Source organism: Streptomyces violaceus (assembly GCF_036014075.1).
Classification (GTDB): Bacteria; Actinomycetota; Actinomycetes; order Streptomycetales; family Streptomycetaceae; genus Streptomyces; species Streptomyces violaceus.
On sequence record NZ_CP107911.1, the window covers coordinates 5526011 to 5582566 of the forward strand.

At 70.5% G+C, this 56556-nt stretch carries 56 protein-coding genes, 2 tRNA genes and 1 riboswitch (2 of these 59 only partly in view); of the genes, 36 read left to right on the top strand and 22 right to left on the bottom strand.

The annotated features are described in order from the left end of the window. A protein-coding gene (locus tag OG542_RS24950) for a carbohydrate ABC transporter permease (RefSeq protein WP_328413730.1) crosses the window boundary here: on the top strand, nt 1-753 show its 3' portion. 288 nt of this gene lie to the left of the window's left edge; the window shows 753 of its 1041 coding nt (coding positions 289-1041); its start codon lies off the left edge, out of view; its stop codon occupies nt 751-753. Nucleotides 754-787: 34 nt separating this feature from the next. On the opposite strand, the gene OG542_RS24955 is transcribed toward OG542_RS24950, so the two are convergent. Continuing rightward, nucleotides 788-2014, bottom strand: a complete 1227-nt coding sequence (locus OG542_RS24955; RefSeq protein ID WP_328413731.1) for an RNA-guided endonuclease InsQ/TnpB family protein — start codon at nt 2012-2014, stop codon at nt 788-790. 50 nt (nt 2015-2064) lie between these two features. Between OG542_RS24955 and OG542_RS24960 the strand changes: the two genes are divergently transcribed. The 7 genes from OG542_RS24960 to OG542_RS24990 all read left to right on the top strand — a co-directional run bounded on the left by OG542_RS24960 (nt 2065) and on the right by OG542_RS24990 (nt 11753). After that, nucleotides 2065-2223, top strand: a complete 159-nt coding sequence (locus OG542_RS24960) for an Arc family DNA-binding protein (RefSeq protein ID WP_311125971.1) — start codon at nt 2065-2067, stop codon at nt 2221-2223. Nucleotides 2224-2256: 33 nt separating this feature from the next. Further along, nucleotides 2257-3102 (top strand): carbohydrate ABC transporter permease, encoded by an 846-nt coding sequence (locus OG542_RS24965; RefSeq protein WP_193478365.1) that lies wholly within the window; start codon nt 2257-2259, stop codon nt 3100-3102. Between the two features lies 1 nt (nt 3103). Beyond that, entirely contained in the window at nt 3104-4747 is a 1644-nt protein-coding gene (locus tag OG542_RS24970; RefSeq protein ID WP_328413733.1) for a beta-N-acetylhexosaminidase, read from the top strand. Between the two features lie 260 nt (nt 4748-5007). Beyond that, complete coding sequence (locus OG542_RS24975; RefSeq protein WP_189723970.1) at nt 5008-5901, top strand: FAD binding domain-containing protein; 894 nt, start codon at nt 5008-5010, stop codon at nt 5899-5901. Then, nucleotides 5898-8033, top strand: a complete 2136-nt coding sequence (locus OG542_RS24980) for a 2Fe-2S iron-sulfur cluster-binding protein (protein WP_328413734.1) — start codon at nt 5898-5900, stop codon at nt 8031-8033. Before OG542_RS24975 ends, OG542_RS24980 begins: the two co-directional genes overlap by 4 nt. After that, on the top strand, nt 8030-10339 hold the full coding sequence (locus OG542_RS24985; RefSeq protein ID WP_311125967.1) for a xanthine dehydrogenase family protein molybdopterin-binding subunit: 2310 nt from the start codon (nt 8030-8032) through the stop codon (nt 10337-10339). The genes OG542_RS24980 and OG542_RS24985 overlap by 4 nt, the downstream gene beginning before the upstream one ends. A gap of 247 nt (nt 10340-10586) precedes the next feature. After that, nucleotides 10587-11753: an SUKH-4 family immunity protein gene (locus OG542_RS24990; protein ID WP_328413735.1), complete on the top strand. Its 1167-nt coding sequence runs from the start codon at nt 10587-10589 to the stop codon at nt 11751-11753. On the opposite strand, the gene OG542_RS24995 is transcribed toward OG542_RS24990, so the two are convergent. Together OG542_RS24995 and OG542_RS25000 are read right to left on the bottom strand one after the other, a co-directional pair. Beyond that, nucleotides 11683-12528 (bottom strand): MerR family transcriptional regulator, encoded by an 846-nt coding sequence (locus tag OG542_RS24995; RefSeq protein WP_328413736.1) that lies wholly within the window; start codon nt 12526-12528, stop codon nt 11683-11685. The two genes, OG542_RS24990 and OG542_RS24995, sit on opposite strands and share 71 nt — an antisense overlap. A gap of 14 nt (nt 12529-12542) precedes the next feature. Further along, nucleotides 12543-13355 (bottom strand): alpha/beta fold hydrolase, encoded by an 813-nt coding sequence (locus tag OG542_RS25000; RefSeq protein ID WP_328413737.1) that lies wholly within the window; start codon nt 13353-13355, stop codon nt 12543-12545. 149 nt (nt 13356-13504) lie between these two features. Between OG542_RS25000 and OG542_RS25005 the strand changes: the two genes are divergently transcribed. Further along, on the top strand, nt 13505-13993 hold the full coding sequence (locus OG542_RS25005; protein WP_328413738.1) for a DUF6083 domain-containing protein: 489 nt from the start codon (nt 13505-13507) through the stop codon (nt 13991-13993). Nucleotides 13994-13998: 5 nt separating this feature from the next. On the opposite strand, the gene OG542_RS25010 is transcribed toward OG542_RS25005, so the two are convergent. Further along, nucleotides 13999-14073, bottom strand: a tRNA-Cys gene (locus OG542_RS25010). 192 nt (nt 14074-14265) lie between these two features. Here OG542_RS25010 and OG542_RS25015 point away from each other — a divergent pair. The 4 genes from OG542_RS25015 (at nt 14266) to OG542_RS25030 (ending at nt 19513) form a co-directional block, all read left to right on the top strand. Then, complete coding sequence (locus tag OG542_RS25015; RefSeq protein ID WP_328413739.1) at nt 14266-15711, top strand: MFS transporter; 1446 nt, start codon at nt 14266-14268, stop codon at nt 15709-15711. 137 nt (nt 15712-15848) lie between these two features. Then, complete coding sequence (locus tag OG542_RS25020) at nt 15849-17654, top strand: DEAD/DEAH box helicase (RefSeq protein WP_311125959.1); 1806 nt, start codon at nt 15849-15851, stop codon at nt 17652-17654. 350 nt (nt 17655-18004) lie between these two features. After that, nucleotides 18005-18646 (top strand): IclR family transcriptional regulator, encoded by a 642-nt coding sequence (locus OG542_RS25025; protein ID WP_328413740.1) that lies wholly within the window; start codon nt 18005-18007, stop codon nt 18644-18646. A 75-nt stretch (nt 18647-18721) separates the two neighbouring features. Beyond that, nucleotides 18722-19513 (top strand): S16 family serine protease, encoded by a 792-nt coding sequence (locus OG542_RS25030; protein ID WP_328413741.1) that lies wholly within the window; start codon nt 18722-18724, stop codon nt 19511-19513. Here OG542_RS25030 and OG542_RS25035 read toward each other — a convergent pair. The 7 genes from OG542_RS25035 to OG542_RS25065 are packed head-to-tail and all read right to left on the bottom strand — an operon-like array spanning nt 19510 to nt 24509. Next, the gene (locus tag OG542_RS25035) at nt 19510-19695 is read right to left on the bottom strand and encodes a hypothetical protein (protein WP_328413742.1); all 186 of its coding nucleotides are present in this window, start codon (nt 19693-19695) and stop codon (nt 19510-19512) included. The two genes, OG542_RS25030 and OG542_RS25035, sit on opposite strands and share 4 nt — an antisense overlap. A gap of 1 nt (nt 19696) precedes the next feature. Further along, nucleotides 19697-20281, bottom strand: coding sequence for an ArsR/SmtB family transcription factor (locus OG542_RS25040; RefSeq protein ID WP_328413743.1), 585 nt, complete (start codon nt 20279-20281; stop codon nt 19697-19699). 58 nt (nt 20282-20339) lie between these two features. After that, nucleotides 20340-21305, bottom strand: coding sequence for a glycine betaine ABC transporter substrate-binding protein (locus tag OG542_RS25045; protein ID WP_408057789.1), 966 nt, complete (start codon nt 21303-21305; stop codon nt 20340-20342). Next, nucleotides 21302-22123: an ABC transporter permease gene (locus OG542_RS25050; protein ID WP_328413744.1), complete on the bottom strand. Its 822-nt coding sequence runs from the start codon at nt 22121-22123 to the stop codon at nt 21302-21304. The genes OG542_RS25045 and OG542_RS25050 overlap by 4 nt, the downstream gene beginning before the upstream one ends. Next, a complete protein-coding gene (locus OG542_RS25055; RefSeq protein ID WP_328413745.1) occupies nt 22120-23382 on the bottom strand; it encodes a betaine/proline/choline family ABC transporter ATP-binding protein in 1263 nt (420 codons plus the stop codon). Before OG542_RS25055 ends, OG542_RS25050 begins: the two co-directional genes overlap by 4 nt. Further along, entirely contained in the window at nt 23375-24022 is a 648-nt protein-coding gene (locus OG542_RS25060) for an ABC transporter permease (RefSeq protein ID WP_193478347.1), read from the bottom strand. The genes OG542_RS25055 and OG542_RS25060 overlap by 8 nt, the downstream gene beginning before the upstream one ends. A 16-nt stretch (nt 24023-24038) precedes the next feature. Further along, nucleotides 24039-24509, bottom strand: a complete 471-nt coding sequence (locus tag OG542_RS25065) for an Lrp/AsnC family transcriptional regulator (protein ID WP_193478346.1) — start codon at nt 24507-24509, stop codon at nt 24039-24041. 123 nt (nt 24510-24632) lie between these two features. Between OG542_RS25065 and hppD the strand changes: the two genes are divergently transcribed. After that, nucleotides 24633-25778, top strand: a complete 1146-nt coding sequence (gene hppD, locus OG542_RS25070; protein ID WP_328413746.1) for a 4-hydroxyphenylpyruvate dioxygenase — start codon at nt 24633-24635, stop codon at nt 25776-25778. Nucleotides 25779-25829: 51 nt separating this feature from the next. Here hppD and OG542_RS25075 read toward each other — a convergent pair whose 3' ends face one another. Next, the gene (locus tag OG542_RS25075) at nt 25830-27290 is read right to left on the bottom strand and encodes a tetratricopeptide repeat protein (protein ID WP_408057790.1); all 1461 of its coding nucleotides are present in this window, start codon (nt 27288-27290) and stop codon (nt 25830-25832) included. 93 nt (nt 27291-27383) lie between these two features. Here OG542_RS25075 and OG542_RS25080 point away from each other — a divergent pair, with 93 nt between their 5' ends. Further along, complete coding sequence (locus OG542_RS25080) at nt 27384-28799, top strand: FAD-binding oxidoreductase (protein ID WP_328413748.1); 1416 nt, start codon at nt 27384-27386, stop codon at nt 28797-28799. Between the two features lie 10 nt (nt 28800-28809). Here the strand turns inward: OG542_RS25080 and OG542_RS25085 are convergent, their stop codons facing one another. Further along, entirely contained in the window at nt 28810-29220 is a 411-nt protein-coding gene (locus OG542_RS25085; RefSeq protein ID WP_311125949.1) for an SsgA family sporulation/cell division regulator, read from the bottom strand. Nucleotides 29221-29441: 221 nt separating this feature from the next. Between OG542_RS25085 and OG542_RS25090 the strand changes: the two genes are divergently transcribed. Further along, nucleotides 29442-31025 carry an RDD family protein gene (locus OG542_RS25090; protein WP_328413749.1) on the top strand — a complete coding sequence of 528 codons (1584 nt, stop codon included), beginning with the start codon at nt 29442-29444 and terminating at the stop codon, nt 31023-31025. Between the two features lie 76 nt (nt 31026-31101). Continuing rightward, nucleotides 31102-31773, top strand: coding sequence for an RDD family protein (locus tag OG542_RS25095; protein ID WP_311125947.1), 672 nt, complete (start codon nt 31102-31104; stop codon nt 31771-31773). A gap of 23 nt (nt 31774-31796) precedes the next feature. Here OG542_RS25095 and OG542_RS25100 read toward each other — a convergent pair whose 3' ends face one another. Then, nucleotides 31797-32069 (bottom strand): hypothetical protein, encoded by a 273-nt coding sequence (locus tag OG542_RS25100; RefSeq protein WP_311125946.1) that lies wholly within the window; start codon nt 32067-32069, stop codon nt 31797-31799. A 412-nt stretch (nt 32070-32481) separates the two neighbouring features. Here OG542_RS25100 and OG542_RS25105 point away from each other — a divergent pair, with 412 nt between their 5' ends. Both OG542_RS25105 and OG542_RS25110 read left to right on the top strand, forming a co-directional pair. Continuing rightward, nucleotides 32482-34842 carry an immune inhibitor A domain-containing protein gene (locus OG542_RS25105; protein ID WP_328413750.1) on the top strand — a complete coding sequence of 787 codons (2361 nt, stop codon included), beginning with the start codon at nt 32482-32484 and terminating at the stop codon, nt 34840-34842. Nucleotides 34843-34976: 134 nt separating this feature from the next. Then, on the top strand, nt 34977-35318 hold the full coding sequence (locus OG542_RS25110; RefSeq protein WP_261681709.1) for a hypothetical protein: 342 nt from the start codon (nt 34977-34979) through the stop codon (nt 35316-35318). Nucleotides 35319-36225: 907 nt separating this feature from the next. Here OG542_RS25110 and OG542_RS25115 read toward each other — a convergent pair. Further along, a complete protein-coding gene (locus OG542_RS25115; RefSeq protein WP_311125944.1) occupies nt 36226-36819 on the bottom strand; it encodes an isochorismatase family protein in 594 nt (197 codons plus the stop codon). Between the two features lie 113 nt (nt 36820-36932). Beyond that, nucleotides 36933-38330, bottom strand: coding sequence for a nicotinate phosphoribosyltransferase (locus OG542_RS25120; RefSeq protein ID WP_408057791.1), 1398 nt, complete (start codon nt 38328-38330; stop codon nt 36933-36935). Between the two features lie 114 nt (nt 38331-38444). Between OG542_RS25120 and clpS the strand changes: the two genes are divergently transcribed. From clpS to OG542_RS25155, 7 genes are all read left to right on the top strand, one after another. Continuing rightward, entirely contained in the window at nt 38445-38753 is a 309-nt protein-coding gene (clpS, locus tag OG542_RS25125; protein WP_184593217.1) for an ATP-dependent Clp protease adapter ClpS, read from the top strand. 32 nt (nt 38754-38785) lie between these two features. Continuing rightward, on the top strand, nt 38786-39394 hold the full coding sequence (locus tag OG542_RS25130; protein WP_193478335.1) for a DUF2017 domain-containing protein: 609 nt from the start codon (nt 38786-38788) through the stop codon (nt 39392-39394). Nucleotides 39395-39760: 366 nt separating this feature from the next. Next, complete coding sequence (locus OG542_RS25135; RefSeq protein WP_311125942.1) at nt 39761-41185, top strand: amino acid permease; 1425 nt, start codon at nt 39761-39763, stop codon at nt 41183-41185. Nucleotides 41186-41334: 149 nt separating this feature from the next. Next, the gene (locus OG542_RS25140; RefSeq protein ID WP_184593211.1) at nt 41335-41757 is read left to right on the top strand and encodes a M67 family metallopeptidase; all 423 of its coding nucleotides are present in this window, start codon (nt 41335-41337) and stop codon (nt 41755-41757) included. A gap of 98 nt (nt 41758-41855) precedes the next feature. Then, the gene (locus tag OG542_RS25145) at nt 41856-41951 is read left to right on the top strand and encodes a putative leader peptide (RefSeq protein WP_311125941.1); all 96 of its coding nucleotides are present in this window, start codon (nt 41856-41858) and stop codon (nt 41949-41951) included. A gap of 116 nt (nt 41952-42067) precedes the next feature. Beyond that, entirely contained in the window at nt 42068-42346 is a 279-nt protein-coding gene (locus tag OG542_RS25150) for a MoaD/ThiS family protein (protein ID WP_184593209.1), read from the top strand. Between the two features lie 6 nt (nt 42347-42352). After that, entirely contained in the window at nt 42353-43303 is a 951-nt protein-coding gene (locus OG542_RS25155; RefSeq protein WP_328413751.1) for a PLP-dependent cysteine synthase family protein, read from the top strand. 103 nt (nt 43304-43406) lie between these two features. On the opposite strand, the gene OG542_RS25160 is transcribed toward OG542_RS25155, so the two are convergent. Next, the gene (locus OG542_RS25160; RefSeq protein ID WP_328413752.1) at nt 43407-43904 is read right to left on the bottom strand and encodes a type II toxin-antitoxin system PemK/MazF family toxin; all 498 of its coding nucleotides are present in this window, start codon (nt 43902-43904) and stop codon (nt 43407-43409) included. 214 nt (nt 43905-44118) lie between these two features. On the opposite strand from OG542_RS25160, the gene OG542_RS25165 reads away from it, so the two are divergent. Further along, a complete protein-coding gene (locus OG542_RS25165) occupies nt 44119-44871 on the top strand; it encodes an MBL fold metallo-hydrolase (RefSeq protein ID WP_193478331.1) in 753 nt (250 codons plus the stop codon). Nucleotides 44872-44951: 80 nt separating this feature from the next. Here the strand turns inward: OG542_RS25165 and OG542_RS25170 are convergent, their stop codons facing one another. Next, nucleotides 44952-46214, bottom strand: a complete 1263-nt coding sequence (locus OG542_RS25170) for a PTS transporter subunit EIIC (protein ID WP_193478330.1) — start codon at nt 46212-46214, stop codon at nt 44952-44954. A 340-nt stretch (nt 46215-46554) separates the two neighbouring features. Between OG542_RS25170 and OG542_RS25175 the strand changes: the two genes are divergently transcribed. From OG542_RS25175 to rdgB, 4 genes are all read left to right on the top strand, one after another. After that, nucleotides 46555-46788 carry a glucose PTS transporter subunit EIIB gene (locus tag OG542_RS25175; protein ID WP_193478329.1) on the top strand — a complete coding sequence of 78 codons (234 nt, stop codon included), beginning with the start codon at nt 46555-46557 and terminating at the stop codon, nt 46786-46788. A gap of 92 nt (nt 46789-46880) precedes the next feature. Next, entirely contained in the window at nt 46881-47618 is a 738-nt protein-coding gene (rph, locus tag OG542_RS25180) for a ribonuclease PH (protein WP_193478328.1), read from the top strand. Between the two features lie 142 nt (nt 47619-47760). Next, nucleotides 47761-48159: a hypothetical protein gene (locus OG542_RS25185; protein ID WP_328413753.1), complete on the top strand. Its 399-nt coding sequence runs from the start codon at nt 47761-47763 to the stop codon at nt 48157-48159. A 118-nt stretch (nt 48160-48277) separates the two neighbouring features. Beyond that, entirely contained in the window at nt 48278-48880 is a 603-nt protein-coding gene (gene rdgB / locus OG542_RS25190) for an RdgB/HAM1 family non-canonical purine NTP pyrophosphatase (protein ID WP_193478327.1), read from the top strand. A 63-nt stretch (nt 48881-48943) separates the two neighbouring features. Here the strand turns inward: rdgB and OG542_RS25195 are convergent. The 3 genes from OG542_RS25195 to bcp all read right to left on the bottom strand — a co-directional run bounded on the left by OG542_RS25195 (nt 48944) and on the right by bcp (nt 51116). Continuing rightward, a tRNA-Leu gene (locus OG542_RS25195) sits at nt 48944-49019 on the bottom strand. 7 nt (nt 49020-49026) lie between these two features. After that, a complete protein-coding gene (locus OG542_RS25200; RefSeq protein WP_328418094.1) occupies nt 49027-49827 on the bottom strand; it encodes an HNH endonuclease signature motif containing protein in 801 nt (266 codons plus the stop codon). 821 nt (nt 49828-50648) lie between these two features. After that, nucleotides 50649-51116 (bottom strand): thioredoxin-dependent thiol peroxidase, encoded by a 468-nt coding sequence (gene bcp, locus OG542_RS25205; protein ID WP_328413754.1) that lies wholly within the window; start codon nt 51114-51116, stop codon nt 50649-50651. 95 nt (nt 51117-51211) lie between these two features. Here bcp and OG542_RS25210 point away from each other — a divergent pair, with 95 nt between their 5' ends. The 3 genes from OG542_RS25210 to OG542_RS25220 all read left to right on the top strand — a co-directional run bounded on the left by OG542_RS25210 (nt 51212) and on the right by OG542_RS25220 (nt 52437). Then, nucleotides 51212-51541: a DUF3618 domain-containing protein gene (locus tag OG542_RS25210; RefSeq protein WP_311130305.1), complete on the top strand. Its 330-nt coding sequence runs from the start codon at nt 51212-51214 to the stop codon at nt 51539-51541. A 43-nt stretch (nt 51542-51584) separates the two neighbouring features. Next, entirely contained in the window at nt 51585-51941 is a 357-nt protein-coding gene (locus tag OG542_RS25215; protein WP_094052261.1) for a GroES family chaperonin, read from the top strand. Nucleotides 51942-52012: 71 nt separating this feature from the next. After that, a riboswitch (guanidine-III (ykkC-III) riboswitch) is annotated at nt 52013-52082 on the top strand. A gap of 34 nt (nt 52083-52116) precedes the next feature. After that, nucleotides 52117-52437 carry a DMT family transporter gene (locus tag OG542_RS25220; RefSeq protein WP_184593181.1) on the top strand — a complete coding sequence of 107 codons (321 nt, stop codon included), beginning with the start codon at nt 52117-52119 and terminating at the stop codon, nt 52435-52437. Nucleotide 52438: 1 nt separating this feature from the next. Here OG542_RS25220 and OG542_RS25225 read toward each other — a convergent pair whose 3' ends face one another. Next, on the bottom strand, nt 52439-55558 hold the full coding sequence (locus OG542_RS25225; RefSeq protein ID WP_408057792.1) for a transglycosylase domain-containing protein: 3120 nt from the start codon (nt 55556-55558) through the stop codon (nt 52439-52441). A 256-nt stretch (nt 55559-55814) separates the two neighbouring features. Between OG542_RS25225 and OG542_RS25230 the strand changes: the two genes are divergently transcribed. Both OG542_RS25230 and OG542_RS25235 read left to right on the top strand, forming a co-directional pair. Continuing rightward, entirely contained in the window at nt 55815-55958 is a 144-nt protein-coding gene (locus OG542_RS25230; RefSeq protein WP_311125933.1) for a hypothetical protein, read from the top strand. Between the two features lie 117 nt (nt 55959-56075). Next, nucleotides 56076-56556, top strand: partial view of an ABC transporter permease gene (locus OG542_RS25235; RefSeq protein ID WP_328418099.1) — the 5' portion only. It continues 320 nt past the right edge of the window; only the first 481 of its 801 coding nucleotides appear in the window; its start codon is at nt 56076-56078; its stop codon lies off the right edge, out of view.

Genomic DNA, 56556 nt, shown 5'->3' on the forward strand with positions numbered 1-56556 from the left:
GTCAGCGGCGGCGCACCGACCACGTTCCAGGGGTTCGCGAACTACGCGGTGCTGTTCGGGGACCCGCAGTTCTGGCAGGTACTGCTCGCGACCGTGCTGTTCGCGGCGGCCTGCGTGGTCTCCACGCTCGCGGTCGGTTGCGCCCTCGCCGTACTCCTCACGCGTGTGCGGGCCGTACCGCGGCTCGCGCTGATGCTGGCCGCGCTGGGCGCGTGGGCGACCCCGGCCGTCACCGGCTCCACGGTCTGGCTGTTCCTCTTCGACCCGGACTTCGGCCCGGTGAACCGGATGCTGGGCCTCGGCGACCACTCGTGGACGTACGGGCGTATCAGCGCCTTCTTCCTCGTCCTGCTCGAAGTGGTCTGGTGCTCCTTCCCGTTCGTGATGGTGACCGTGTACGCCGGGATCCGCGCCGTGCCCGCCGAGGTACTGGAGGCCGCCGCCCTGGACGGCGCCTCGCAGTGGCGCATCTGGCGCTCCGTACTCGCCCCGATGCTCCGGCCGATCCTGGTCGTCGTCACCATCCAGTCGGTCATCTGGGACTTCAAGGTCTTCACCCAGATCTACGTCATGACGAACGGCGGCGGCATCGCGGGCCAGAACATGGTCCTGAACGTCTACGCCTACCAGCAGGCGTTCGCGTCCTCGCAGTACAGCCTCGGCTCGGCGATCGGCGTCGTGATGCTGCTGATCCTGCTCGCCGTCACGCTGGTGTACCTGCGGCTGCTGCGCCGGCAGGGGGAGGAACTTTGACTGCTCCCCTCCCTGAAGGGAGGGGATTCCTGGCTCAGGCCGCCTCCGGGAGCGGCGCTCCCGGAGGACTTGCGCCCTCGGCACCAGCCGGGGCCAGACCAGCCCGGACGAGCATCACGTGGGCGGAGTTCTTGTCCCTGGGGGATGAGACTGCGCACGCGGTGCAGGTGTAGGTACGTTCCGAAAGAGGAAGTGCGTGCTTGGTTCTCGCTCCGCACGACGCGCAGTCCATGGTGGTGTGCGCGGGATGCACGAGGCGGATGTTCCGCCCGTGCTTGCGGCCCATCTCGATCAGGGCCGCTTTGGTGGCCCCGATCGCCGCGTCAGCGGCCTTGCGGGCCATGGTGGTCTTCGCGAGGAACTTCGGGCGGAAGTCCTCGACGGCGATGGCGTCATGGTCGCGCACGACACGCTTGGCCCATTTGCGGCTCGTGTCCCGGCGCTGCCGAGCGATCTTCGCGTAGGTCTTCGCGCGCCACTTCTTCGCCTCGCGGTGGCCCTTGGACGACGTCTGTCCCTTCTTCGGCTTGCGTCGGGCCATCATTCGGTCGTACCGAGTCAGCTTCGCCTGGGCCTTGCGGCCGTGCTGCGAGTGGGGGAGGTCGTGGGCGTCGGACGTGGTGGTGGCGGTTTCCCTGACGCCCCAGTCCACGCCGAGGGCAGCACCCGTCAGGGGGAAGGGCTGTACCTCGGTGGCGACGACGAACGACGCGTACCAGTGCCCCACCGCATCCCGGTACACCCGTACCGAGGAAGGTGTGGCAGGGAGTTCGCGGGACCACACCACCGTCAGCACGATCCCGCCCGCGAGGTGGAGGCGGCCGTCCTTCAGCCGAAAGCCCCGCACGGTGTAGTTCAGCGTCGGGTCGGCTTCGCGCTTCTTCTTGTGCCGGGGCATGCCCGCCCGCTGTCGCATGGGCAGGCGTTTGTCGATGTCCTTCAGGGCCTTGGAACGGGACTTCGCGAAATCCCGGATGATCTGCTGCTGCGGCACCGCCGCGCCGTCACGGAGCCATGGCGTGCGGGCGCGGGCCTCGGTCAGCATCTTGTCGAGCTGGGCCGGGCCGCACGTCCGCTTGTCGTCGGGGTGCGCGCCGTTGTGGGCGTGCACGACGCGGGACTTGCCGACGCATTCGTTCCACGCCCACCGGCAGCGGTCCCACTCGGCGAGCAGGAGCGTGCGGGCGGTCGACGACATGCGAAGGCGGTAGGTGTACCGGGCGAGCCCGGTGTCCCGCCCTGCCTTTTGCGGTGTCGCCATGGTGTCATTATGCCACTCAAATGCCTTCGCAAATCCACTACTCTAAGGTCATGGATGAAGAGAAGCGCATCACCCTCCGTCTGCCCGTCGACCTGCACGAGTGGCTGGCCGCTCAGGCCAGATCCGCTCGCAGGTCCCTCAACTCCGAGATCGTCTACCGCCTTGAGGTCGAGCGAGCCGCCGTCGAGGCGGACGCCGAATCGCCCTGACGGTGATTCGTCCGGCATCCTCGGAGGAACCCGGTGAATCTTCTACGCGCCCGTGTGCGCCGCCCGGGGCGGCTGGCCGCCGAGGCCTCGGCCCTGCTGATCGCGGTCGTCGTCGCCTTCCCCCTCTACTGGATGGTGCTCAGCGCCTTCAAACCGGCCGGGGAGATCGAGTCCAGCGAGCCCCGGCCGTGGACTCTCGCGCCCTCCCTGGATTCCTTCCGGCGCGTCTTCGGGCAGCAGGAATTCGGCCGTTACTTCCTCAACAGCCTCGTCGTCGCGAGCTGTGTCGTGATCGCCTCCGCGCTGATCGCGTTTCTCGCCGCGACCGCCGTGACACGATTCCGCTTCCGCCTCCGGACCACCCTGCTGATCATGTTTCTGGTGGCCCAGATGGTGCCCGTGGAAGCCCTCACGATCCCCCTCTTCTTCCTCATGCGGGACTTCGGCCAGCTGAACACGCTGGGCTCGCTGATCCTGCCCCACATCGCCTTCTCGCTGCCCTTCGCGATCTGGATGCTGCGGGGGTTCGTGAAAGGCGTTCCGGAGGCGCTGGAGGAGGCCGCCTACATCGACGGGGCGAGCCGGGCGCGATTCCTCTGGCAGATCCTTTTCCCCCTCGTCCTGCCCGGCCTCGTGGCCACCAGCGTGTTTTCCTTCATCTCCGCCTGGAACGACTTCCTCTTCGCCAAGTCGTTCATCATCAGTGACACTTCCCAGTCGACGCTGCCGATGGCGCTGCTGGTCTTCTACAAGCCCGACGACCCGGACTGGGGCGGCGTCATGGCCGCCTCCACGGTGATGACGATCCCGGTCCTGGTCTTCTTCGTACTCGTACAGCGGCGCCTGGTCTCCGGACTGGGCGGAGCGGTGAAGGACTGACGTGACCGATCTGATTCCGGCACCCCGCGACATCGCCACCGCCACCGTCACCGCCACCGGCTCCGGCGAGGTGCGGCTGACGGCGCGCTCCGGCCTCTCCGCCGGCACCGGGACGGAGGGCACCGGCCACTGGCTGCGCACCGCCCTCCGGCAGGCCACCGGCCTGCCGCTCCACGAGGGGCGGGAACTCGACGACGCCGGCGGCGACGGCATCGGGCTACGGCTCGACCCCGAACTCGGTCCCGAGGAGTACCGCCTCGTCAGCGACTTCAGCGGCATCCTCATCGAGGGCGGCGGCCCGGCCGGTGTCTTCTGGGGCGCGCAGACGCTGCGGCAGCTCCTCGGCCCCGACGCGTACCGCAGGGCCCCGCTCAGCCGCGACCGCGTCTGGGCCGTGCCGCACCTCACGATCGAGGACGCGCCCCGATTCCGCTGGCGCGGCCTGATGCTCGACGTCGCCCGGCACTTCATGCCCAAGGAAGGCGTCCTGCGTTACCTCGATCTGATGGCGGCGCACAAACTCAACGTCTTCCACTTCCATCTGACGGACGACCAGGGCTGGCGCATCGAGATCGAGCGGCATCCCCGGCTGACGGAGATCGGCTCCTGGCGGGCCCGTACGAAAACCGGCCACCGCGCCTCGCCGCTGTGGGAGGAGAAGCCGCACGGCGGCTACTACACCCGGGACGACATCCGGGAGATCGTCGCCTACGCCGCCGAGCGGCATATCACCGTCGTCCCCGAAATCGACGTACCCGGCCACTCGCAGGCCGCCATCGCCGCGTACCCGGAACTCGGCAACATCGACGTCATCGCCACCAACAGCCTCTCCGTCTGGGACACCTGGGGAATCAACCCGAACGTACTCGCCCCCACTGACAACACCCTGCGCTTCTACGAGGGCGTCTTCGAGGAAGTCCTCGAGCTGTTCCCGTCGGAGTTCGTCCACATCGGCGGCGACGAATGCCCCAAGGACCAGTGGCGGCGGTCGGCGACCGCCCAGGCACGCATCAGGGCACTTGGGCTCGCGGACGAGGACGAGCTCCAGTCCTGGTTCATCGGGCACTTCGACGCGTGGCTCTCCGCGCGCGGGCGCCGACTGATCGGCTGGGACGAGATCCTGGAGGGCGGGCTCGCCGAGGGCGCCGCCGTCTCCTCCTGGCGCGGCTACGCCGGAGGCATCGCCGCCGCCCGGGCCGGCCACGACGTCGTCATGTGCCCCGAGCAGCAGGTGTACCTGGACCACCGTCAGGCCCCGGACCCCGAGGAGCCGGTACCGATCGGGTGGGTGCGCACCCTGGAGGACGTCTACCGGTTCGAGCCCGTTCCACCGGAGTTGACTCCCGAGGAGGCCGGGCACGTGCTGGGCACCCAGGCCAACCTGTGGACCGAGGTGATGGAGGACCAGGCGCGCGTGGACTATCAGGCCTTCCCCCGCCTCGCGGCCTTCGCCGAGGTCGCCTGGAGCGCCCTGCCTGCCCCGGAGAAACGGGACTTCGCAGGCTTCGAGCACCGGATGACGGCCCACTACCGGCGACTCGACGCCCTGGGTGTCGCCTACCGGCCCCCCGCCGGACCACTGCCCTGGCAGCAGCGCCCCGGAGTGCTGGGGCGCCCGATCGACGGTCCGCCGCCCCACCGGTAGTACCTGCTCGCGGCTACCGAACAGCTCGAACAGGCCACGGAAAATGCGCACAAGGGTCACCGAAAGTGCCAATCGGCATGCACTGGTGAACCCGTGCGAAAACGGACCATCTCCCCGATGAGGTGGGCGAATGCCTCCTAGCGGACCCGTGTCTTCGGCTCTCGCCAAGATGTGCCAGAGTTGCCACGTCCGCCCTGTCAGCACGTACCGTACGGCAGCACAGGTGGGACCAGGTGGGGCAGCGGGAAGGGGCAGCCGGTTTGACCACGCACGCACCGCAGGCGGCGCAGGCCGTCACGCTGCCCACGACGCTGGACGAGGCCGTCGCGGCACTCACCGCCGTGCCCGCCGCCGTGCCCGTCGCGGGCGGCACCGACCTGATGGCCTCCGTCAACTCCGGGCAGCTCAGGCCCGCCGCGCTGGTGGGACTCGGCCGGATCAGCGAGATCCGCGGCTGGCAGTACCAGGACGGTCACGCGCTGCTCGGCGCGGGCCTCACCCACGCGCGCATGGGACGCCCCGACTTCGCGGCCCTGATCCCGGCGCTCGCCGCCGCCGCACGCGCCGCGGGCCCGCCGCACATCCGCAACGCGGGCACCCTGGGCGGCAACATCGCCTCGGCCGCCCCCACCGGTGACGCGCTGCCTGTCCTGGCCGCCCTGGAGGCGACACTGATCATCGCGGGCCCGGGCGGAGCCCGCCGGGAGATCCCCGTGTCGCACCTGCTGGCCGGGATGGACATGCTGCGCGCCGGCGAACTCATCGGCTACGTGCGCGTGCCGCTGCTGCACGCCCCGCAGGTCTTCCTGAAGGCGACCGGCCGTACCGGCCCCGGACGCGCGGTGGCGTCCGTGGCCCTGGTCCTGGACCCCGCGCGCCGGGGTGTGCGCTGCGCGGTGGGCGCCATAGCGCCGATGGCGCTACGGCCCCTGCAGGCCGAGGAGTGGGTCGGGCGGCTCATCGACTGGGACAACAACCGCGCGATCGTGCCGGAGGCGCTGAACGCCTTCGGGGAGTACGTCGCCGCGGCCTGCATCCCCGACGCGGCGCCGGCCGAGGACGGCTCCGTACCGCAGCTTCCGCCCGCCGTACTGCACCTGCGGCGCACCGTCGCCGCGCTGGCCCGACGAGCACTGGGGAGGGCGCTGTCGTGACCGACGACCAGCACGGACAGGGCACGCCCCGGGGCGGCAGCCGCTGGGACCCGCTGCCCCAGGGCGAGTACGACGACGGCGCGACCGCCTTCGTCGAACTCCCCGAGGGGGGCGTCGACGCCCTGCTGGCCGCCGACAGCCCCCTCGCCGCGCCCGGCCACGGCTACGTACCGCCGCAGATAACGGTCGACCCCGCCGCGACCGCCGGCACCGACCCCGCTGCCACGGGCGCGTGGCCGGCGCCCGGCGCGCCCGTCGACGGCGCCCAGTGGCACGACCCGCACGACCCGTACGCGGCGCACCAGCAGCAGGGCCACGAGGTCGGTGAGCAGCCGTACGGCTCCGACGCGCCCTACGGCTCCGGCACGCCGTACGGATCCGACTCCGGGGCGGGGCAGCGCGGCGGGGACGACCGGTTCACGTACAACCCGGGAGCCACCGGGCAGTGGAACTTCGAGGAGGCCGCGGCGGCTGAGCCCGCGCCCGGCCATGACGTGACCGGACAGTGGTCCATCCCCGTCGCCGGGGGCGACCTTCCGGACGAGTCGGGCGAGTTCACCACGTCCTCCTTGGTCGAGCAGTGGGGCGGCAACGCGCCGGCCACGCTCCCGGGCGGCGCGCCCGCGCCGTGGGCGACACAGGCGGCGGGCGAACCGTGGGGGCGGCAGGCCCCACAGGACGCGCCGGGGCAGGAACAGGCCGGGCCGGGCTACCCGCAGGAACACGAGCAGAGTCACGGGCACGGGCAGCAGAGGCTCGCCGGACCGCCCTCCGCATACGCACCGGACCAGAGCGCACACGCCCCGGAGCAGGCGCCTGCCGGACCCCTGCCGCAGGAGACGGACCCGACGCACCAGACGCCGGGCAGCGGCCACGCACCTCAGCCCGGAGGGCTCGGTCATGCGCCGGAGCCGTCCGGCTTCGACGACCACGGATCGGAGCCCTCCGGCTTCGCCGATCATCGAGGCGATCACGGAGTCGAGCACGACGCCGATCACGGAGTCGAGCACGGCGCCGATCACGCAGCGGAGCCGTCGGGCGCACCCGGCCACGCACCGGAACCGTCCGACCCCGCCGGGCACCCGGACGAGTACCCCGCGCCCTCCGCGCCCGCCCAGCCGTACGAGGCACACGCCGAACCCGCCGAGTCCCCTGAGTCCGTGCAGGAGGCCTTCCAGGAGGCATCACAGGCCACTCCTGGGGCCGGTGAGGCCGACGGGCCCGCCGAGGACGCCCCGGACGCCGCAGAGGGCGCTGACAGCCCCGCCGAGCCCGTCGCCGCGCCTCTCCCCGCCATGGCGGACGCGGACACGGACGCCGGACCGGAGGCCGCCGACAGCGAGTCCCCGGACGACCCGGCACCGCAGGACCCCTCCGGCACACCGGACGACGCGGCCTCCGTACCCCAGGACGCACCCACCCTCCCGCAGGAGGAACACCCCCTCGCTTCCTTCGTCCTGCGCGTCAACGGCGCCGACCGCCCCGTCACCGACGCGTGGATCGGCGAGTCCCTGCTGTACGTGCTGCGCGAGCGGCTCGGGCTGGCCGGAGCCAAGGACGGCTGCTCGCAGGGCGAGTGCGGGGCGTGCAACGTCCAGGTCGACGGGCGGCTCGTCGCGTCCTGCCTGGTCCCGGCCGTGACCGCCGCCGGCAGCGAGGTCCGCACCGTCGAGGGCCTGGCCGAGGACGGACAGCCCTCGGACGTACAGCGGGCGCTCGCGCGCTGCGGCGCCGTGCAGTGCGGCTTCTGCGTACCGGGCATGGCGATGACCTTGCACGACCTCCTGGAAGGCAACCCGGCGCCAACCGAGCTGGAGACCCGCCAGGCGCTCTGCGGCAACCTGTGCCGCTGCTCCGGTTACCGGGGCGTGGTCGACGCCGTGAAGGACGTCGTCGCCGAACGCGAGACACACGCCGCGCCCGCCGCGGGCGACACCGACGAGGCCCGTATCCCGCGCCAGGCGGGCCCGGGCGCCGGCGGCGTCCACCCGTCGGCCTTCGGATCGCCCCCGGACGCGCACGCCCAGGACGCGCATTCCCCGGGCCCCCATTCCCCGGGCCCGCATTCCCCGGACCCGCATTCCCCGGACCCGCACGACCAGCCCTACGGCCAGGACGGAGGCCCCGCGTGACCAACGAAGCAGCCACCGCGCAGGCCGCGGAGGCCGCCCCCGCCCCCGAACCGCTGCCGCACGGCCTGGGCGTCTCCCTCCCGGCCGCGGACGCCCGTGCCAAGACGGAAGGCACCTTCCCGTACGCCGCCGACCTGTGGGCCGAGGGACTGCTGTGGGCGGCCGTGCTGCGCTCACCGCACCCGCACGCGCGCATCGTGTCGATCGACACCTCCCACGCCCGCGAGATGCCCGGCGTACGCGCCGTCGTCACCCACGAGGACATCCCCGGCAGCCCGTTCCACGGCCGCGGCACGGCCGACCGCCCGGTCTTCGCCTCCGAGGTCGTACGCCACCACGGCGAGCCCATCGCCGCCGTCGCCGCCGACCACCCGGACACCGCGCGCATGGCCGCCGCCGCCGTCATCGTCGAGTACGAGGCGCTCGACCCGGTGACCGACCCGGAGCAGGCCTTCGAGGCCGAGCCCCTGCACCCCGACGGCAACCTGATCCGGCACATTCCGCTGCACCACGGCGACCCGGACGCGGCCGGGGAGATCGTCGTCGAGGGCCTGTACCGCATCGGCCGCCAGGACCCCGCGCCCATCGGCGCCGAGGCGGGCCTGGCAGTACCGCGCCCGGACGGCGGCGTGGAGCTGTACCTCGCCTCCACCGACCCGCACGCCGACCGCGACGCGGCCGCCGCCGCCTTCGGCCTGGAGCCGGAGCGCGTCAAGGTCGTCGTCACCGGCGTCCCCGGCGCCACGGCCGACCGCGAGGACCAGGGCTTCCAGCTCCCGCTCGGCCTGCTGGCGCTGCGGACCGGCTGCCCGGTGAAGCTCACGGCCACGCGCGAGGAGTCGTTCCTCGGCCACGCCCACCGGCATCCCACCCTCCTGCGCTACCGCCACCACGCGGACGCCGAGGGCGCACTCGTGAAGGTCGAGGCGCAGATCCTGCTCGACGCGGGCGCCTACGCCGACAGCTCCGCCGAGGCCCTCGCCGCCGCCGTGGGCTTCGCCTGCGGCCCGTACGTCGTCCCGAACGCGTTCATCGAGGGCTGGGCCGTACGCACCAACAACCCTCCGTCGGGCCACGTACGCGGCGAAGGGGCCATGCAGGTCTGCGCCGCCTACGAGGCGCAGATGGACAAGATCGCCAAGAAGCTCGGCATCGACCCGGCCGAGGTGCGGCTGCGCAACGCCATGGCCACCGGCGATGTACTCCCGACCGGCCAGACGGTGACGTGCCCGGCCCCGGTCGCCGAACTGCTCCAGGCCGTACGGGACTTCCCGCTGCCGCCGCTGCCCAAGGACACGCCCGAGGACGAGTGGCTGCTGCCCGGCGGCCCCGAGGGCGCGGGCGAACCTGGCGCGGTGCGCCGGGGCGTGGGCTACGGCGTGGGCATGGTGCACATGCTCGGCGCGGAGGGCGCGGACGAGGTCTCCACGGCGACCGTGAAGGTCCACGACGGTGTGGCGACGGTCCTGTGCGCGGCCGTCGAGACCGGCCAGGGCTTCACGACCCTGGCCCGGCAGATCGTCCAGGAGACACTCGGCGTCGACGAGGTGCACGTGGCGCCGGTCGACACCGACCAGCCCACGGCGGGCGCGGCCTGCCACGGCCGGCACACCTGGGTGTCGGGCGGCGCGGTAGAGCGCGCGGCCAAAATGGTCCGTACGCAGCTCCTCCAGCCGCTCGCCCACAAGTTCGGCATGTCCACGGAGCTGCTCCAGATCAACGACGGCAAGATCACGTCGTACGACGGAGTCCTCTCGACGACCGTCACCGAGGCGCTGGACGGCAAGGAACTGTGGGCCACCGCCCAGTGCCGCCCGCACCCGACCGAGCCGCTGAACGAGGCCGGCCAGGGCGACGCCTTCGTGGGCATGTCCTTCTGCGCGATCCGCGCGGTGGTGGACGTCGACATCGAGATCGGTTCCGTACGGGTCGTGGAACTGGCCGTCGCCCAGGACGTGGGGCGGGTCCTGAACCCGGCCCAGCTGGCCGCCCGCATCGAGGCGGGTGTGACCCAGGGCGTGGGCATCGCGCTGACCGAGAACCTGCGCACCCCGCGCGGCCTGATCCGCCACCCGGACCTGACCGGTTACGCCCTCCCGACGGCCCTCGACGCGCCGGACATCCGCATCGTCCGGCTGGTCGAGGAACGGGACGTGGTCGCGCCCTTCGGCGCGAAGGCGGTCAGCGCGGTGCCGGTGGTGACGTCCCCGGCGGCCGTCGCGTCCGCCGTACGGGCCGCCACGGGCCGCCCCGTGAACCGGCTGCCGATCCGTCCACAGGCCGCGGTGGTCACGGAACGGTCCTGACTCGCGCTTCCTGCAGTGGTCAGTGGAGGCGATTCCGGCGGGAAGGGAACGCGCGAGGGTCGTCTGAGCGTCTGGTGAGGTGGAGGCGTAGCCGCTGGACGTGAGTCGACGGGCGCGTCGCTGTTCCGGGGCGTTGTCAGTGGTGGGGCGTACTGTTCTGGGCAGTGGGGGACGGCTGCCGGGCCTGGCCGGGCGGTCTGCCGTGCTCCGCCATGGGGACGGTGAGCAAGCACATGCGGGGGAGCCCATGAGTATGACCGACGCCGGTTCCGCGGTGATCACCCTGACCGAGTCCGAGCTGGACCCGTGGGTGACGCACGCGTCGACGCGGCACTGGCTGACCGGCCCCGGACTGCCCTTCGAGAACGGCGTGCTGAGCTTCGCGGAGCTGCGCCGGGAGGGCTTGCGCACGGTGGCGGACTCGACGGGCGATCCGGCGGACCGGCTGTCGGCTGAGCTGCGCGAGCAGTTGGTGATAGGCGGACTGCTGGGCCCCGGAGGCCTTGAGACGGAGTCGGTCCTGCTGGACGGCGCGACGGGCGAGATCTCGACGACGTCCTTCCTGCACGACCGCCCCGACCTGATGGACCGCCGCCCCCTGGCCCCCTCGCTGCGGACCCTGGTGCGGTTCGCGGAGGCGACGGACGAACTGGCGGGCCTGCGCGGTCAGTTCGCCTCCTACGCTGGCCGCTACGGCCCGAAGGCGGTGGCACAGGCGTCCCAGCACCTCCTGGCGGTGTTCCGGGACGGCACGGACGGCGAGCCTGCCCCCTTCTGGAAGATGGCGGCCCTCATCCGCCCGCTCTCCCTCGTGGCGGGGCGCGGCGGCGCATCCGGCCTCTCCCTGGACCTCCCGCACCGCCTGCTGGACCAGGAGTTCGGCCCCGGCAAGGTGGCCCGCTTCGAGGACGTCGACTTCCCCGCGACACTCACCCACGAGCCGACCCGCCGTTTCCTCCGCGAGGTGGGCCTGCCCGAGGACGCCCATGTCTTCTCCCTGGACACGGACGTACCGCTGGCGACGCTGGCCGAGTACTACGCCGACGCGGACCGCCCGACGCGACTCCCCTCCCGTGCCGACCACTTGATACGGATCGGCTGCCTGGTCGACGACAACAGCCTGGTCGTCGACGGCGAGACGGGCGCGGTCCTGAACTGGAGCGAGCCCGAGGCGACGCTGTACCCGCTGAACACGGACGTCTCGACCCTCGCCTTCACCCTCTGGCTCCTGCACCGCGAGCGCGCCATCGACTCCCAGTCGGACCATGAGCTGACGACCGACACATACGACCAGCTGGCCATGACGATGCTCCAGGTGCTCTCGGCGGTCGACCCTACGGGGGTCATGGCGGGGAGGTCGGGGCGGCATTACTGGACGGATGTGTTTCGGGACGAGGCGGGTGGGGTGCTGTAGGGGGCGGGTTCACGCGCTGGAGTGTGGTCCAGCCGGCCCAGCCCCGCTGCTTCAGCAGCTCTATGAGCCGACGGGCGGACGGCACTGTGTCGAAGACGAACGCGTCCATCAACTCGGCGAGCGCCGGCTCGATGCCGCCCGGGTCGCCGATGTATCCCTCGCCCCGCTCCTCGGCCAGCCTCGTGACGTAGGCGGCCACCCGGTCGGCCAGTTCGACCAGCCGCGGATCGTTGTCGCTCCACCCGAGAGCCGCGCTCAAGTCCAAGTAGAAGTCGACGAACTCCTGATCGGCGATCTGCTCCCGCTTGCGTGCGATCCACTCCCGCACCCGCTCGGGTGAGCGCGCGACCAGCGGGATCCAGCCGTCGCGCTCGGCTTGGACGATCCGCTCGTCCACGCCGAGCGCCCGCAGCCGGTCGAGAAACCCGACCACCTCAGGAGGCAGCGCCAGACTGTCTCCTGAGGCGAGGCGGGCGATCCGCGCGCGGTGCCGCTGCCGCTCCCTGATCTCCGTTTCCAGCCGCCCGTCGATGTCCGCGACGGCCGAGGCGAACTCCTCCTCGCCGGCCTGGAGCAACTCCCGCACGCGCGCCAGCGGAACCCCGGCCTCGGCGAGAGTCCGGATCCTGATCAGCTCCACCACGGCCTCGGCGTCGTACCGCCGATAGCCGGAGTGATCCCGCTCGGGCTCCGGCAGCAGTCCCTTGGCGTGATAGTGCCGCACGGCGCGCACGGTCACTCCGGCGTAGGCCGCGAGCTCGCCGATGGTCAGCATGGGCCCAGTCTGGCTCAGGAGGCCGGCCGGCTGCCCGGCTGGTGCGCGCTCCGGATGATCTCGGCGATGTCCGGTGCGTGGGTGAAGACCAGCCGGTGGTCGGCGTCGAGCCAGGAGACGGAGACGTCCGCCCGCTGTCGGACGAGCCGTTCGACGCCGTCCCGCCAGAGCCGGTTGTGCCGTGGCGCACGCCCCGCGCCGCCGCGGCCGGCGATCGCGCTGGACATGATCATGTGCACAGCTCCATCAACCTTCCGGTACCGCTCGAGAATCCCGGCCCGAACCACATCCATCTCAAGACCAAGCTCGAAGACCTCCTCGGCGCTGAGCAACACCTGACGGGCACGGTCACTGCCCTCGCTCCGCTCGACTGTGTGCCGCGCCATCTCCCGGAACTCCACGAGGTCGATGTCGGTGACGAACGGCTCGGGCAGCGGATTCGCCCCGTCGATGAGCACAAGCCCGGCGACGCCGTCATGACACTCGGCCGCGTAGTGCACCGCCAGATCCGCGCCCAGGGAGTACCCCACGAGCAGGGGCGCCGACGGCAGGTCGAGTTCCGTCATCACGGCACGGAGATCGCCCAGAAACGCGTCGAATGAGTACCGCTCGGCAGCGGAAGAGAGGCCGTGCCCCCGGAGATCGAAGGCCACGACATCATGATCGCGCCGCAGCAGGTCGATCAGCTCGTGCAGGTCGGCCTGTGTGCAGTTCAGCCCCGGGCACAGAATCAGGGGTCTTCCCCGGCCGCCACGGGACACCTGGATGGTGACGCCGTCGTGCCGAACGGTGAGGTGCCGCGTGGTGCTGTCGCCTGTCGCAGTCATGCGGATCAGGGTCGGGGGTTGCCCGTGCGTCAGGGTCAACCGCAGGGCGGCGAAGCGGGCGATGACCTGAGCCTTGCCCCACCCGACTGCTCCCGTTGCGCCCTGATTGCGCCCTACCCCGGTCCTGAACACCCCCTGATGCTCGCTTCATGGGGGATACAGCCGAGCCGAGCACCATCCCGTTACCCGACCCCGACGGACACCGGCAGGCGCCACCGGGCGTGCCGCAGCCATGGGAGAAGACCGACCGGGCCCAAGCCGCGATGGAAGGCGCCACGGGGCCCGAGCCGCCCGCGCCACCCGTCTGCCCCAACTGCGGGCTCGTCGGTGATCGGCGCATCACCTACTACGGCCGGCATGTCCTCCTCGAACCGGACATGCCGGTCCCCGCACACATGGTGCCCGCCTGGCACCGCTGGTACATGGACTCCAACGGAACGGCCTGGAACAGCCGGGCAGACGAGCCCACGCCCGGAGCCGTGTGCCGTGTACCGCACCGGATCGCCTGTCCCGGTCTGGGACTCGAGGAGATCGGCCTCTGGCGGTGGCTGGACGCCGTACGCGCGGAGAACGCCCGCCGGGCATGGCGAAAGGCCGACGAGGAAGCCGCCCGGGAGCCGCTTCCGGACGCCGGTTGACGCTGTGGAGGCCGTGGCGGGATTCGAACCCACGTAACTCGCTTTGCAGGCGAGCCCCTGAACCACTCGGGCACACGGCCGTGTTCCCACTCGATGTCCTGACAGTAGGTCGGCGGGGAAGCGGTGCTCAAGGGCATCGGGTGTGCCGCAACGGGACTGCCATACGGCGTTCACAGAGCGGGTGTCGGGCCAGGGTCGTACGACCAAGGTCGGGGTGGTTGGCCGTCTCGCGACAGGGGTCAACGGGACCTGTGGACCTTACGCTGGCGGGCATGACCGTCCCCAAGCCGAGTGACCCAGAGGTCGTAGACGCCACCGCCGCCCCCTCGGTCGCCGAGGCCGAGGAGACCGTGCTGGGGCGGTCCTATCGGGCGTTGAGCGTCGGGATCGTTTCCGTCGTGCTGCTGATCGCCTTCGAGGCGACGGCCGTGGGGACGGCGATGCCCGTCGCGGCGCGGGAGCTGGACGGGGTGTCGCTCTACGCGTTCGCGTTCTCCGGGTACTTCACGACGAGTCTGTTCGGGATGGTGCTCGCCGGGCAGTGGTCCGACCGGCGTGGACCCCTCGGACCGTTGGCCGTCGGTATCTCCTCCTTCGGGGCCGGGCTGCTGCTGTCGGGGACGGCCGGGGTGATGTGGCTGTTCATCCTGGGGCGGGCCGTCCAGGGGCTCGGCGGTGGGCTGGTGATCGTCGCGCTGTACGTCGTCGTCGGACGGGCCTATCCGGAGCGGCTGCGGCCGGCGATCATGGCGGCCTTCGCGGCGAGCTGGGTCGTACCGTCGATCGTCGGCCCGCTCGCCGCCGGCACGGTGACGGAACAGCTGGGCTGGCGATGGGTGTTCGTCGGAATACCGGCGCTCGTCGTCCTCCCGCTGGCGCTCGCGCTGCCGCAGATACGGCGCCGGGCCGCCGGTCCGGTCGGTGAGTCGGCCTCGAAGTCCTTCGACCGTCGGCGTATTCGTCTTGCCCTGGCCATCTCCCTCGGCGCGGGGCTGCTCCAGTACGCCGCCCAGGACCTGCGTCCCCTCTCCCTCCTGCCCGGCGCCGTGGGCGTGGCCCTGCTGGTGCCTGCCGTGCTCGGGCTGTTGCCGAAGGGCACGTACCGGGCTGCCCGCGGGCTGCCGTCCGTCGTGTTGCTGCGCGGTGTCGCAGCCGGGTCCTTCATCGCCGCCGAGTCGTTCGTGCCGCTGATGCTGGTGACCCAGCGCGGGCTCAGTCCGACACTGGCCGGGTTCTCTCTGGCCGCGGGCGGCGGGACGTGGGCGCTGGGCTCGTGGGTGCAGTCGCGGTCGCGGTTCGAGGCGTACCGGGCGCGGTTGACGACCGTCGGGATGCTGCTGGTGGCCGCGGCCATCGCCACGGCGCCGAGTGTGCTGATCGACTCCGTGCCCGTCTGGACCCTGGCCGTCGCCTGGGCCTTCGGCTGCCTGGGCATGGGGCTCGTCATCTCCTCCACGAGCGTGCTCCTGCTCCAGCTCTCCGCCCCGGCGGAAGCCGGCTCCAACTCCGCTGCCCTGCAGATCTCCGACGGCCTCTCCAACGTCGTTCTGCTCTCCGCCGGCGGCGCCGCGTTCGCCGCCCTCGGGGGCGGCACGGTGAGCCACACGGCTGCGCACGCTTCCGGTTCGCATCCGGCCGCCTTCGCCGCGGTGTTCCTGCCGATGGCGGGAGTGGCGTTGGTGGGGGCCTGGGTGACGACCCGCTTGCGGGAGCTGTGACGTCGATCCCACCCATGGCTGACCCGGCTGGGTCCGCGCGTTGACGACCGTGGGGCGCCGGTAGGGTGGCCCGGTTGTCATACGTAGCCGAGCCGTCAGGCTCTCTCGACCGAGCCGCCCGACCCCCAGCGGAGACCGTGACTACCACCGCCAGCTCAAGTTCCGCCGCGCATTCCCACCACCTGTCCCCGGCGTTCCCCGGCCGCGCCCCCTGGGGTACCGCCAGCAAGCTGCGCGCCTGGCAGGAGGGCGCGATGGAGAAGTACATCCAGGAGCAGCCGCGGGACTTCCTGGCGGTCGCCACCCCCGGCGCAGGCAAGACGACCTTCGCGCTGACGCTGGCGTCCTGGATGCTGCACCATCACGTCGTCCAGCAGGTCACCGTCGTCGCGCCCACCGAGCACCTGAAGAAGCAGTGGGCGGAGGCGGCCGCGCGGATCGGCATCAAGCTGGATCCCGAGTACAGCGCGGGGCCGCTCGGCAGGGAATACCACGGGGTCGCCGTGACGTACGCCGGTGTCGGTGTGCGGCCCATGCTCCACCGGAACCGGGTCGAGCAGCGCAAAACGCTCGTCATCCTCGACGAGATCCACCACGCCGGTGACAGCAAGTCCTGGGGCGAGGCCTGTCTGGAGGCCTTCGAGCCTGCCACCCGCCGGCTCGCCCTGACGGGTACGCCCTTCCGGTCCGACACCAACCCCATCCCCTTCGTGACGTACGAGGAGGGCAACGACGGGATCAGGCGGTCCGCCGCCGACTACACCTACGGCTACGGCAACGCGCTCGCCGACAACGTCGTGCGGCCCGTCATCTTCCTCTCGTACAGCGGCAACATGCGCTGGCGTACCAAGGCCGGTGACGAGATCGCGGCGCGGCTGGGCGAGCCGATGACCAAGGACGCCATCAGCCAGGCCTGGCGTACCGCCCTCGATCCGCGCGGCGAGTGGATGCCCTCCGTGCTGCGCGCCGCCGACCAGCGGCTGACCGAGGTGCGGAAGGCCATCCCGGACGCGGGTGCGCTCGTCATCGCCGCGGACCAGGACTCTGCCCGCGCCTACGCCAAGCTGATCCGCGAGATCACCGGCAGCAAGGCCACAGTCGTGCTCTCCGACGACACCGGTGCCTCGAAGAACATCGACGACTTCAGTGCGAGCACCGATCGGTGGATGGTCGCCGTCCGCATGGTGTCCGAGGGCGTCGACGTCCCGCGGCTCGCGGTCGGGGTGTACGCCACCACCATCTCGACCCCCCTCTTCTTCGCTCAGGCCGTCGGGCGTTTCGTGCGGTCCCGGCGGCGCGGCGAGACGGCCTCCGTGTTCCTGCCGACCGTGCCCGACCTGCTCTCCTTCGCCAACGAGATGGAGCGCGAGCGCGACCACGTCCTCGACAAGCCCAAGAAGCAGGGTGAGGAGGACCCCTACGCCGAGTCCGAGAAGGAGATGGACGAGGCGAACAGGGAGCAGGACGAGGACACCGGCGAGCAGGAGCAGTTCTCCTTCGAGGCGCTGGAGTCCGAGGCCGTCTTCGACCGGGTCATGTACAACGGTGCCGAATTCGGCATGCAGGCCCACCCGGGCAGCGAGGAGGAGCAGGACTACCTCGGGATCCCGGGTCTCCTGGAGCCCGACCAGGTTCAGCTGCTGCTCCAGAAGCGGCAGGCCCGGCAGATCGCGCACAGCCGCAAGAAGCCGGACGAGGAGGCCGACCTGCTCGAAATGCCCGCCGAGCGGCGGCCGGTGGTCTCCCACAAGGAGATGATGGAGCTGCGGCGGCAGCTCAACGGGCTGGTCGGCGCGTACGTCCACCAGAGCGGCAAGCCGCACGGGGTGATCCACACCGAGCTGCGGCGTGTGTGCGGGGGGCCTCCGGCGGCGGAGGCGACGGCGGGGCAGCTGCGGCAGCGGATCGCCAAGGTGCAGGAGTGGGCGACCCGGATGAAGTGACGCCCCTCGTCGGTCTTGCCACGCCAGGTTCCGGATGGGTGGGTGTCGTGCGTGCTCCGTGGGGCGCCAGGAGGCTCCCGATGCGCGTATGAGGGCAAAGGGGGTCAGTTGCCCCTGGGCTGTGCCCGGATTCTGGACGGAGCCTTCCGCTCAGCGAACCTGCTTCGCTACTGTCCGGCTACGCACACGCCCCGTGGCAGCGCCGCCGCGGAGCGCAGCCGTGAAGCGACGCGGTCCGGACTGGCCGGGCCGCCGGCCGATCGGCGGCCTCTGAAGCGCGTTGCCGACGGGACTCGGTGACGCACCAGCCGCCAGAGGGCCGCCGACCTCACCACTAAGGAGTGGGCGTCGTGACCGCGGAGACCTCTCAGACGCTCGACCGGGGACTGCGGGTCCTCAAACTGCTCGCCGACACGGACCACGGACTGACCGTGACCGAGCTGTCCGTCCGGCTGGGCGTTAACCGGACTGTCGTGTACCGGTTGCTCGCCACGCTGGAACAGCACGCGCTCATACGCCGTGACCTGGGCGGACGTGCCCGCGTCGGGCTCGGCGTGCTGGGTCTGGGGCGGCAGGTCCATCCGCTGGTCCGGGAGGCCGCGATGCCGGCGTTGCGGTCGCTGGCCGAGGACATCGGCGCCACGGCCCACCTGACCCTGGTCGACGGGGCGGACGCGCTCGCCGTGGCCGTGGTGGAGCCGACCTGGACCGACTATCACGTCGCCTACCGCGCCGGGTTCCGGCATCCCCTGGACCGGGGCGCCGCCGGCAAGGCGATACTCGCGGCCCGGCAGCACCCGATGGCGGACCCGGGCTACATCCTCACGCACGGGGAGCTGGAGGCGGGCGCGTGCGGGGCGGCGGCGCCGATGCTGGGTGTGACGGGCGTCGAGGGCAGTGTGGGTGTGGTCATGCTGGCGGACGTGGTGCCGGAGCGGGTGGGGGAGCGGGTCGTCGAGGCGGCGCGGGAGGTCGCCGAGGCGTTGCGCTGACCTCTGCCGTGTCCCCGGGCAGGGTCCGGACGACCTGATCCGGGCCGGATCCCACCCCCGAGTTAGATTGATCCCGTGTTCTCTCGTCTTTCTCGCCCCCGGGCCATCGCCGTCTGTGCCCTGCCCGTCGCCGCCCTGCTCGCCACGGCGGTGTTCGCGCCGCTGCCGTTCTCGGTGGCGCAGCCGGGGATGACGGCGAACGTGCTCGGAGAGAACAAGGGCGCCGAGGTGATCACCATCTCGGGCGCACCGGCCCGGGACACCCGCGGGCAACTGCGCATGACGACCATCGAGGCGACCTCCCCGGACACCCGCGTCTCGCTCCCCGACGTCATCGACAGCTGGTTCCGCACCGACCAGGCGGTCATGCCGCGCGACGCCGTCTATCCGAACGGGGACAGCGTCAAGGAGATCGAGCGGCACAACGAGGAGCAGATGAAGGAGTCCCAGAACGCGGCGACGCAGGCCGCGCTGGGCTACCTCGGCCTGAACGCCAAGGACGTCAAGGTGAGCCTGAAGCTCGCCGACGTGGGCGGGCCCAGCGCCGGGCTGCTGTTCTCCCTGGGGATCATCGACAAGCTCGACGGCGACGGCAGTGACGGGGATCTCACGGGGGGCCGTGTCATCGCCGGTACGGGCACGATCGCCGCGGACGGCACGGTCGGTGCGGTGGGGGGTGTCGCCCTCAAGACGCAGGCCGCGCGGCGTGACGGCGCGAGCGTGTTCCTGGTCCCGAAGGCGGAGTGCGGGGATGCGCGGGCCGAGCTGCCGAAGGGGCTTCGGCTGATTCCGGTGACCACGCTGAAGAGCACGGTGAGTTCCCTGGTGGCCCTGGAGACGGGCAAGGGGTCCGTGCCGAGCTGCTAGTGGGCGGCGGCTGCTGTCCCCGGACGGGTGGCGAGTCTTAACCCGACCTCTATGAGGGTCCAGCCGAGGCGGGTACGGAGGTTGTGAGCGCGTCCGGCCCTGACGGGGCCCGGGGCTCCGGTCTCGGCACGGAGTTCGGTGGCGCGGGCGTGGTGCAGGGTGAGGTGGATGTCGGGGTGCATCTCAGTCCGTCCTGATCGGGAAAGCGTGGGTGTGGAAGCGGACCTGCTCGGCCTCGGGGGCGTCCTCGGTGGTCGCGCGGTCGCGGTAGGACTCGACCAGCGCGTGCATCTTCTCGACGAGCTCCCGCGTCAGTTCGGGCGTCAGCCGCAGTGTGTCGCTGCTCATGTCCCAGGCGCGGCTCCACTCCTCGGGCCATGAGTCGCGGTTGCCCAGCCACGTCGACAGCTCCCGGGTCTGCGTGGTGGCGATCTCGTGGAGGTACATGTCCGCCGCGCCGCGTACGGCCGGGTCCGAGTCGTTGAGCAGGGCGTCGTCGAAGCGGAGGCCCAGGTGGACTGCCTGCCACCACCGCTCGCGGCCCTTGCCCCGCTCGGGGGCGTCCTCGACGAAGCCGTACTCCGCGAGTTGGCGCAGGTGGTAGCTGGTGGCGCCGCTGGACTCGCCCAGCTTCTCGGCCAACTGCGAGGCGGTGGCCGGGCCGCCGAAGCGCAGGGCGTCCAGCAGCTGCATCCGCAGGGGGTGGGCGAGTCCGCGCAGGGATCGGGCGTCGAGTTGCCGTACTCGGGGGTTCTGGGCTTCGGTCACGATGCAAAGGTATCCTTGCAAAGGAATCCTTGCAAGGGTTTCTTTGTAACTCCGTCGACTACCCCTCTTCGACGAACCCCTCCCCCACTATCCAGTCCAACGCCACCTGATGCGGATCCTCCCCGTCCACATCCACCTTCGCGTTCAGCTTCCGCGCCACCGCGTTGTCCAGCTTCGCCGTCACCGGGTCGAGGACATCGGCGATCGCCGGCCACTCCTTCAACGTCTTCGTGTTGATCATCGGGGCGGCGTTGTAGTTGGGGAAGAACTTCTTGTCGTCGTCCATCACGGCGAGGTTCATCGAGTTGATGCGCCCGTCGGTCGTGTACACCTCCCCGTAGGTGCAACTCCCCTTCGCCGCCTGGGTGTAGATGATCCCGGTGTCCATCTGCGTGATGTCCCGGGCCGGTACGTTCATGCCGTACGCCCTCTGCATGCCCGGCAGCCCGTCCGCCCGGTTGGCGAACTCGACCTCCACGCACAGCGACGCCGCGCCGGGGTCGGACTTCGCCAGTTTCGCCACGTCCGACAGGGTCTTGGTGCCGTACTTCTTCGCGTTCTCCTGGTTCATCGCCAGCGCGTACGTGTTGTTGAGTTCCGCCGGCTGCAGCCAGGTCACCCCGTTGCGGGCGTCGTCCTTGCGCACCGCCTCCCACTGCTCGCGCGGGTCGGGGATGGGCTTGCTGTTGCCCAGGTACGTGATCCAGGCCGTGCCCGTGTACTCGTACCCGGCGTCCGCGTCGCCCTTCCGGACGGCCTCGCGGCTGCCGATGGAGCCCTGGATGCCGGTGCGGTCGATCACCTCGGCGCCGGCCGCCTCGAACGCGATGCCCATGATCGAGCCGAGGATCAGCTGCTCGGTGAACGACTTCGACGTCACCGTCAGATGTGCGCCCTTCAGCGGCTCACCCCGGCCGATCGAGCCCGGCTTCACGTCATCGGTCATGGGGGAGCCGCTGGTCAGGCCGCAGCCGGACACCGCCGTCAGCAGCCCCGCCGCCCCCAGCCACCCACGCCCCCTCACGACTGCAACCCCCGCGGCCGCAGCAGCAACTCCGCGATCGACGCCAGCCAGTCCACCAGCAGTGCCAGCACGACGGTGAGGATCGAGCCCAGCACCAGCACGGGCATCCGCTGGTTGGTGATGCCGGTCGTGATCAGTACGCCGAGGCCGCCGCCCCCGCCGAAGACCGCCAGGGTCGCCGTGCCGACGTTCAGGACCAGGGCCGTACGGACACCCGCGAGGATCAGCGGGACGGCCAGTGGCAGTTCGATCCGGCGCAGCACGCCCAGCGGGGACATGCCGATGCCGCGCGCCGCCTCCAGCAGGGTCGGGTCGTTCGCCTTCAGGCCGGTGATCGTGTTCGACAGCACGGGCAGGATGGCGTAGATGATCATGCCGATCAGGGCGGCCCTGCGGCCGATGCCCAGCCAGATGACGAGGAGCGCCAGCAGGCCGATCGCCGGGGTCGCCTGGCCCATGTTGGCGAACGCCATCGCCACCGGGGTGGCCCTGCTGAACGCCCCACGGGTCAGCAGGATGCCCAGCGGGATCGCGATGATCAGCACGAAGAACGTGGAGATCACGGTCAGCTGGATGTGCTGCCACAGGGCCTTCGAGACCTGGCCGCCCGACAGGGCGTTCCGGGAGAGCGCGTCCAGGTCGGCCTGCAGGAACCAGAGCCAGGTGGCGAGCAGCACGGCCACCAGGGCGAGGGGCAGGACGGTCAGTTTCTGCCAGGTGATGCGTGCGGGCCGGGGAGCCGGGGGCGTCCGGGGCGCCTCGGCCTTCTCCTCGGCCGCCGGCTCGGACGGAACGTCCTGCACCTCGGGCGCGGTCACGCCTTCCGCTCCCCGCCGAGGCCGACCACGCCCGCGACGTCGCCGCCCTCCTGCTCCGCGTGCGTCTGCGAGGCCCGCAGCGACTCCAGCTCGTGCTGGTGCTCCATCGCGTCGAGCCGGTCGGCCTCCAGCATCTCGTGCACGGAGTTGATGAGGGTCTCCATGTCGACGACGCCCGTGTACTCGCCGCGCCGCCCGGTCACCGCCACCCGCCCCGCGTTGTCGGTGAGCACCGCCTCCAGCGCGTCCCGCAGGGTCGCGTCCCGGGTGACCGTGTCGTGCACCAGTGTCCCGGCCCGGGCCAGCGAGCCCCGGGCCCGCATCAGGTCGCCGCGCCTCAGCCACTTGTAAGGGCGGCCGCGCCGGTCGAGCAGCAGGACCTCGTTGGTGCCGCCGGTCCGCAGCCGGTTGAAGATCTGCTGCAGCGGGTCGTCGATCGTGACGGTCGGATAGTCGGTGATCTCCACGTCCCGTACGCGGGTCAGGTTCAGCCGCTTCAGCGCCGCCCCGGCGCCGACGAACCCGGACACGAAGTCGTCCGCCGGGTTGGTGAGGATGGCCTCCGGGGTGTCGAACTGCGCGATGTGGGACCGCTCGCGCAGGACGGCGATCCGGTCGCCGATCTTGATCGCCTCGTCGAAGTCGTGGGTGACGAAGACGATCGTCTTGTGCAGCTCGTGCTGCAGCCGGATCAGCTCGTCCTGGAGATGGTCCCGGGTGATCGGGTCCACCGCCCCGAAGGGCTCGTCCATCAGCAGCACCGGGGGGTCGGCGGCGAGGGCCCGCGCCACGCCCACGCGCTGCTGCTGACCGCCCGAGAGCTGGCGCGGATAGCGGCCGTGGAACTCGCCGGGGTCGAGGCCGACGAGGTCGAGGAGTTCCTCGGTCCGCTCCTTGATCCGGGTTTTCGGCCAGCCGATCATCTTCGGCACGAGGGCGATGTTCTGCGCGACCGTCATGTGCGGGAAGAGGCCGGCCGACTGGATCGCGTAGCCGACCTTGCGGCGCAGCTTGACCGGGTCCATGTCGGTGACGTCCTCACCGTTGATGCGGATCCGGCCGCCGGTCGGCTCGATCAACCTGTTGATCATCTTGAGCGTGGTCGACTTACCGCAGCCCGAGGGGCCGACGAAGACGACGACCTCGCCCGCCTTGATCTGCATGCTCACGTTGTCCACGGCGGGCTGCGCGCCGCCGGGAAACCGCTTGGTCAGGCTCTCCAGCTCGATGGAGGCACCGTGGTCGCCGGACTCAGGCACGGATCCCCCTGGGAATGGTCAGCCGTCCGATCAGGACGTACGCGGCGTCGAACAGCAGCGCCAGGACGATGATGCCGAGCGTGCCCGCGAGGACCTGGTTGAGCGCGTTCGCGCTGCCCAGCGAGGCGAGGCCGCGGAAGATGACGTTGCCGAGGCCGGGGCCGGAGGCGTAGGCGGCGATGGCCGCGATGCCCATCAGCATCTGGGTGGAGACCCGGATCCCGGTCAGGATCGGCGGCCAGGCCAGCGGCAGCTCGATCCGCAGCAGCCGGGCCGACCGGGACATCCCGATGCCCGTGGCCGCGTCCACCAGTGACGGGTCGACCCCGCGCAGGCCGACGATCGCGTTGCGGACGACCGGCAGCAGCCCGTACAGCGTCAGGGCGATCACCGTGGGCGGTACGCCGAGACCCACGATCGGGATGAGCAGACCGATCAGGGCCAGCGCCGGGACGGTCAGGATGGTGGCGGTGGTCGTGGTCGCGAGGTTCCCGGACCACTCGCCGCTGTAGGTGACGACGGCGATCAGCACCCCGATCACGGTCGCCACGACCATGCACTGGAAGACGACGCTCGCGTGCTGGTAGGCGTCCGTGAGCAGCTGCTGGTGCCGGTTGCCCAGATACTCCCAGAAGTTCACGCGCTCACCCCACGACTCAGGTCTCCTCCGCGGCCTGCTCCACCAGCGGGATGATCCGCGGCGGAACGGGGTTCTCCATGACGATCGCCGTGGAGGCCCGGACGATGCCATCAAAACCGACGACCCGGTCGATCACACGCTGGAGATCGGCGTTCGAGCGGGCCACCAGCCGGCACAGCATGTCCCCGCTGCCGGTGGTGGTGTGCAGCTCCAGCACCTCCGGCACGGTCGCCAAGTGGGCCCGTACGTCGGCTCCTTGGCCCTGCCGGATCTGGAGCGTCGCGAACGCCGTGACCGGGTAGCCGAGCGCCGCCGGATCCACCTCCGGACCGAAGCCGCGAATGACTCCGTTCGACTGAAGCCGGTCCAGCCGGGCCTGCGCCGTGCCCCGGGCCACCCCCAGCCGCCGGGACATCTCCAGCACCCCGATCCGCGGCTCCCGGGCCAGCAGCAGGATGATCCGGCCGTCCAGATGATCGATCGCCACAGCAGCCTCCCGAAGTAGTCATCCTGTACAGATAGGCCGGTGCTACGGCCGTATTGCTGAACAGATTGCCCAGCAGAAACGCAAACTATTGCGCACCTTGCCGAGCGGGGAGACCCTGCGGCTATGACGCAGACCACACACCACACTCCCGACACCGCCCGGCAGGCCGACCCCTTCCCGGTCAAGGGAATGGACGCGGTCGTCTTCGCCGTGGGCAACGCCAAGCAGGCGGCGCACTACTACTCCACCGCCTTCGGCATGAAGCTGGTCGCCTACTCCGGACCGGAGAACGGCAGCCGCGAGACCGCTGCGTACGTCCTGGAGAACGGCTCCGCCCGCTTCGTCCTCACCTCGGTCATCAAGCCGTCCAGCGACTGGGGCCACTTCCTCGCCCGGCACGTGGCCGAGCACGGCGACGGCGTCGTCGACCTGGCCATCGAGGTCCCGGACGCGCGCGCCGCGTACGCCTACGCCCTCGAGCACGGCGCCCGCTCGGTCACCGAGCCGTACGAGCGCAAGGACGAGCACGGCACCGTCGTCCTGGCCGCCATCGCCACCTACGGCGAGACCCGCCACACCCTCGTCGAGCGCTCCGGCTACGACGGCCCCTACCTGCCCGGCTATGTGGCGGTCGAGCCGATGGTCGAACCGCCCGCCCAGCGCACCTTCCAGGCGGTCGACCACTGCGTCGGCAACGTCGAGCTCGGCCGGATGAACGAGTGGGTCGGCTTCTACAACAAGGTCATGGGCTTCACGAACATGAAGGAGTTCGTGGGCGACGACATCGCCACCGAGTACAGCGCGCTGATGTCGAAGGTCGTCGCCGACGGCACGCTCAAGGTCAAGTTCCCGATCAACGAGCCGGCCATCGCCAAGAAGAAGTCCCAGATCGACGAGTACCTGGAGTTCTACGGCGGCGCGGGCGTGCAGCACATCGCGCTCAACACCAACGACATCGTCCAGACGGTCCGCACCATGCGCGCGGCCGGCGTCGAGTTCCTGAACACACCCGACTCCTACTACGACACGCTGGGGGAGTGGGTCGGCGAGACCCGCGTCCCGATCGACACCCTGCGCGAGCTGAAGATCCTCGCCGACCGTGACGAGGACGGCTACCTGCTGCAGATCTTCACCAAGCCGGTCCAGGACCGTCCGACCGTCTTCTTCGAGATCATCGAGCGCCACGGCTCGATGGGCTTCGGCAAGGGCAACTTCAAGGCCCTGTTCGAGGCGATCGAGCGGGAGCAGGAACGCCGCGGCAACCTGTGAGCCCGATCGCCCCCTGAGACGGTGCGGGTGTCACGGGGCACCCGCGCCCGCTCATTCCCCTTCCGTCTGAGGGCCCATCACCGGCACCTCCGTGTCCGGCGGCTCGCCCAGTGCCTCCCTCGCCGTCCGCGCCGCAGGCCCCCGCAGGGGCGAGAAGTGCGGGTTGATCCGCAGCGCCTCCGCGAGGTGCCGCCGCGCCGGGCCGTATCGCTCCAGCTCCCGTTCGATCATGCCGCGGTGATACATGTACGGCGCGCTGCGCACCCCGCCCGAGTGCTCCTCCTCCGTCGCCCGCACCGCGAACGTCAGCGCCTCCTCGTGCTCCCCGGCCCGGTGCAGTGCCCACCCCAGCGCGTCGGCGACCGCCGTCCCCGGCTGCCGTCGCCACTCCGCCCGCAGCCGTCGTACCGCGGCCTTCGGATCGCCGTGGTCCGCCTCGAACTGCCCCAGCACCAGCTCCTCGTCGGCCCCGGCCGCGGTCGCCCCGCGCACCCCCTCGCGCAGCAGGTCGTACTGCACCCGGGCCGCCTCCGGCATCCCCAGCGCCTCGTACAACTCGCCCAGCTCCAGGGCGTACTGCGGACACGGCTGCTTGGCGAGCGCCGCCCGGTAGGCGTTCAGGGCCTCCGTCGTCCGGCCCAGGGCCGCCAGCGCCCGGCCCTGCCCGGCCTGCGCGGCCCGCTGGTCCGGGTCGAGACGCACCGCCTCCTGGAAGTGCCGCAGCGCGTCCTCGAGGTCCCCGCGCTCCCAGGCGAGCTGCCCGGCCCGCTCCAGATAGGCCGCCCGCTCGGCCGGGGCCCGCGCGCCCGCCGCCGCGTCCGCCAGCGAGGCCGCCGCGTCCTCCCGCCGGCCGCGGTCCCGGTAGACGGCGGCGGCCCGCGCCAGCACGGCGGGCCCGGAGCGCAGCTCCGTCAGCCGGTCCAGCGCCCGCTCGGCCGCCTGGTGCTCGCCCAGCCCGGTGTAGGCGTCGATGAGCAGCGGATACGTCGTCCAGCGCCGCGGCTGGAGCTTCAGCGCCGCCTCACCCCACTGGCGTGCGGCGGGAAAGTCCCGGCGGGCGTTGGCCAGCGCGGCGAGACCGGCCAGGGCACGGGTGTTCCGCTTCGGCCGCACCCGCAGCGACGTACGCAGCGCCTTCTCGGCTCGCGGGTAGTACGCCGGGTCCGCCAGCCGCCGCCCCTGCTCCACATAGGCGCCACCGAGCACCGCCCAGGACCGGGCGTCCCTCGGGTGCGTCCGCAGCCGCTTCTCCCGCGCGTCGATCAGCTCCGCCAGGCCGGGCAGCGCGGCCGGCACCCCGCCGGCGACCGCCGCCATGGCCTGCGCCCCCGGCGAGGGCGGAGCCGGCGGGGCGGGCCGGTCCCACGGCAGCAGCACCAGCACCCCGCCGAGCACGGCACATCCCGCGACGGAGGCGACCAGCACGCGCCGACTCGGCACCCGCCGGCTGCGAAAGGGGCGTTTCGAACCGCTGCTCTCCTGTCGCTCCGGGCCCTCCTGATGGTTCTCCATGGCGCTCACTGTGCGTCAGTACGACGACCACACCCGGGCAGGCGAAGGGTGCCGCAGACGGGGTTCACACCGATGGCCCCCGGGTGCGAACCTGTGATCATGAGTCGTATCGAAGCGCACAGCTCCGAGGTCACCGGAACGACCGGCGACCTGGTCGACCTCCTGCTCGGCGGCCTCCCCGCCGAGGCGGTCCTCACCGACTCCGACGTCACGGCCTCCTACGCCAACGACATGGCGAGCTTCTGCCCGGCCGGCACCCCGGCCGTGGTCGTGCTGCCCCGTACGGCCGAACAGGTCCAGCACGTGATGCGCACCGCCACCGCCCTGCGCGTCCCGGTCGTCCCGCAGGGCGCCCGCACCGGACTGTCCGGCGCCGCGAACGCCTCCGACGGCTGCATCGTGCTCTCCCTGACGAAGATGGACCGGATCCTGGAGATCAACCCGGTCGACCGCATCGCCGTCGTCGAGCCCGGCGTGATCAACGCCGCCCTGTCCCGGGCCGTCGGCGAACACGGCCTGTACTACCCGCCGGACCCCTCCAGCTGGGAGATGTGCACCATCGGCGGCAACATCGGCACGGCCTCGGGCGGCCTGTGCTGCGTGAAGTACGGCGTGACCGCCGAGTACGTCCTCGGCCTCGACGTGGTGCTGGCCGACGGGCGGCTCATGTCCACCGGCCGCCGCACCGCCAAGGGCGTCGCCGGATACGACCTCACCCGCCTGTTCGTCGGCTCCGAGGGCTCGCTCGGCATCGTCGTACGGGCCGTCCTCGGGCTGCGCCCCAAGCCGCCCGAGCAACTGGTGCTGGCCGCCGAGTTCTCCTCAGCGGCCGCCGCCTGCGACGCGGTGTGCCGCGTCATGGAGGGCGGCCACGTCCCGTCACTCCTCGAACTCATGGACCGTACGACGGTCAAGGCCGTCAACGACCTGGCGCAGATGGGCCTGCCCGAGAGCACGGAAGCGCTGCTCCTGGCCGCGTTCGACACCACCGCCCCGGCCGCCGACCTCGCCGCCGTCGGCGCGCTGTGCGAGGCCGCCGGCGCCACCCAGGTCGTACCGGCCGACGACGTGGCCGAGTCCGAACTGCTGCTCCAGGCGCGGCGGCTGTCGCTCACCGCGCTGGAGGCCGTCAAGGGCGTGACGATGATCGACGACGTGTGCGTGCCCCGCTCCCGGCTCGCCGAGATGTTCGAAGGGGTCGACCGGATCGCCGAGAAGTACCAGCTCACCATCGGCGTCGTCGCCCATGCGGGCGACGGCAACACACACCCGACGGTCTGTTTCGACGCGGCGGACCCCGACGAGTCCCGGCGCGCCCGCGAGTCCTTCGACGAGATCATGGCCCTCGGCCTGGAACTCGGCGGCACCATCACCGGCGAGCACGGCGTCGGCGTCCTGAAGAAGGAGTGGCTGGCGCGTGAGATCGGCCCCGTCGGGCTGGAGATGCAGCGGGCCGTCAAGCAGGCCTTCGACCCGCTGGGCATCCTCAACCCGGGCAAGCTGTTCTGACCCGCCCCTCTCACTGGGCGAGCAGCTGGTCCAGCTCGTCGTCGAGACCGAGCTGTTCACCCTCCGCCCCCGGCGGGACCACCCGCAGCGTGCGCTCCAGCCAGGCCGACACCTGGGCCGCCGGGGCCTCGAGCAGGGCGTCCCCGTCGGGTGAACTCAGTCCGATCAGCACGACGCCGCGCCCCTCGGACTTCGTCGGCCACACCCGCACGTCCCCCTGCCCGCACGGCCGGAACACGCCCTCCACGAGCAGCTCGCGGGCGAACGTCCAGTGCACCGGGTGCTGGGTGTCGATGTGGAAGGTGATGTGGACGGCGTACGGATCGTCGGTGAGATACCCGAGCCGGGCCGGCACCGGGATCGTGCGCTCCGGCGACAGGATGAGTCTCAGCTCCAGTTCCCGCTCCACAACGGTGTGCATAGCGGTGTTCCCTTCTCCTGACAGCTGCCCGTGAGGGCCGGTCAGGGAGGGAGAGCGGGCGGGGGCGGCAGCATTACGCGCCTTGCCGGAAGTTTTTTCGCCGCGTAGCACATCGGTGCTCGAATGGGGTGGGTCCGGTGGGAGCGGCCGTGGCGCTTGCGCTCGTCTGATAGATGTGGAGGCCCCCAGTTGACCCCCGAGCAGATACGGGACCGACGGACATGAGCGCCCCAACCCCGGCCCCCGGTGACGACAGGCCCCGCGAAGGGTATTACCCGGACCCGTCCATTCCTGGATATGTCCGGTACTGGAACGGTGCCTCCTGGGTGCCGGGCACCAGCCGTCCGGCGCCCAAGGACGGCGAGACGCTCGCGCCGCCGCCCGGTGCGGGGTCCGGCTCCGCCGCCTCGGTCGAGGAGACCGGCCCGCACTTCTTCGACGAGGACCCCGAGGACGCCGCCCGGGAGCCGTCGGCCGCCGACGCCCAGCACGGCAGCCGTCCCGAACCCGCGACCGCCTGGGGCGCCGACCGCTCCCGCCAGTCCGGCTTCGGCGGCGACCAGGACCGCCGCGTCTCGTGGGGCGCCCCGCCCCAGGGGGCACAGGGGGCGGCGGCCCAGCAAGGGGCCGACCCGAGGGTGCCGCACGCCGACCGCGGGCCGGACGGCGAGTCCGCCGGGCAGGAGGCGGACGCCGCGTCCGCCGGCAGCACGTTCGTCTTCCGCCGCCCGACGGGGAAGTCCGGGGGAGGGGCGGCGGCACCCGCCGACGTTCCCGACGAGGGCACGATGACGTTCCGCGCGGTCTCGCCGCGCCCGGGCACGGGGAGCCCGGCGTCCGGTTCCGGCGCGCAGGGCGGTCCTGCGGCCTCCGACGGCAGCGCGGGGGCCGGGGGCTTCGGGCCGGCCGGCAGTGGTGCGGCGGGGCCCGCCTTCGGCGGTCAGGCCGGCTCCGGTGCCAACCCGGCCGGACCCGCCTTCGGCGCGCAGCCCGGCGTGGCCGGTTCCGGGGCCAACGCGGGGTCGCCCGGCTTCGGTGCCGGCAAGGCGGCCGCCGCCCGGGCCGCCGCCGCGCAGGCGGGCGCCCAGTCCTCCGCGGCCGCCCCGACGGCCCTGTCCGGGCCCCAGGCGGCCCCCACCGTTCCCCCGCAGTCCGGCGCACCCCAGCCGGGGGCCGCCCCCCTCAGCGCGGGCCCCGGCGGCGGTCAGTCGTCCTGGGCGCAGCAGGTGCACCGGCTCGCCGGAACCGGCGACGAGCAGCCCGTCGCGCCCTGGAAGCCGCCGACCGAGGACGTGTTCCAGGCGGCCGCCCGGCGCCAGGCGGCGGCCCGCCCCGCCGGGCTCGGCAAGCGCCTGGCCGCCCGGCTGCTGGACACGGTCGTCCTCCTGGGCGTCACCGCCGCGGCCGCCGTGCCGCTCGGCACCAAGGCGATCGACCACGTCAACGAGAAGATCGACGCGGCCAAGCTCTCCGGCGAGACCGTCACGGTCTGGCTGCTCGACGGCACCACATCGGTCTACCTCGGCATCATCGTGGCCGTCCTGCTGCTCGTCGGCGTCGTCTCCGAGGTGCTGCCCACCGCCAAGTGGGGCCGCACCCTCGGCAAGAAGCTGATGGGGCTCGACGTCCGGGACATCGAGGGCCACGAGGCCCCGGACTTCGGCTCCGCCCTGCGCCGCTGGCTGGTCTACAGCGTGCCGGGGCTGCTCGTCGTGGGGATCGTCGGCGTCGCCTGGTGCCTCTTCGACAAGCCGTGGCGCCAGTGCTGGCACGACAAGGCCGCACACACGTTCGTGGCGGGCTAGGCCGTGTCCGCGACCCCGTACCTCGTACGGCCTTCTGCCGGATGCGGAGGCGGGGGGTTCGCGGTCGACTCGGGCCATGAGCAGTGAACCGCCCCCCGGCTCCGGGCAGCAGCCCCCGGAAGACGACCCGTTCAGGAAGCAGCCCCCGAACGAGCCGCCCGGTGAGGGCGCGGGCTCGCCCTACGGCAGCGAACCCCCGCCGTACCAGGGCGGCGGCGGGCCGTCCGGTGGCCCCGGCGGCGGTCCCTACGGCGGGGACCCCTACGGCGGCGGCTCCTACCCCACCGACCCCCTCGCCGGCATGCCCCCGCTCGCCGACAGCGGCAAGCGCACGCTCGCCCGCGTCATCGACATGATCCTGGTGGGTGTCGTCGTCTGGCTGATCACCTGGGGCTTCGACGTCAACGAGTACGACGTGGACAGCGACCGCATCGAGGTCGGCAAGTCCTTCTGGCAGTCAGGGGTCGCCGCCGTCCTCTACATCGCCTACGACACCGTCCTGACTGCCAGGACCGGCCAGACCCTCGGCAAGAAGCTGCTGCACCTGCGCGTGGCCAACCTCGACAACGGCGACACGCCCTCCGCGCAGAACTCGCTGATGCGTGCCGCGGTGCTGTGGATCCCGTTCGCCTTCTGCTGCGCCTGTGTCTGGACTGCGGTCTGCGGCGGCTGGAGCTTCTTCGACCGGCCCTACAAGCAGGGCCTGCACGACAAGGCGGCCAAGACGGTCGTGGTCAGCACCGGTTGAGGTGGAGAGGGATCAGCCGGCGGTCAGGAGGCCGCCCGCTCGCGCACCGGCTCCGGGGCCGGTGCGGGGACCGAGGCCCGTAGGGGTTCCGCGGGGGCGGGCCGTTCCACCGCGGTCTGGCGTTTGCCGGGCAGCGGCACCGTCATGGCGACCAGCAGTCCGAGGGCGAGCGCCGCGAGGGCGATGATCGCGACCCCCACACCCGAACTCGTCTGTGACAGCAGCAGCATGGCGAGGGTCGAGAAGATCACGGTGCACGAACCGTAGGCGAGCTGTGCGGCAGTCGGACGGGGCATGGCCATCATGTCCTCGAAAGTGGGGGTCCACGGGGGTGTCAGCCTGGCTTTCCGCCGCCTTCCGAGCGTTCCGCCAAACGACATTCTCACGGGCAGGGTGCCCGAGCGGAACGCGCGGTAAGCGTGACCTAATCAACAGGTCCGGAGCATAGGGGGCGCACGGGGTCATGGCGTCCACCTAGTGGACATATGCGCGCGCCTGCTGCCAGATGGGCATGCGGGTTGGTTGTCCGCAAAACGAACGTGGACTCCGCATAGTGCACTTGACTTGTCCAAGTCAAGGTCTGTCTTTTCTGCTTAACCTCTAGTCAAATGTCGTCACTTGACTACACGCGTTGATCACGCGCGCGCGGACCTTCACTCGACGAGGCCCCCTTCCTTCCGCGCGCCCGGACGCGGGGGAGGAACTCAAGTGACCAGTAGACCCTGGACGTTCAGAGCGGCCGCCATCGGTGTGGCGCTCGCGGCGGCCACCGCCACCGTCTCCGCCTTTGCGGTGGCCCAGGCCGACGACGCCTCGGCTCCCCGGTCCGCCACCGTGGACCGGCACGACCCGGCGGAGCACGAGCACGACGAGCACAACCTCGAAGGCCCGCTGAGCAAGACCCAGGAGGCTCAGCGCCAGGAGGCCCTGAACCAGGTCATATCCGGCAAGTCCACGGTCAAGAACCGTGAGGGCTCGAAGGTCGTCCAGCTCAAGAGCAAGAAGGGCGACAGCAAGTACGTCGAGCTCGGCCGCGAGAAGACCGACAAGATCTTCACGATCCTGGTCGAGTTCGGCGACCAGATCGACAGCAAGTACGGCGGCACCCCGGGCCCGCTGCACAACCAGATAGCCAAGCCGGACCGCAAGAAGGACAACTCCACGGCCTGGCGGGCGGACTACAACCAGAAGTACTTCGAGGACCTCTACTTCGGCACCGGCAAGAACACCGAGTCGGTCAAGAAGTACTACGAGAAGCAGTCCTCCGGCCGCTACTCGGTCGAGGGCGAGGTCTCCGACTGGGTCAAGGTCCCCTACAACGAGGCCCGTTACGGGAACAACGCCTGCGGTGACACCAACTGCCCGAGCGTGTGGAACGTCGTCAGCGACGGTCTGAACGCGTGGGTCTCCCAGCAGAAGGCGGCTGGGAAGACCGACGCCGAGATCAAGGCGGACGTCAAGAAGTACGACCAGTGGGACCGCTACGACTTCGACGGCGACGGCGACTTCAACGAGTCGGACGGCTACATCGACCACTTCCAGGTCGTGCACGCCGGTGAGGACGAGTCGGCGGGCGGCGGCGCGCAGGGCGAGGACGCGATCTGGGCCCACCGCTGGTACGCCTTCGGCACCGACGCCGGCGCCACCGGCCCCGCGGACAACAAGCTCGGCGGCGCGAAGATCGGCGACACCGGCATCTGGGTCGGCGACTACACCGTCCAGCCGGAGAACGGCGGGCTCGGCGTCTACGCCCACGAGTACGGCCACGACCTCGGCCTGCCGGACCACTACGACACGACCGGCGGCGGCGACAACTCCACCGGCTTCTGGACCCTGATGTCCTCCGGCTCCTGGCTGGGCACCGGCAAGAACGAGATCGGCGACCTGCCCGGCGACATGACCGCCTGGGACAAGCTCCAGCTGGGCTGGCTCAAGTACGACACCGCGAAGGCCGCGACGAACTCGTGGCACAAGCTGGGTGTCGCCGAGTACAACACGAAGCACAAGCAGGCCCTCGTGGTGGAGCTGCCCAAGAAGGCCGTCACCACCGAGATCGTGGAGCCCGCGCAGGGTGCCACCCAGTGGTGGAGCGGCAGCGGCGACAACCTCAAGAACTCGCTGACCCGTTCCGTCGACCTCACCGGCAAGGAGTCGGCGTCGCTGACCTTCGACGGCTGGTACGACATCGAGTCCAACTACGACTACCTCTACGCCGAGGCGTCGACCGACGGCGGTGCCAACTGGACCGCGCTCGACGGCACGGTGGACGGCCAGCCGATCCCGCGTGACGGCAGCGACAAGCCGGCGCTGACCGGCACGCTCGACGCGTACAAGAAGCTGGCGTTCCCGCTGGACGCCTACGCGGGCAAGAAGTTCGACCTGCGCTTCCGCTACCAGACCGACGGCGGCGTGGCCCAGAAGGGCTTCACGGCCGACTCCATCACCGTCACCGCCGACGGCGCCGTGGTCTTCTCCGACGACGCCGAGTCCGCGGACGCGGCCTGGAAGGCCAACGGCTTCGCCCGCATGGGCGCTTCCTTCACCAAGGACTACGCGCAGTACTACCTCGCGGAGAACCGCCAGTACGTGTCGTACGACAAGACCCTCAAGGTCGGCCCGTACAACTTCGGCTTCACCAACAGCCGTCCGGACTGGGTGGAGCACTACGCGTACCAGAACGGCCTGTTGATCTGGAAGTGGGACACCTCCCAGGCGGACAACAACACCAGCGTCCACCCGGGCACGGGTCTGCTGCTGCCGGTCGACTCGCACCCGAAGGCGCTGAAGTGGACCGACGGCACGCTGATGCGCAACCGGATCCAGGCCTACGACTCGCCCTTCAGCCTGTACCGCACGGACGGCATCAAGCTGCACAACGCGGACGTCGCGACCCGGATCCCGTCGTCGAAGGGCGTGCCGGTCTTCAACGACCGCACGAACACCTACTACGACGAGACGAACAAGACCGGCGGCGTCAAGATCACTGACACCAACACCAAGATCAAGATCATCAAGGAGGCCAAGGACGGCTCGACGATCGAGCTCGAAGTAGGCCCCGCGGCGAAGTAAAACGCGTTCTCCCAGCTCAGAGCATGATCGGCGGTGACCCCCTGGCGGGTCACCGCCGATCCGTGTTTAGGTGCGTCCTGTGGTTCTCTTATTGACACCGACCGGCACACCGACCGACACGGGGGTATGACCGCATGGCCGCAGGAGGCTTCTGCAAGTTGCCGAACGGCACGGTGGTGGTGGCACTGAACCTGCCCAGCCCCGCCGCCGACGGCCCCGGCGCCGTCCGTGTTCTCGTCCACTCCGTGAACCGCGCCCGAGCCCTGACCAGGCTCCGCAACCTGGGCCTGCGCTCGGTCTACCTGCGCGGCAACGCCGCCCCGCCGAGCCCCGACGAGATCACGGCGGTCCTCCACCACCCCGACGGCCTCATATGGCGCACGGCCCCTGACAACGGTGTCCTGACCCCGGATCTCACCACGGAACTGTGGCGCCCGATCAGATCCCTCCTGAGACGCCCGACGGCCCAGACCTGACGCCGGGAGCCTTCCACCGCCTCACGGACTGGGAGCGGGCCCACACGCGCCCGGCCGCCTGCCGACCGGGCGTGACCGGGCCGCCGCCAGGGCCCGCGACCGGCACCGCGAGCGCTGCGGTCGGCCTGCGGTGGGCCATTGGCCACCCGGGCCCACAGGCCGCCCGGCGGCTCGCTGACCCCAGCTGGATGGCCCCTGGCCCGGTGGCACGTGGTCGTCCCGCGACTGCCCAGTGACCCGTGGTCGTCCCGCGACTGCCCAGTGACCCGTGGTCGTCCCGCGACTGCCCAGTGACCCGTGGTCTCCGGCGACAGGCCGGGGCCGGATGCCCTCCGGCTCGCTAACCCCAGCTGGATGGCCCCTGGCCCGGTGGCCCGTGGTCTCCCGCGAAAGACCCGGGCCGTGATGCCGTCGCTGCGACCTGGACCACAGCCGGATGCGCCCCTGCCCGGTCCCGCCGGGCGTCTGTGGGCCGCCTGGCCGGGGCGTGGTCCCAGCGCCGGGGCCATGGCCGGGGCGCGCCGGCAGCGGCTCGGTATGCAGGGGGCCTGCCGGCGGTCTCGGCTGAGTGTGATTGTCCCGCTGGCCCAGTCGGATGCGTTCCTGTCCGGGCCCGCCGGGCATTTGTCGGTCGCCAGGCCGGGGCGTGGTTCCAGCGCCGGGCCATGGCCGGGGCACGCCGGCATTGGCTCGGCGCGCAGGGGGCAGGCCCACCCGAGGCCTGCCGGCGGTTTCGGCCGAGTGTGGTCGTCCCGTCGGCCCAGCCGGATGTGCCCCTGCCCGGGCCCGTCGGCATCTGTCGGTCGCCCGGCCCCGGGGCGGGGTCCCACCGCGAGGGCCCACGGGCGGAGTGGTTCCAGCGCGAGGGCCCACGGCCGGACCGACCCGGGGCGGGCGCACCCGCTCCCTACAACTGCACGACCGGCTTCCCGGACAGCTCCACGCCCGCCTCGCGCAGTTCCTCCAGGGCGCGCTCGGTGGTCTCCTGGGAGACCCCCGCCGTCAGGTCCAGGAGGACCTGCGTGCGGAAGCCCTCCCGGGCCGCGTCCAGGGCCGTGGCGCGGACGCAGTGGTCCGTGGCGATGCCGACCACGTCCACCTCGGTCACCTCGCGGGAGCGGAGCCAGGCGGCCAGGTTCGTGCCGTTCTCGTCCGCTCCCTCGAAGCCGCTGTACGCCGCCGAGTACGCCCCCTTGTCGAACACGGCATCGATCGAACCGGAAGCGACCGCGGGGGCGAAGTTGGGGTGGAAGCCGACGCCCTCCGTGCCCGCGACGCAGTGCGCGGGCCAGGAGCGGGCGTAGTCCGGGTTCGTGGAGAAGTGGCCGCCGGGAGCGATGTGGTGGTCGCGGGTGGCCACGACGTGCTGGTAGCCGGACCCGGCCGCCTGCCCGATCAGCTCCGTGACGGCGGCAGCCACATCGGCACCACCGGCCACGGCGAGGCTGCCCCCCTCGCAGAAGTCGTTCTGCACGTCTACGACGATCAAGGCGCGGCGCATGGTCGGTGTCCTTCGGCTATGAGGTCGGCAAGCCCGGACGGTGCAGTGCCGAGCCTATTGACAAGGGGGAGACGGCGGGAGGGGTCACGGGTCGGCGCATCGCGGCACACCCCCTAGCTACCCGAGGCCCCGTGCACGTACTCCGTCGGAAGGACAGGCTCCCCGCGCGAGAGCTGCGTCGCCGACATCGGAAGCCCCGCGCGAGCGGCCGCGTGCCGGTCCCGGACGGCGTCCAGCGGCTCACGGGCCACGACCTCACCGCCCTTGACCAGCTCCACCAGCAGCTGCCGGTCCGCGAGCCCGGCCGGCACCGGCCCCGTGCCGATCACCTCGGCCTCGGCGACCCCGTACGCGTCCAGCCGCCGCGCGGCCCACTTGCGCCCGCCCACCGACGTTTTGCCACCGGTCGACTTCTTGGCCACCGGCACCAGCGGTGCCTTCCGGTCGGTGGACTCGGCCCGCGCGACCAGCTTGTAGACCATCGAGGACGTCGGATGCCCGGAGCCGGTCACCAGCTGCGTACCGACGCCGTACGCGTCCACCGGCGCCGCCGCCAGCGAGGCGATCGCGTACTCGTCCAGGTCCGAGGTCACGACGATCTTGGTGCCGGTCGCCCCCAGCTCGTCCAGTTGCTGCCGCACCCGGTGCGCCACCAGCAGCAGATCGCCGGAGTCGATCCGCACGGCCCCCAGGTCGGTGCCGGCGACCTCCACGGCCGTGCGGACGGCCTCGGCGACGTCGTACGTGTCGACGAGCAGGGTGGTGCCCCGGCCCAGCGTGTTCACCTGGGCCTGGAAGGCGTCCCGCTCGCTGTCGTGCAGCAGGGTGAAGGCGTGCGCGGAGGTGCCGACGGTCGGGATGCCGTAGCGGAACCCGGCGGCCAGGTCCGAGGTGGTCGCGAAGCCGCCGACGTACGCGGCCCGGGAGGCCGCCACCGCCGCCAGCTCGTGCGTGCGCCGGGCGCCCATCTCGATCAGCGGCCGGTCACCCGCCGCCGACGACATGCGCGAGGCCGCCGCGGCGATCGCCGAGTCGTGGTTGAGGATCGACAGGATCACCGTCTCCAGCAGCACGCACTCGGCGAAGGTGCCCTCGACCCGCATGATCGGCGAGCCCGGGAAGTACACCTCACCCTCGGGGTAGCCCCAGATGTCCCCGCTGAAGCGGTAGCCGGCGAGCCACTCGAGCGTCTCCTCGTCGACGATCTCCCGCTCGCGCAGGAAGCCGAGGACGCCCGGGTCGAAGCGGAAGTTCTCCACCGCGTCCAGCACTCGCCCGGTGCCGGCCACGACGCCGTAGCGGCGCCCGTTCGGCAGGCGCCGGGTGAAGACCTCGAACACGCTCCGCCGCTCGGCCGTGCCCGCCGCGAGCGCGGCCCGCAGCATCGTCAGCTCGTACTGGTCCGTGAAGAGCGCCGTCGAGGGAACGCCCACCCGTCGCCCGCCACCGCCCTTCCGCGGAAGCGCTTCGCGCCCTTCTTCTTCCGGCAGCCCAAGGTCCGCTGTGTTCATTCGAGGATCGTACCCCCATCTCGTCAATCTGACGATTGCGCCTTCCGGCGACGCGATCGCCTTGCTTCCAGGCCCGTTTGTGCGACTACCCCCCTCGGGTGGCAGCATGGGCATGTGACGTCACCCGCACCCCTGGAGATCGAACGCACCGAGTCGGCGGAGGAGGTCTTCGCCGTCCCCGAGCCGGACCTCCCCTGGGTCACCATCGTCCACAACGACCCGGTCAACCTCATGAGCTACGTGACGTACGTCTTCCAGACGTATTTCGGCTACTCCAAGGACAAGGCCACCAAGCTCATGATGGACGTCCACCACAAGGGCCGGGCGGTCGTCTCCAGCGGCAGCCGCGAGGAGATGGAGCGCGACGTGCAGGCCATGCACGGCTACGGCCTGTGGGCCACTCTCCAGCAGGACCGCAAGTAGCCAGCAGCCCGCCCAGCAGCGAAAAGGCGTTCATGCCCGGAACCTTCGAACCGCTTCCCGGCGGCGGCGCGGCCGTCGCCCTCGACGACGTCGAGATCTCCATCATCCGGTCGCTGGCCGTCCAGCTCCTGGAGCTCATCGGCCCCGGCCCCGCCGAGGACGCCCCGGACGACCCGCTCGCCGAGCTGTTCACGGACGGCCCGAGCGAGCCGCCGACCGACCCGGTGCTCAAGCGGCTCTTCCCGGACGCCTACAGCGACCCCGAGCAGCCCGCCTCGCCCCGGGACGCCGAGGAGCAGCGGGCGTACTCCTCCGAGTTCCGCCGCTACACCGAGAACGACCTGCGGGCCGGCAAGCGGGACAGCGCCCTCACGGTGATCCGCTCCCTGGACGCGCTCTCCTCGGCCTCGGCCGGTGAGGGCGGGGCCGTGCTGAAGCTGTCGCCGGAGGAGTCCCAGCAGTGGCTGGGCGCTCTGAACGACCTGCGGCTCGCGATCGGCTCGCGGCTGGAAATCACCGACGAGGAGGACAGCGACCTCCTCTACAGCCTCCCGGACGAGGACCCGCGCAAGCCGATGGTGATGGCCTATCTGTGGCTGGGTGGACTCCAGGAGACGCTGGTCGGAACGCTTATGCCCTGATCAGTGCAGGTCTTGTGACCGGCGGGTGACCGATCGGTGTTCGCTCAGAGGACACTCAAATCCGAATAACGATCGCGTCACCGCACCCGCCTTCTATGCCGTCTTCGGCTGCGCTTTGTCCGGTTCTCCCTGTGTGGTGCGTCACAAATCAGCCATGTGATCAATGTTGCGGCCGTGATAAATCTTCACGACCGCCCGGCCGACACCACCCGAATGTCCAGGCCGGGTGCGCCACCGAGCCGACAACCGTCGGCCAGGCACGAGCGGCCCTCCGGGGCCCGCTCAGCTCCATCATTCCGGGGGGATCGAGACCCGATCCGAGGCCGACGCGAGGCCCGGATCGGCATGGAGAAAGGCGCACCACACATGACCTCTGCGCAGGTCGACACGGAAAACGTCCCTGAAGAGGGGTACGAGCGCGGACTCGGCAGTCGCCAGGTCCAGATGATCGCCATCGGCGGCGCCATCGGCGTCGGCCTGTTCATGGGTGCCGGAGCGAACATCGCCAAGGCCGGCCCCAGCATCATCCTCATGTACGCCCTCGCCGGCGTCGTCATCTTCTTCATCATGCGGGCCCTGGGCGAACTGCTCCTCTACCGGCCCGTCTCCGGCTCCTTCGCCGAGTACGCCCGCGAATTCCTCGGCCCGTTCTTCGGGTTCGTCACGGGCTGGACGTACTGGCTCATGTGGGTGGTCACCGGCATGGCCGAACTCACGGCCGCCGCGATCTACATCCACTTCTGGTTCCCCGAGATCCCGCAATGGGTCAGCGCCCTGGTCTTCCTGGTGGTGCTCTTCGGCGTCAACCTGATCTCCGTCAAGATCTTCGGCGAGGTCGAGTTCTGGTTCTCGATGATCAAGGTCACGGCCATCATCGGCATGATCGTCATCGGCCTCGGCGTGCTCACCCTCGGCTTCTCCGACGCCGGTGACACCGCCACCGTCTCCAACCTCTGGTCGCACGACGGCTTCTTCCCGAACGGCATCGGCTCCAGCCTGATGACGCTCCAGGGCGTCATGTTCGCCTACCTCGCCGTCGAGCTCGTCGGCGTCACCGCGGGCGAGTCCGAGAACCCCGAGAAGACCCTGCCCAAGGCCATCAACACCCTGCCCTGGCGCATCATCGTCTTCTACGTCGGCGCGCTGCTGGTGATCCTCTCCGTCGTCAAGTGGACCGAGTTCTCCGAGGGCGAGAGCCCGTTCGTCCACGCGTTCGGCGAGATCGGCATCCCGCTCGCCGCGGGCATCGTCAACTTCGTGGTGCTCACCGCGGCCCTGTCGTCCTGCAACTCGGGCATGTACTCCACCGGCCGCATGCTGCGCGACCTCGCCTCCAACAGCGAGGCCCCGCAGGCCTTCGGCAAGCTCAACGCCCGCAAGACGCCCGCCGTCGGCATCAGCGTCTCCGTCGCGCTCATGGGCATCGGCGTCGTCCTGAACTACGTCGTCCCGGAGAAGGCGTTCCTCTACGTCACCTCCGTCGCCACCGCGGCAGGCATCTGGACCTGGATGATGATCCTCGTCAGCCACATCCGCTACCGCGCCGCGGTCGACGCGGGCCGGCTGCGCGCCTCGTCCTTCCCCGCCCCCGGCGGCGCGCTCTTCAGCTGGGTCGCGCTCCTCTTCCTCATCGGCGTGACCTTCATGATCGCGTACGACAAGGACGCGCGGATCTGCCTGTACGTCGCGGCCGGCTGGGCCGTCGCCCTCGGCATCGGCTGGGCGATCCTCAAGAGCCGCAACCCGCAGATCGCCGAGCGCCGCGACACCGAGTTCGAGAAGGTCGGCTGACCAGCCCGCTCGAACCGAACCCGCCAGGACGCCCAGCGGCAGGGAGTACTCGTGGCACTCCCTGCCGCTGCCGCTCAGGGCGTCCGGCATATGGGCCGTTCCGTACCAACCTTCGGTACGGAACGGCCCTTCTGCTTATCCTGACGAGCATGCTGACCATCACCCAGGCCCTCGTCGACCAGATCGTCGCCCACGCGCGCAAGGACCACCCCGACGAGGCGTGCGGCGTGATCGCGGGCCCGGCGGGCTCGGACCGCCCCGAGCGCTTCATCCCGATGCTGAACGCGGCCATGTCGCCCACGTTCTACGAGTTCGACTCCGGCGATCTGCTCAAGCTCTACCGCGAGATGGACGACCGCGACGAGGAGCCGGTGGTCATCTACCACTCCCACACGGCGACCGAGGCCTACCCCTCCCGCACCGACATCTCCTACGCGAACGAGCCGGGCGCCCACTACGTCCTCGTCTCCACCGCCGACACCGACGGGGCCGGCGAGTTCCAGTTCCGCTCGTTCCGTATCGTCGAGGGCGAGGTCACGGAGGAAGAGGTCCAGGTCGTCGAGGCCTACTGAGCAGCCCTGAGCAGCGCGGTCTCACTCTCCGGCCCGGAACCGTCCGCGATGTGGGATCACATTCCAGTACCCGGACCGGGAATCGATACGATGACCCCATGGTTTTCCACGACGTGAGCGACAAGACGCCGGGCGAGCTGCTCGTGGCGCGGCTGCACGTCGACCTGTGCAGGCTCGCCAGCGCCATCTGTTGACGCAGGTCCCTGCCGCCGTACGGCCGTGAGCCGCGGCGCTGCACACACGCACCACCCCGCTGTTCCTGCGCTGCCGCGCGCCCCGACTGACTACTCCCGACAGGAGCCCTGAAGCCATGGCCATCGAGGTCCGCATCCCGACCATCCTCCGCACGTACACCGACGGTCAGAAGGCGGTGGAGGCCAGCGGTGACACCCTCGCCGAGCTGTTCACCGACCTCGAGACCCGGCACGCCGGCATCCAGGCCCGCATCGTGGACGGCGACCAGCTGCGCCGCTTCGTCAACGTGTACCTGAACGACGAGGACGTGCGCTTCCTCGACGGCATCAACACCAAGCTGTCGGACGGCGACAACGTCACGATCCTGCCGGCTGTGGCCGGCGGCATGGTCTGATCACCGATGCGCTACGACTCACCCCTGGCCGCGGTAGGCAACACCCCCCTGGTGCGCCTGCCGCGGCTGTCGCCGTCCGCCGACGTCCGTATCTGGGCGAAGCTGGAGGACCGCAACCCGACCGGCTCGGTCAAGGACCGCCCGGCCCTGCACATGATCGAACAGGCGGAGAAGGACGGCCGCCTGACCCCGGGCTGCACGATCCTGGAGCCCACGTCGGGCAACACCGGCATCTCCCTGGCCATGGCGGCCAAGCTCAAGGGCTACCGCATCGTGTGCGTGATGCCGGAGAACACCTCCCGGGAACGCCGGGACCTGCTGGCCATGTGGGGCGCCGAGATCATCTCCTCTCCGGCCGCGGGCGGCTCCAACACCGCCGTGCGCGTCGCCAAGGAACTCTCGGCCGAGCACCCGGACTGGGTGATGCTGTACCAGTACGGCAACCCGGACAACGCGGGCGCCCACTACGCGACGACGGGCCCGGAGATCCTCGCCGACCTGCCCTCCGTCACCCACTTCGTGGCCGGCCTCGGCACCACGGGCACGCTCATGGGCGTGGGCCGCTACCTGCGCGAGCACAAGCCGGACGTCCAGATCGTCGCGGCCGAACCGCGCTACGACGACCTGGTCTACGGCCTGCGCAACCTCGACGAGGGCTTCGTTCCCGAGCTGTACGACGCGTCGGTCCTCACCAGCCGCTTCTCGGTCGGCTCGGCCGACGCGGTCACCCGTACCCGGGAGTTGCTCCAGCAGGAGGGCATCTTCGCCGGCGTCTCGACGGGCGCCGCGCTGCACGCCGCGCTCGGCGTGGGCCGCAAGGCCGTGAAGGCCGGTGAGCAGGCCGACATCGTCTTCGTCGTCGCGGACGGCGGCTGGAAGTACCTGTCGACGGGCGTCTACACGGCGGCCACGACAGAGGCGGCCATCGAGACGCTCCAGGGACAGCTCTGGGCGTGAGCCGACGGCGGATCACACGAGAGGGCCGGAGTTCTCACTCCGGCCCTTCTGGTTCTCCTCCGGTCCTCCGGGAAGGGGCGGGCTGCGGGAAGGGCGGGCGGTCTCACCCCGCCAGGTACCGCACCCGGTCCCACAGCGCCGGGTCCACCACACCGACCCGTCGCCTAAAGCCCCACACCGGGACCTCCCGCAACTCGTCCGTCTCCAGGAAGCTCGCACGGCCCCTGGCATCGCCGACCGAGCCCGGCGGCAGCGGGATGACGCCGTTGCGCTCGTCCCGGAACCGAGTGGTGATCTTCGCGACGGTCGCCCGCTCCCCGCGCACCGCCAGCACCAGACACGGCCGGTCCTTGGCCCGCCCGTCTCCCACCACCGCCCTACCCGACGCGCTTCGCGCGGCCCCCGCTGATTCCGTCTCGTCCTCGTAGGGCACGTCCGCCCACCAGATCTCCGCCGGCTGCGGGAGGCCCGCCACCGCGGTGGCCGGTGCGGCCGGCCGGACCCGCCGCGCCGACGACCGCCGCCCCCAGCCGTCGACGAGCGTCGCGATGAGTGCGAGCAGTACCACCGCGGCGAGCGCCAGCCACCAGGACGTGTCCATACTGAGACGTTACCGGCGCCATCCCTCCCATGCGCCCTCCCTGACAAGGATCACGCCCGGTCCTGCCGCCCGAACCGGTGACACCACAGGTGAGTTCGCCCACAACAGCCCTTGGCGGAGGAGCTACCGGAGGTTTTGCGCCTTACGCTCGACAAACCGCACGACCCCCGACGCCCCTTACACAGACTTTCCCGCCAGCGGAGGTTTCTGCTTCATGAAGCTCACCGTCGTCGGCTGCTCGGGGTCGTTCCCGTCCGCGGAATCGGCCTGCTCGAGCTACCTCGTCGAGGCCGACGGCTTCCGGCTGCTTCTCGACATGGGCAACGGTGCCCTGGGCGAGTTGCAGCGCCACTGCGGTCTCTACGACCTCGACGCGATCTTCCTCAGCCATCTGCACGCCGACCACTGCATCGACATGTGCGCGTACTTCGTCGCGCGCTACTACCGCCACGAAGGCGGCCGCTGCGATCCGCTCCCGGTCTACGGACCCGAGGGCACGGAACACCGGCTGACCACCGCCTACGCGGACACCCCCTCCGCCTCCTCCATGAGCGAGGTCTTCGACTTCCACACGGTCAAGCCGTCCACCTTCGAGATCGGCCCGTTCACGGTGCACACCGAGCGGGTGGCCCACCCCGTGGAGGCGTACGGCATCCGCATCGAACACGGCGGCAAGGTGCTGACGTACTCCGGCGACACGGGCATCAGCCCGGCCCTGGACGAACTCGCCCGGGACGCCGACCTGTTCCTGTGCGAGGCGGCGTTCACGCACGGCAAGGAGAACATCCCCGACCTGCACCTCAACGGCCGCGAAGCGGGCGAGACAGCCGCCCGGGCAGGAGCCCGGCACCTGGTCCTCACCCACATCCCGCCGTGGACGGACCCCCAGGTCAACGTCGTCGACGCCCGCGCGGTGTACGACGGGCCGGTGGATCTCGCGGCACCGAGGCAGACGTACGAGGTATGAGGCCGACGCAAAAGGTATGAGGTCTACGCGCGCAAAGGCCCCGGAACCAGGTGGTCCCGGGGCCTTCGTCGTGCCGCGTGCTACTTCGCCTCCGCCTTCTGCAGCTCGGCGAGTTCCTCGTCGGACTCGCGGCCCGGGGTCGGCAGGTTGAACTTGGTGATCGCGAAGCGGAAGACCACGTAGTAGACCGCCGCGAAGCACAGGCCCACCAGGGCCAGGCCCCACGGGTTGGACGCGATGCCCAGGTTCAGGAAGAAGTCCACCGCGCCGGCCGAGAAGCCGAAGCCGTCCTTCATCCCCAGCGCCCAGGTCAGCGCCATCGAGACACCCGTGAGCACGGCGTGGATCGCGTACAGCACCGGGGCGATGAACATGAAGGTGAACTCGATCGGCTCGGTGACACCGGTGACGAAGGAGGTCAGCGCGAGCGAGAACATCATGCCGCCCACGACCTTGCGGCGCTCCGGCCGGGCGCAGTGCACGATGGCGAGGCAGGCGGCCGGCAGGGCGAACATCATGATCGGGAAGAAGCCGGTCATGAACTGCCCGGCGCTCGGGTCGCCCGCCAGGAACCGGGCGATGTCACCGCTCTTGCCCTCGTACGTGCCGGCCTGGAACCAGGGGAAGGAGTTCAGCAGGTGGTGCATGCCGATCGGGATCAGTGCACGGTTGGCGACACCGAAGATGCCCGCGCCGACGGCTCCGGAGCCGACCAGCCACTCGCCGAAGTTGTGCAGCGCCGTGCCGAGGACCGGCCAGATGTACCCGAAGACGATGCCGATGACCAGGCCCGCGAAGGCGGACAGGATCGGAACCATGCGGCGACCGCCGAAGAAGCCCGCCCAGTCCGGCAGCTTGGTGCGGTAGAAGCGCTGGTAGAGCAGGGCGACCACGAGGCCCATCACCACACCGCCGAGCACCTTGGCGTCCACCGGCGCGTCCACCATGACGACCTTGCCGTCGACGGCCGTCGCCACCTGCGGAAGGTTCGGGTCGGTGAAGGTGGCGAGCACGTTCTTGAAGACGAGGTAGCCGACCACGGCCGCCAGGGCGGTGGAGCCGTCCGACTTCTTGGCGAAGCCGATCGCGATGCCCACGGCGAACAGCAGCGCCATGTTGTCGAGGATCGCGTTGCCGCCCGCGGCCATGAAGCCCGCGATCTTGGTGATGAAGGCGGGGAACGACTCCCGCCCCAGCATGTCGGTATTGCCGAGGCGGACCAGGAGGGCGGCGGCCGGCAGCACGGCGACGGGCAGCATGAGGCTGCGGCCGATGCGCTGCAGGACCGCCATCACCGCAGTCCCCTTCTTCGGGCTCGCGGGCGCGGCAGTGTCTGTGGACATGAACTTCCTCCATGGGGCACGGCGCCGCCCAGGAAGAGTTCGACGGGGGACGGCGGCGTCTCAAAAGGGGAGCGCGGTCTCCACCGCGCGACCTCCACCAGTGAGTGGTGTAGACCAGTTGTAGCACGGTAGGCCGAACGAGTGGAACCCGCGAAAAACAGGGCCGCCCCGACGATCACACCCCGGTCCTTTGTCGAGAGGCGGACTCGTGGTGTAGACCAGTCGCGGGACGGTCGCGTTGACGTGACGCCATCATTCGGCAGGCACGATACGGCCGCTCGCAAAGATGGGCCAATTATGGGTTACTGCGACAAAGCGGTTCGGATCAGGGAGAACGAAGATGGCCAGCAAGGCTGAGAAGATCGTTGCCGGGCTCGGCGGCATCGACAACATCGAAGAGGTCGAAGGCTGCATCACCCGCCTGCGCACCGAGGTCATCGACCCCGCCAAGGTCGACGAGGCCGCCCTGAAAGCCGCCGGAGCCCACGGTGTCGTCAAGATGGGCACCGCCATCCAGGTCGTCATCGGCACCGACGCCGACCCCATCGCGGCGGAAATCGAAGACCTCATGTGAAGAGCCGGCATCGTCCCCGGCTTCACACCCTGAACGGGCCCTTCCCCACCGCGGGAGGGGCCCCTTCCGCAGGTGCCGCTAGGCTCAGCGGCATGTCTCGAATCGACGGCCGCACCCCCCAGCAGCTCCGCCCGATCACCATCGAACGTGGCTGGAGCAAGCACGCCGAAGGCTCCGTCCTCGTCTCCTTCGGCGACACCAAGGTCTTCTGCACCGCCTCCGTCACCGAAGGCGTCCCGCGCTGGCGCAAGGGCAGCGGCGAAGGCTGGGTCACCGCCGAATACTCCATGCTGCCCCGCTCCACCAACACCCGCGGCGACCGCGAGTCCGTCAGGGGCCGCATCGGCGGCCGCACCCACGAGATCTCCCGCCTCATCGGCCGCTCGCTCCGCGCCGTCATCGACTACAAGGCACTCGGCGAGAACACGATCGTCCTCGACTGCGACGTCCTCCAGGCCGACGGCGGCACGCGTACGGCGGCCATCACCGGCGCCTACGTGGCACTGGCCGACGCCGTCGCCTGGGCCCAGCGCAAGAAGCTCATCAAGGCCGGCCGCCAGCCCCTCACCGGCACGGTCTCCGCCGTCTCCGTCGGCATCGTCGGCGGCGTCCCGCTCCTCGACCTCTGCTACGAGGAAGACGTCAAGGCCGACACCGACATGAACGTCGTCTGCACCGGCGACGGCCGCTTCGTCGAGGTCCAGGGCACCGCCGAGGCCGAACCCTTCGCCCGCGACGAACTCAACGCCCTCCTCGACCTCGCCGTCGCCGGCTGCACGGAACTCACCGCCCACCAGCGCACCGCGCTTGATACCGTCCTCGAAAAGTAAAGGGCGCACCAAGGCAGATGCTCGGCGCGGGCAACCGCGCCGAGCATGCTCGCGTCTGAAGAGGTACGGGCGCACGGCTCATCCCTGTGCGCTCGGCCAGCCACACGGGCCGACCGGCCCGACCGACGAGAGGGACCGTTCCATGGCCGCGAGCCGCCGACGCCGCACCGCAGCCGTCGCCGCCACCCTGGCGGCCGTCGCGCTGACCGCCGGACTCATCACCGGCTGCGCCGCCGTCGACAAGGCGCTGGACTGCGTCCAGACCGCCGACGCCATCGCCGACAGCGTCACGGAACTCCAGCAGGCCGTGGACAACGCGGCCAACGACCCGACGCAGCTCGACAAGTCCCTCGACTCGATCGACAAGAACCTCGGCGAGATCGGCGACAAGACCGACAACACGGACGTCAACAAGGCCGTCGACGACCTCAACAAGGCCGTCGACAACGTCCGCACGTCGGTCAAGAACGGCGACGAGACGCCCGACATCAGCCCGGTCACGGACGCGGCGGGCGAACTGACGAAGGTCTGCACGCCGTAACGCTGCGCTGGCTGGGCCCGGCTTTCTCGTCTGCCGGGTACCGCTTGTAGTAGGCCGCGGGTTCGTGGGGGCTGGTCGCGCAGTTCCCCGCGCCCCTGACGGGGCGATACTGGGGGCCATGACCCGCTTGATCCTCGCCACGCGCAACGCCGGAAAGATCACCGAGCTGAGGGCGATCCTCGCCGAAGCCGGACTGCCCCATGAGCTCGTCGGGGCCGACGCCTACCCGGACATTCCCGACGTCAAGGAAACCGGCGTCACCTTCGCCGAGAACGCGCTGCTGAAGGCCCACGCCCTCGCCCAGGCGACTGGCCTTCCGGCCGTCGCCGACGACTCGGGCCTGTGCGTAGACGTCCTGAACGGCGCCCCGGGCATCTTCTCCGCCCGCTGGTCCGGCCGGCACGGCGACGACAAGGCCAACCTGGACCTGCTCCTCGCCCAGCTCTCGGACATCGCCGACGACCACCGCGCCGCCCACTTCGCCTGCGCGGCGGCCCTCGCCCTGCCCGACGGCACGGAACGCGTGGTCGAGGGCCAACTCCGGGGCACCCTCCGCCACGAGCCGACGGGTTCCGGCGGCTTCGGCTACGACCCGATCCTCCAGCCCGACGGCGAGACCCGCACCTGCGCGGAACTGACTCCCCAGGAGAAGAACGCGATCAGCCACCGGGGGAAGGCGTTTCGGGCGTTGGTGCCGGTGGTGCGGGAGCTGTTGGGTTGAGGGCTGTGCGCCACGTACGCCGAAGGGCGCGGCACCACGCTGGTGCTGCGCCCCTGTTGGCAGTGGGCCCGGTGGGACTCGAACCCACGACACACCGGACCTAAACCGGCGCCCTCTCGGCCAGCTGGGGTACGGACCCATCGCGGTTACTGTACTGGGCCGAGAGAGGTGAGGGCGCGGCGAGGTCGAGAGTGGGTCTTCGTCTGGCTGTGACAGGAGGGGCAGAGGTATCGCAGGTTCTCGATCCGGTTGTCCAGCCGATCGCCGTTGATGTGGTCGAGTTCCAGAACGAGTCTTCTGCCCTGCCAGTTCTCCCCTGTGCCGCACTCGTTGCACACATGGGTCACGCCGAGGTCGTCGAGTGCTCGTCTGAGTAAGGCCGTCTGAGTGCGTGGAGAACCAGGAGCAAGTCTCACCAGGATCTGGGCCGCGGACCTGCGACGTGGGGAGGGAGTACCACGGAAATGGCCTTGCCCTGTGAAGTGGGAGGTCGACAGACCGTAGGCCTCGATGCTGTGTTTGACCTTCGCTCGCCCCGAACCACCGAGAGGAGAGAGGCCGAGCATTCGCATCACTCCGGCCAAGCTATGAGATTCGGCGACGGCTCGTGTGATGTCTTCGCGCGGAAGGAGAGCCCTCGGGCGGTTGCCCCGTCTTCCGGCAAAGTGCGAGGTGTCGATTCCGAATTTGTCCAGCTTCTTTCTGATGTAGCCGTACGGGCTGTCGCGTGCAGGAAGCCCCATGTACTCCAGCATCTCCCTGATGCTGTTCGAACGAGCGGCGGCCTCCCTGAGGAGTTCTTCCGGATAGCTGCGCCGTTCGCGTTCCGGCAGAGACTCCTCGCGGAAGTGCGAGGTATCGATGCCGTAGTGCTGCAGCCGCCTACTGAGGTAATGGCGAGGGCCGCTCCCCATCGGAGCTTCCAGCGTGCGCATCAGGTCGACCATGCTGGTGGCTTTGGCGGCAGCACGAGTCAGCAGGTCTCGTGTGTACCTCGGCTTGCTCACGAAACTGCCCTCCGCCGACGGCCCCGGTATGTGTCCGTGGCCGCATGGCAGTTGGGGCAAAGCAGTTGAAGGTTCTGGGAACGGTTGTCCCACCAGTCGCCGTTGATGTGGTCCACCTCCAGCCGGAGGGGTTTGTCGTTCCATCTGGGGCCAGTGCCACACATCGCGCAGCTTTCCGGGACTCCGATGCGGAGCAAATGCCGAAGTAGTCGACTTCCCGGGATTCTGCCGGCCTTTGGCGTCCCGAGGCTCAGTAGATCGCGCCGCGAGCTTCTTGGCCCTGGTGGTTGTGCCACGAAGTGGGATGTGTCGATGCCCAGCGTCGAGATGCGGCGGCTGATATGCGTGTGGTTGCCACCGACCGGGTTGATGCCTAGGCGGCGAAGCACCTCCTTGACGTTGGTCGACACCGCCACGACCTCTCGAAGTGTCTCCTCGGTGTGGCGTGCCCACCGCGCGGGGAAGTGTGAGACATCTACGCTCGCCTCGGCCATCTTCTGACGCAGATAGCGTCTGCTGCCGGGTGTTGGTGTACCTCCGCACCACCGCACGGCGTCGTCCCAGTTCGATGTCACCCGCGCCACTTCTTCGAGCAACTCGCGCGTGTACCTAACTCCCATCGTTCCCCTCCGATCTCGACCACCCGTTCGTGGCCTCGCACGGAGTAACGAACCGCTTATCGGACAGTCACGCACGAAATGTGGAACGGCTCGTACCGGGCAACCCCGGTACGAGCCGTTCCACAGTGGAGAAGCGGGCCCTCAGATCCCCAGATCCTTGATGATCTTGGCCACGTGCCCCGTCGCCCGGACGTTGTACAGCGCGTGCTCGACCTTGCCCTCCTCGTCCACGACGATCGTGGAGCGGATGACGCCCATGTAGGTCTTGCCGTAGTTCTTCTTCTCGCCGAAGGCGGCGTAGGACTCCAGGACCTGCTTGTCCGGGTCGGCCAGCAGCGTGACCTTCAGGGACTCCTTGTCGCGGAACTTGGCCAGCTTCTCGGGCTGGTCGGGGGAGATGCCGATGACGTCGTAGCCCGCGCCCGTCAGCAAATCCAGGTTGTCCGTGAAGTCGCAGGCCTGCTTGGTGCAGCCGGGGGTGAGGGCGGCCGGGTAGAAGTACACGATGACCTTGCGGCCCTTGTGATCCGCCAGGGACACCTCGGTGCCGTCGGCGTCGGACAGGGTGAAGGCGGGGGCCACGTCCCCCGGCTGGAGTCGCTCGCTCATCGGGCCAGCCTAACCGGGGGTCCTGACAGTGCGATGAGCCGTGGAGCTGACAGACTGTGCGGCACAGGCTTCACACCGACTTCGGAGGCGACACGGTGGCGGACACGGCGGACACCAGGACCCCGGCGCAGATCGAGGCGGACATCAGGCGCCGCCGCGAGTCCCTGGCCGAGACCCTTGACGAGATCGGGGTGCGGGTGCACCCGAAGACGATCGTCGGGGACGCCAAGGCCAGGGTCGCGTCCAATATCGATCACACCCTCGGGCGGGCGTACGTGGAGGTCAACCGGGCCGTCACCGATGTGCGGGCCCGGTTCGTGGGAGAGGACGGGGCGCCGCGCCTGGAGCGGGTCGTGCCGGTCGCCCTCGTGGTGGTCGGTGTGGTCGGGCTGCTCGCCCTGGGCACGCGGCGGCGCAAGGGCTGACCCGACTGCGTACGTTCGCGGCGAAGACAGGTAGGTTCAGGGCGTGAGCGCCAACAGAAACGAGCACAGCACCCACCCGGACAAGCTGCCCATCCGGATGCTGCACGACCGCGTACTCGTGCGGCAGGACACCAGCGAGGGCGAGCGGCGTTCCGGCGGCGGCATCCTGATTCCCGCCACGGCGGCGGTCGGCCGGCGCCTCGCCTGGGCCGAGGTCGTCGCGGTGGGGCAGAACGTGCGGACCGTGGAGCCTGGCGACCGGGTTCTGTTCGACCCGGAGGACCGTGCCGAGGTCGAGGTGCGGGGTATCGCGTACGTGCTCATGCGCGAGCGTGATCTGCACGCCGTGGCCGCGGACCGGTTCGAGGGCTCGGAGGACTCGACGGGCCTCTACCTGTAGTTCCCACAGCAGAAGAAACAGCAGAAGAAACAGCAGAAGGGGCCGGTGACCGTTGTCACCGGCCCTTCGTCGTGGTCTTTGCTACGTTGGAGGGACCCGACGAGACGCGCCGTACCGGGACGAAGGCAAAGACGACGCACCTGGACCGTCAGCCTGTCTCCCGGAGGTGCCCGTCATGGCGTGGGTTCTGCTCGTCGTCGCCGGTCTGCTCGAAGTCGGGTGGTCGATCGGTATGAAGTACACCGACGGCTTCACCCGCCCGCTCCCCAGTGTTCTCACCGGTGCCGGAATCGTCGTCAGCATGTTGCTGCTGTCCCAGGCCGCCAAGACCCTGCCCATCGGTACCGCCTACGGCGTGTGGGTGGGTATCGGGGCGGCCGGGGCGGCGGTGGTCGGCATGGCCGTGCTGGGGGAGCCGGCCACCGCCGCCCGGATCTTCTTCGTCTGCCTGCTGCTGGTCGCCGTGGTGGGGCTGAAGGCGACCAGCGGTCACTGACCTACTCGCGGCGCATGGTCTGCGGGGCCACGCCCCAGCCGGGGCCTGTCGGAGCGCCGGTGCTGCCGCCGTCGGCGGTGCCGCCTTCCGTGGTGCCGCCGTCGGCCGTGCCGCCGCCCTCCGTCGTACCTCCGTCGCCGGTTCCGCCGTCCGCGGTGCCGCCGCCGGTTGGGGATTCGCCTCCCGTGCCGCCGTCGGTGGTGCCGCCGTCGGTCTGGCCCTGGGTCTGGCCCTCGGGCGCGCTCGGGGTCTCGCCGGGCGACTCGGTGCCGGTCTCCTGGCCGCCGGTGGACGTGCTGTCCTCGTCGGTGCCGCCCGTGGTCGGGTCGACGGGGACCTCGGGGCTGGGGGCCTGCGAGACGTCGGAGCCCGGCTGGAGCCTGAGGTCGAATTCGGTGACCGGCTTGCCCTTGAGGGCGTCCTGGGTGAACTGCGTCCAGATCTCGGCGGGCGGCCCGCCGCCGTTGACGCGGTCAAGGCCCATCGCCCCGTACAGCGACTTGTGGGCGGCGGTGACCGGGTCCTGTCCCATGACGGAGACGACCGTGGCGAGCTCGGGGGTGTAGCCGGCGAACCAGGCCGCGGTGTCCTCTTCGGCGGTGCCGGTCTTGCCGGCGACGGGGCGGCCCGCTGCCTGCGCGGCGGAGGCCGTGCCGTTCTGGACGACGCTCTGCAGCATCGAGGTGGTGGTGTCGGCGGCCTCGCGGCTCACGGCCTGCCGGGTGCGCCGCTCGGGCAGCTCGATGGGCGTGCCCTCCTTCATGACCTTGTCGACCATCGTGTAGGTGCCGTGCCGGCCGTGGTTGGCGAGCGTGGCGTACGACTCCGCCATCTCGAGGACGCTGGCGGTGGCCGTGCCGAGCGCGATGGCGGGGCCGTCGGCGAGGTCCGGCGTGGTCTCGGGGACGCCGAGGTCGATCGCGGTCTGCTTGACCTTCTGGGGGCCGACGTCGGCGGCCATCTGCGCGTACACCGAGTTCACGGAGCTGTCGGTGGCCTCGGTGACGGTGATGGGGCCGTAGGAGTGCTGGTCCTCGTTCTCGGGGGCGTACGGGTCGCCGGTCCAGCCCTGGACCGTTCGCTTGTTGGTGCCGTCGTAGATCGTGTTCGGGGTGATCACGCGGCCGTCCTGGGTCCGCGAGCCGTTCCCGACGGCCGAGGTGAACACGAAGGGCTTGAAGGTGGAGCCGACCTGGAAGTCCCTGCGGGTGGCGTTGGGGGTGTACTGCTTGACGTAGTCGACGCCGTTGTACATCGCCACGACCTTGCCGGTCTTGGGGTCGACGGCGGCTCCGCCGGCGCGGACGTACGAGTCGACCTTGTTGTTCTTCTTGTCCAGCTTGGACATCAGTTTGTCGTTGACGGCCTTCACGAAGGCGTCCTGCTTGGGCTTCTGCAGGGTCGTGGTGATGCGGTAGCCGCCGGCGTCGAGCTTGTCCTCGTCGATGATGTTGTTCTGGGTGAGGTAGTCCTTGACGATCCGGACGATGTAGCCGCGCTGCCCGGACATGCCGGTGGAGAGGGTGGACTCCTTCGGCATGGGGAACTTCATGCCGGCCCGCTTCGACTCGCTGAGCCAGCCCTTCTTGACCATGCCGTCCAGGACGTAGTTCCAGCGGGACTCGGCGGCCTTGCGGTTCTCCGGGTGGGCGACGACGTCGTACTGGCTGGGCGCGTTGACGAGCGCGGCGAGGTAGGCGGCGCGGGCCGGGTCGAGTTCGGTCGCGTCCATGCCGTAGTAGGCCTGGGCGGCGGCCTGGATGCCGTAGGCGTTGCGGCCGAAGTAGCTGGTGTTGAGGTAGCCCTCGAGGATGTGGTCCTTGCTCTGCTCGCGGTCCAGCTTGATGGAGATGAAGAACTCCTTGGCCTTGCGCGTGACGGTCTGTTCCTGGCGCAGGTAGTAGTTCTTCACGTACTGCTGGGTGATCGTGGAGCCGGACTGCTTGCCCTTGCCGAGGGCGGTGTTCCAGGCGGCGCGGACCATGGCCTTGGGGTCGACGGCGGACTCGGTGTAGAAGTCGCGGTCCTCGGCGGCCAGGATCGCGTGCTGGGCGTCCTTGGAGATCTGCGCGAGGGTGACGTTCTCCCGGTTGATCTCGCCGTCGCGGGCGATCACGGAGCCGTCCGCGTAGAGGTAGACGTTGGCCTGCTTGGTGGCGAGCGCGTTGGCCGGCGGGATCTGGACCAGCGAGTAGCCCAGGAAGAAGCCGCCGATCAGCAGCATGACGACGATGATGAAGCCGCCGAGCGTCATGCGCCAGGTCGGGAACATCCGGCGCCAGCCGGTCCGCTTCGGCTTCCCGCCGGGCTTGGCCCGCGGTTCGTCCGGGTCGCTGATCGCCCGCATCTGTGCCGTGCCCGGGCCGTCGCCGGCTGGAGCCTGCGGCGTGCCCGGGGCGCCGCCGGTCTGGGCCTGCGGCGTGCCCGGGGCGCCGCCGGCCGGGGGTCGTGCCGCGCCGGCGGATCCGACGGCCCGGATCTGTACCGTGCCCGGGTCGTTGTCGGCCTGGGGTCGTGGCGTGCTCGGGTCGCCGTCTGTCTTGGCTCGGGGCGTGTCCGGGGCGCCGCCGGTTTGGGGTCGTGCCGCGCCGGCGGATCCGACGGCCCGGATCTGCACGGTGCCCGGGTCGTTGTCGGCCTGGGGTCGTGGCGTGCTCGGGTCGCCGTCTGTCTTGGCTCGGGGCGTGTCCGGGGCGCCGCCGGCCGGGGGTCGTGCCGCGCCGGCGGATCCGACGGCCCGGATCTGCACGGTGCCCGGGTCGTTGTCGGCCTGGGGTCGTGGCGTGCTCGGGTCGCCGTCTGTCTTGGCTCGGGGCGTGTCCGGGGCGCCGCCGGCCGGGGGTCGTGCCGTACCCGGGGACCCGACGGCCCGGATCTGCACGGTGCCCGGGTCGTCCGTCTCGGCTCGGGGCGTGCCGGGGTCGTCCGTCTTGGACGGTGGCATGCTCGGGTCGCCGTCCGTCTCGGCCCGTGGCGTGGCCGGGGAGCCGTCCTTCTGGGGTCGTGCCGTGCCCGGGTCGTCGCCAGCCTGGGCCCGTGGCGTGCCCGGGTCGCCGTCCGGCTGCGGCTCTCTCGGTTCCCGCCCCGGGTTCGGCTGCTGCGGCTGAGGCTCGTCACTCATGTCGTGCACGGACTCCTGTTTCGCGTCGTACGTCGTTCCCGTACGTCTCTGCTCGCTCTTGCGCCCCTGTGATGAAGACTGTCCCATCCGGCGATCAGTTCCCTGATCGGGGGCCGTGTCGCGAGCCGTGTGGTGAGGCGGGCGGCGTGCGGGCGAACGCACAGGTGGGAGCAGGGTGAACTGAGCCATCCTGCACGCCTGCTCGACTCGCGATCTTGCTTGTGCGAGATTCGCCTGAAGGGGGACACGACCGAAGATGCGACCGCTCGCACGCTCCGCCCTGGCCGGCACCGCCGTCACGCTGCTCGCCCTGGCCACGGGCGCCTCTGCCCACGCGGACGGAACGGATCGTACCGTCTGGGCCGGTGCCGACTGGAACGTCACGCAGACCGACGCGTGATCGAACTCCCCATGGTTTCCGGGGCGGGAAAACCCATGGCACGCGTGATCCTCGGCCCACTAGGCTCCTGCGCTTCGGTGTCGGGCGGCGAAGAGGGCGGCGAGGAGGGCTGTGGATGTGGGCTCGGGACGGTTGTACGCGGCCGTCGCGGCGGGGGGCTTCAGGCGGTACGCGACGTATCGGGCGGCCACGGTGGCCGGGGTGTTCACCAACACGGTCTTCGGCGTCATCCTCGTCTACACCTATCTGGCGCTGTGGGACGAGAGGCCGCATCTCGGAGGGTACGACCAGACGCAGGCCGTGACGTATGTGTGGCTGGGGCAGTGTCTCTACGCGACGCTGGCCATCCAGGGCGGCGGTGCCGAGAAGGACCTGATGGAGCGCATCCGCACCGGTGAGATCGCCGTCGACCTGTACCGGCCGGCGGATCTGCAGATGTGGTGGCTGGCGAGCGACGTGGGGCGGGCGCTGTTCCAGATGCTGGGGCGGGGCGTGATCCCGTTCGCGTTCGGCGCGGTCTTCTTCCCCATGGCGCTGCCCACGTCGGTCACCCCCTGGGCGGCCTTCGTGGTCACGCTCCTGCTGGCGACGGTGGTCA

Excerpts from the sequence above, each read along its gene's own strand:
- OG542_RS25100 (WP_311125946.1), bottom strand. The coding sequence starts at position 32,069 with ATGCCCCGTCCGACTGCCGCACAGCTCGCCTACGGTTCGTGCACCGTG.
- OG542_RS25085 (WP_311125949.1), bottom strand. The coding sequence starts at position 29,220 with ATGCACACCGTTGTGGAGCGGGAACTGGAGCTGAGACTCATCCTGTCG.
- OG542_RS24995 (WP_328413736.1), bottom strand. The coding sequence starts at position 12,528 with ATGCTGACCATCGGCGAGCTCGCGGCCTACGCCGGAGTGACCGTGCGC.
- OG542_RS25005 (WP_328413738.1), top strand. The coding sequence starts at position 13,505 with ATGGGGGATACAGCCGAGCCGAGCACCATCCCGTTACCCGACCCCGAC.
- OG542_RS25230 (WP_311125933.1), top strand. The coding sequence starts at position 55,815 with ATGCGACCGCTCGCACGCTCCGCCCTGGCCGGCACCGCCGTCACGCTG.
- OG542_RS25035 (WP_328413742.1), bottom strand. The coding sequence starts at position 19,695 with ATGCACCCCGACATCCACCTCACCCTGCACCACGCCCGCGCCACCGAA.
- rdgB (WP_193478327.1), top strand. The coding sequence starts at position 48,278 with ATGACCCGCTTGATCCTCGCCACGCGCAACGCCGGAAAGATCACCGAG.
- OG542_RS25175 (WP_193478329.1), top strand. The coding sequence starts at position 46,555 with ATGGCCAGCAAGGCTGAGAAGATCGTTGCCGGGCTCGGCGGCATCGAC.
- OG542_RS25200 (WP_328418094.1), bottom strand. The coding sequence starts at position 49,827 with ATGGTCGACCTGATGCGCACGCTGGAAGCTCCGATGGGGAGCGGCCCT.
- OG542_RS25075 (WP_408057790.1), bottom strand. The coding sequence starts at position 27,290 with ATGGAGAACCATCAGGAGGGCCCGGAGCGACAGGAGAGCAGCGGTTCG.
- OG542_RS25120 (WP_408057791.1), bottom strand. The coding sequence starts at position 38,330 with ATGAACACAGCGGACCTTGGGCTGCCGGAAGAAGAAGGGCGCGAAGCG.
- OG542_RS25000 (WP_328413737.1), bottom strand. The coding sequence starts at position 13,355 with ATGACTGCGACAGGCGACAGCACCACGCGGCACCTCACCGTTCGGCAC.
- hppD (WP_328413746.1), top strand. The coding sequence starts at position 24,633 with ATGACGCAGACCACACACCACACTCCCGACACCGCCCGGCAGGCCGAC.
- OG542_RS25095 (WP_311125947.1), top strand. The coding sequence starts at position 31,102 with ATGAGCAGTGAACCGCCCCCCGGCTCCGGGCAGCAGCCCCCGGAAGAC.
- OG542_RS25155 (WP_328413751.1), top strand. The coding sequence starts at position 42,353 with ATGCGCTACGACTCACCCCTGGCCGCGGTAGGCAACACCCCCCTGGTG.
- OG542_RS25170 (WP_193478330.1), bottom strand. The coding sequence starts at position 46,214 with ATGTCCACAGACACTGCCGCGCCCGCGAGCCCGAAGAAGGGGACTGCG.
- OG542_RS24990 (WP_328413735.1), top strand. The coding sequence starts at position 10,587 with ATGAGTATGACCGACGCCGGTTCCGCGGTGATCACCCTGACCGAGTCC.
- OG542_RS25165 (WP_193478331.1), top strand. The coding sequence starts at position 44,119 with ATGAAGCTCACCGTCGTCGGCTGCTCGGGGTCGTTCCCGTCCGCGGAA.
- OG542_RS25110 (WP_261681709.1), top strand. The coding sequence starts at position 34,977 with ATGGCCGCAGGAGGCTTCTGCAAGTTGCCGAACGGCACGGTGGTGGTG.
- OG542_RS24960 (WP_311125971.1), top strand. The coding sequence starts at position 2,065 with ATGGATGAAGAGAAGCGCATCACCCTCCGTCTGCCCGTCGACCTGCAC.
- bcp (WP_328413754.1), bottom strand. The coding sequence starts at position 51,116 with ATGAGCGAGCGACTCCAGCCGGGGGACGTGGCCCCCGCCTTCACCCTG.
- OG542_RS25115 (WP_311125944.1), bottom strand. The coding sequence starts at position 36,819 with ATGCGCCGCGCCTTGATCGTCGTAGACGTGCAGAACGACTTCTGCGAG.
- OG542_RS24955 (WP_328413731.1), bottom strand. The coding sequence starts at position 2,014 with ATGGCGACACCGCAAAAGGCAGGGCGGGACACCGGGCTCGCCCGGTAC.
- OG542_RS25145 (WP_311125941.1), top strand. The coding sequence starts at position 41,856 with ATGGTTTTCCACGACGTGAGCGACAAGACGCCGGGCGAGCTGCTCGTG.
- OG542_RS25150 (WP_184593209.1), top strand. The coding sequence starts at position 42,068 with ATGGCCATCGAGGTCCGCATCCCGACCATCCTCCGCACGTACACCGAC.
- OG542_RS25140 (WP_184593211.1), top strand. The coding sequence starts at position 41,335 with ATGCTGACCATCACCCAGGCCCTCGTCGACCAGATCGTCGCCCACGCG.
- OG542_RS25015 (WP_328413739.1), top strand. The coding sequence starts at position 14,266 with ATGACCGTCCCCAAGCCGAGTGACCCAGAGGTCGTAGACGCCACCGCC.
- OG542_RS25160 (WP_328413752.1), bottom strand. The coding sequence starts at position 43,904 with ATGGACACGTCCTGGTGGCTGGCGCTCGCCGCGGTGGTACTGCTCGCA.
- OG542_RS25090 (WP_328413749.1), top strand. The coding sequence starts at position 29,442 with ATGAGCGCCCCAACCCCGGCCCCCGGTGACGACAGGCCCCGCGAAGGG.
- OG542_RS25225 (WP_408057792.1), bottom strand. The coding sequence starts at position 55,558 with ATGAGTGACGAGCCTCAGCCGCAGCAGCCGAACCCGGGGCGGGAACCG.
- OG542_RS25185 (WP_328413753.1), top strand. The coding sequence starts at position 47,761 with ATGGCCGCGAGCCGCCGACGCCGCACCGCAGCCGTCGCCGCCACCCTG.
- OG542_RS25130 (WP_193478335.1), top strand. The coding sequence starts at position 38,786 with ATGCCCGGAACCTTCGAACCGCTTCCCGGCGGCGGCGCGGCCGTCGCC.
- OG542_RS25220 (WP_184593181.1), top strand. The coding sequence starts at position 52,117 with ATGGCGTGGGTTCTGCTCGTCGTCGCCGGTCTGCTCGAAGTCGGGTGG.
- rph (WP_193478328.1), top strand. The coding sequence starts at position 46,881 with ATGTCTCGAATCGACGGCCGCACCCCCCAGCAGCTCCGCCCGATCACC.
- OG542_RS25135 (WP_311125942.1), top strand. The coding sequence starts at position 39,761 with ATGACCTCTGCGCAGGTCGACACGGAAAACGTCCCTGAAGAGGGGTAC.